The following is a 56678-nucleotide window of genomic DNA, read 5'->3' as shown; positions in this document are numbered from 1 at the left end:
TTTCTTACCTTATCGCTCCAATAATCATAATGAGCAAACCTTCTAAGACTTGCTTCTATTCCACCAATTACAATATCAATATCTTTATATGCTTCTCTTATTTTATTACAATATACAATTGTTGACATATCTGGCCTATGGCCCATTTCTCCACCTGGTGAATAAAGATCTGCACTTCGTTCCTTTTTACTTACAGTATAATGATTAACCATAGAATCCATATTCCCAGCATTAACCAAGAAAGCATACTTAGGTCTTCCAAGCCTTTGAAAGTCATAAAGTGACTTCCAGTCTGGCTGAGCTATTATACCGACTTTATATCCATTAGCTTCAAGAACTCTTGAAATAATTGCAGTTCCAAAACTATGATGATCTATATACGCATCGGCTGTGACTATGATAAAATCACATTCATCCCAGCCTCTTTCTCTCATATCTTTTTTATTTATTGGTAAAAACTTTTTTTCAGTTGTCATTATTTCACCTACCTATTTTTCTCTTTGCCTATTATATCATAAAGATTATAATTATGTCTTAGAATATTTTTCAAGCTTTTCAAAGGAATCCAGAACTCAATTGTTAATTTTAGAGGATCAATGATCATTAACAGCTTAACATTTATAATTGAATATTGTTTTTTTGTGTAACACTTTTTATTTATGTTTAATATACTATTTCTATAACAAAAGATTTATAAAACACAAAGGAGAAATGAATTATGAGTAATTGCTGTTGTCGTAGACGCTGCTGTAATAATCGTTGTTTTAATAACTGCTGCAATAATTTTGGAAATTGCGGTGGTGGATTTAACAATAATGCATGGTTTTGGCTTCCTCTATTATTTTTCTTCTAAAAATAATCATCTGAGTTAACTTTCATAAAAACATTATTATATTATTGCTATAATTCAGCAATAAATGTGATATTAAAATAGACCTAAGAAAAATAAATTTCTTAGGTCTTACTTTTATTTTCAAATTTAGGCACATGAAAATAAATAACAAGTCAAAGATTGCTAACAAGAGGACTTGTTATTTATTTGATAGTGCCTTAATTAATTCTTAAAAGAATGTATTGGAGCAGGAATTCTTCCTCCTCGGTTTGCAAATATTTCTGATGACTTTCCATTTACCTTCATAACTGGCGCAGAACCCAAAAGTCCTCCAAATTCAACCATATCTCCTATTTTGCATCCTGGTGCTGGTATAATTCTAACCGCGGTAGTCTTATTGTTTATAACTCCAATAGCTGCTTCATCTGCAATCATACCTGCAATTGTTGAAGTTGGTGTGTCTCCTGGAATTGCAATCATATCAAGTCCAACAGAACATACACAGGTCATACCTTCTAATTTTTCTAAGTTTAAGCATCCGCTGTTAACTGCATCAATCATTCCTGCATCTTCTGATACTGGTATGAAAGCTCCACTTAAACCTCCAACATGACTACATGCCATAACTCCACCTTTTTTAACTGCGTCATTAAGCATAGCAAGTGCTGCTATAGTTCCATGTGTACCAACTTGTTCTAATCCAATTTCTTCTAAGATTTCTGCAACTGAATCTCCAACAGCAGGTGTTGGTGCCAAAGATAAATCCACTATGCCAAATGGTACATTTAATCTTTTTGATGCTTCATTTGCAACTAATTCACCCATCCTTGTAACCTTAAAAGCAGTTTGCTTAATTGTTTCTGCAACAACATCAAAAGATTCGCCTCTAACTTTTTCCAATGCTCTTTTAACAACTCCTGGTCCACTCACTCCAACATTTATGATTCTTTCAGCTTCTCCAACTCCATGAAAAGCTCCAGCCATAAACGGATTATCTTCTACTGCATTTGCAAATACAACTAGCTTAGCACAACCAAAACCTTTCGCATCCTTAGTTAATTCAGCTGTTCTCTTTATTACTTCAGCCATATCTCTTACAGCATTCATATTTATTCCAGATTTCGTACACCCAACATTAACCGATGCACAAACCTTTTTAGTTACTGCCAATGCTTCAGGAATTGATTGTATTAAAATCTTATCTCCCTTTGTACATCCTTTTTGAACTAAAGCTGAAAATCCGCCCAAGAAATCTATACCTAACGTTTCAGCTGCTCTATCTAAAGTTCTTGCAAATTCAACATAACTGGTTTCATCCGTAGCTCCTGCAATTATAGACATTGGAGTAATAGAAACTCTCTTATTTACAATCGGAATTCCAAATTCTGTTTCTATTTGTCTTCCAACTTCAACTAAGCGTTCTGCTGATTTTGTAATTTTATCATATATCTTTGTTCTAGCCTTATTTCCATCTGGATCTATACAATCTAATAAAGATATCCCCATAGTTATAGTTCTTACATCTAACTTTTCTTCTTCAATCATTTTTATAGTTTCAAGTATATTATTAGTATTCATAAGCCCCTCCTAATTATAATGAATGCATTGACTTGAATATTTCTTCTCTTTGTATCTTAACTTCAACCCCAAGTCTTTCTCCTTCTGCTACAAGCCCTGCACGAACATCTTCAAAAGATCTGTTCATATCTTTACAATCCAAAACCATTATCATGGTAAAGAATCCTTGCATTATTGTTTGATTAACATCTAAAATGTTAATGCTGTATTCTAGCATTTTATTACTTACCCCTGCTATAATACCAACTTTATCTTGCCCAATTACTGTTAATATTGCTTTCATGCTTATCTACTCCATTCATATGTATTTTGAGGCAATTATTCAAAAAATATCCCTAAAATTATATCCAATTCCCAAGGAATTGGATATAATAAATAAGCACCTCAATTACTATCTTTATTCTATAATTTATATGATACTTTGTCAATTTTCACAGAACATTTTGTAATATTTTTTTCTTTTTGTTCGTGTTATAAATTATTTTTTCAAGTTCTTTAATACATTAAGAATATTATTTGGCTTATAAGTATAATCTACACATATTCTATTCAACCTAGTAGAAAGATCATTTCTATCAGCATAGCCTCTTTCTATTGTAAATCCCATTACATATCCTGCTTCCACAACAGCTTTTTTAGTATTATCATTATATTTCCCTTCAGGATAAGCAATAGCTGTTACAGGCTTACCTGTAACTTTTTCAATAGCGGCCTTTGAATCTTTTAACTCTTTAAGCTGAGTTTTATAATTCATATCAGAAAGCCTTTTATGAGAAACTGTATGGGATTCAATATCAATACCATAATCACTCATTTCTTTCAATTCCTCTGGCGACAAACAATCAGATCTATTCATAAAGCTTGAAATAACAAAAATTGTAGCCTTCATATTTAATTCCTTTAATATAGGAAACGCTAAAGTATAATTATCCCTATAGCCATCATCAAAGGTTATAATCACACTCTTCTCCGGAATAGGTTTATTCTCATATAGATAACCATTTAGTTCTGCCATAGTCAAGGTTATATATCCAGCATCTTTAATTGTTTTAAGCTGTTCTTTAAAATTTTCAACCGGTATAACAATAGGACCTTTTTTCGTTTTATCTTCAGTAATCGAATGATAACAAATTACCGGAACTCCTCTATTATCATTAACCCAAACTATTTCATCTGCTTTCTTATCTCCTGCTTCAGCAGTAGTATCTCCATTATTATTTTCATCCTGTTCATTCACTTCACTTAATCCCATATTTAAAGTAGCCTTTTCCTGCTTATCAATGCTAATCATTATAGAAGTAAAAATCACAGCTACGCATAATATTAATTTAACTAATATTCCAATATTAGTTTTGGATCTTTTTCTCCGTCTCTTTCTTTTATTATATCTGGCTCTCTTTATATTAGTACTATCCATTTATATCTCCTTCTATTTTGCGTAAACTTCACTTCTTCATCGTCACAATTATAAGGCTTTTCTATTATTTGTCAAATAACTTTCTTCAGTTTTTATTATATTCCATAATATCTATCTAGATAAAGTTAATTATATATTAAAACGGTTTTACAAATTATTTTATCATTATATATTATTCATCAAAAATAATATATATGATATTTTGAAAAACCGTCATTATAATTTAACTGATATCATTCTTTTCGTTTATCTTTGTTGTGCTTAAATGTTCAGCAGATATTCGTTCTTTAATTTTAGATTTTTTATAATCATTTGAAAAATATATTCTCAGACTCTCATCATTATTTTCTGCATCAACTTGATACATTACACTTTGTACATACCCATGAATGAAATCATCTTTACTAAAAGACAAATTTATTTCTGTTCCTACTTTAGTAATAACATTTATTATATCTTTCAAATCTCTTGATTCTTTTGTAAATACAACATCATCACTTTCCACAAAACAAAATTCAACTTTCATAGCTTTCATCCTCCCTTTTACTTAATTATATAAATATAAGAACATTATTTCAAATTCAAAAATAAAAAGTTATTTACTATATAACTTGATTATAAGTAAAAAACTAAAATTATAGCATTTTTAAATAATCTTTTAACTCAAATTCTTATCATGTACAAAAAACAGCCGATTACTCGGCTGTTATCATATTAAAGAAAGATTATTTAAGGGTAAGGGGATTGTTTCTTTGGGATGACTTAATTATAACATAATATTACAAAATAATCTATACTTTTTAATAATAATTATCATTATACAAATTATGAAATAGTCCACTATTTCCGCTTCTAGGTATAAGTATAATTTTATTATTAAAATATGTTGAGCCAGATAAATTCAAAATATAACTATGTGTTTAATATCATTCCCATTCTATTGAAATATAAAAGCAATGGTTAATTAATTCTATTATTTATTGCTTTTATTATATGTATTATACGAATTATATTGTGTTTTTCTGCTTTTCTAAAAATATAAGTACGTTTTTAGTACGTTTTCATTCGTATGTTTTGCAGAAAAATATAAAAATAGAATCGCTAAAATAATGACGACTCTATTAATATACTCTTATGCTATTTTATATTTTATTTTCTCCATAAAATCCCTTAACGAAACATATCTGAAAAACAAATATTTATAATTTCCAGGTAATTCATTTCCTAACTCAGCTAGTAGCCTTTCTTCCTCATCATTTAGAACATCTAAAATATATTGTTCATCTGTGTCATGAATTTTTGGCATTATTAATCACCTTCCCTTATCCTTTATACTTCTCTGCAAAAATAAAGATATATTTTTTATATTAGATTTTTCTTGTTTTAATAGCCTAAAGAGATTGATGCACCAACGTTTCTTTATGAAATAATTATATAAAGTTATTCAATATTTGTAAAATAATAAAGACGTGAGAGTTTAGGCTTTTAAACTCTCACGTCTTTATTATAATTTTGCAACATTTTTTATTATTAATGCGGATCGGTAGAATCTAAATGATACATATTATTTTGTGTAACACTAGATATTGTGCTATTTTTAACATTTGCTTTTTCAGTTGATGTTGATGCAAATGCAACATTTGTCAATAGCATTGATACTGCAATTACTGTTAATACAATTTTTTTCATGGATTTCACCTCCTTGCATTGTGAGTATATCGACATTACGTCTCTCACTATTGTAACATAATAATGGAAATTGCGATTATTTTTCTTATTTTTCATTTACTTTTAATTTAACTAAGTTTATCCATTAATTTATTACTAAACTCTATACTTTTTTCATCATTTCGACCTCTATAATATTCTAAAATCCTTAAATAACTTAAACAATAATTTATATTTAATTCTTTTGCTTTATCTGCTATTAACAATAAATTATCTTCATCATTTTTCTTTATGTAAAGCAATACTAATTCATCTATTATATTTTTAATCAGATTTGTATTTTCCCTGTCCTTTTCTTCACATACCTTTAATGAGTCTAGAAGATAATGTTCAACATCCTCGTTTAAATTTCGGAATACTTTTGCCGCAAAAAATAAAATTTCGTTAAGATATTCATTATTAGGAATTTGTGCGTTTTTTATATACCGTCCGGCATCCCTATATCTTTTTTGATTATAATATAATTCTGATAAGTTTTTATAAGCTAATGCTGTAAAGTCCCTATCTCCACTAGCTAAATCTAGTATCTCAAAATATTCTTTTTCAGCTTCTTCAAATTTTACGAATTGATCCATTAGACAATTCGCATATACCATTTTTGCCTTTATCAATAATATTTTATCTTTCACTGGTTTGTCTATCAAAATCTTAAAATATTTCAAAGCGTTGTCATACTGGTACATTTTTTTATATACCAGCCCTTTTTGGTACAGTATTGTTTCATATACAGAATTTTGTATATTTTTATTCAATAATTCTGCATATTCTAATTCTTTAAGTGCTTCTCTATAATTAAAAGTTTTTACACTATTCATAGATTTATATATATAAAAAGTCACTTCTTCCTTAACATTGTAATACTTAATACATATTTTTATTCCTTTATTACACATTTCATTGCTCTTAATATATTGATACTTATTATAATAAGCATCTGCTAAAAATTTATATAACTCTATTTTATCATTAGTCACAATATCATATTTATCCATTAGTGTTTCAGCTTCCCTTAACTTTTTATCTATATCCATTTCTTCTTCTTTAATATTTTTAAGAATGTTTGAAAATATATTATTTGCTTGTTCATTCTCATTTTTTAATAAAAAATGAGCTGTAATAGGTTTTATATCTAATCCTTTTTCTTCTATAATGTTATTAAATCTTTCTGCAAATGAATTCGCTAAATTAAAGCTAAGGTTTTGAATTTCATTTTCAATCTTACTTAAATTTGTTCTTGAACAAATTCCATATGTAATTTCATCTTGAGATATTTTAAGCATGGATCTAAGTTCTTTTATTTTTTCCCCTTGTGTCATTATTATATTATCAAACATGTTTTTTTTGCCCCTTTTAAATTGTTTTCTTTTGTTATTTTATCTACAATATTAATTTTACTAAAATGTAGTAAAACATAAAATGCCTTTTCATTCTCCAAATTAGGCTTTTAATACCTCATTTATACATTTTTAACCAACAATAAAAAAGCCAGGAAATTAATCCCAGCCTATCTAATGGTATATTTGTAAAGCTATTTTTATCCTACTATCCCCTTGGATCTTGTGATGACATTGGATTACCCCCCTTTTAATATTAAAAAAGTTATAAATTAATTGTATAATAACAAAAATCTTTGTCAATAATTTCAAATGAATCTAAACTCAATTTATAGTTTTTAGAGATAGTAACTAACTCTAGTCATAACTCACCTGTTACTATCTCTTTTTTGCACTAAAAAATGCAGTCAAATTAATGACTGAATATCTAAAGAATATTCCGTAATAAAACTTAATATAAATTGCGATAAAGTATATCTTTCATGTAGTTCCATATATCTCTGTCTAACAGGTATCCTTTAGACCCAGCTGAACAACTAAATAATCACCATCTTGAATAATCATCTGCTGATTCTTTTCTATATAGCTCCATCCGCTTAATAAAGCATATCTAACTATTTTACAACATACTCCCGGCTTATTCAGGTTAGTATCCCAAGTAATTTTCCAATTGAAAGACACTTGAAAAAATGATGATCTATAAACCCCTGAATATATGCGTAACATGACATTATAGTCGTTCTCAATTACAACATAGTAGAATAATTTATCATCTATAACTATCTTTCTAACATCTTTTCGGAATACTTTCATTTAATCATCCCTTTATAAAATCTTTCCTACCAAATAATTAATATAAAATATTTTTAGTTCGGCACAAATTACGATTGTGAATTACATAAACAATATATAGGAATATTTTTCATATTCTTTTATAATATCGGTACGCAAATTTCACAGAAGTGTTTATTTATCATTTGTATCGCATAGCGTTCAAGGATAGATCTTTCTTTATCAAATTCGTGGTTATTTTTTGATAACTCCAAAAATATCTCCTTCCATGCTTTTTGCATAGCCTCTGCAGTATGACTTATTTTAAATACGCAATATTTCCCACCAGTAATTCTTCCAACATTAATATAGTTATTATTAACCGTAAATTCATCCGAAACAACTAAACATGTATCATAACGACAATATTTAGTTTCTGTGAATTGAGGATTGTCTTGGGCTATACCTAATATTATTGAACTTTCATTAAATAGGTCCTTTTCTCTAGCCCAACTTTTTAATCGTTCCATTGTTTGTATATTATCTGAACCGTAAGGGCCTGTTCTTCGTATATAAGCCACACGATATGATGGTATCATTTCAATATTAATATCCATAGTTTGCCTTCTTTTCTATAAAGTACATCGATGCCTGGATTTATCATATAGCGATTTAAAATGTATTTCAACTTATTTTTTAAAATTTTACACAAAAAATAAGCAGTAGTGGATTGCTCTTTGCTACTGCTTATTAAAATTACTTTTTTATTTCATTAGAAAGTAAATGATATATGCTACAAACAACAAATATTTGTGTATAAACTGTTAATATTACCAAATATAATTGTATTGCAAATAAGTAAATGTTAATATTTATTTTGACAAGTATAACCTTATATATTATTGATATTAACAACAAGATCATTTGTATAAATAGATTAAAAAATGATCTTATAACTAACAATTTATAATAAGAAATTTGTTTCTTATTTATATCATATCTGTTTGTATCAGTATTAATTGCTCTTTTTATATTTTCGCTACTCGAAGTTAATAAAATTGTAATTGAAGCAACTCCAAATGCTGCTAATAAAGATGATATTGAAATTACAGAATCATTAAAATTACTTTGGAAGTTTTGTGCATTTTGAAAATTATTAAAGATAAATATTATACACAAAATTGATATAACTAATGGTATTCCAAATAATTCTGTAAGTTCTATTTTTCTAGCTGTTTTTATAAAATTTGCTAAAATCTTTACTAGCTTGACAAGCATTTTTATTCCTCCTCTTCATTAATATCTATAAATATGTTATTGAAATATTCTTTAAAATCCTTATTAATTAAATCTTCATATTTCTCAAATATTTTTTCACTATCCACAAATCCTTCTGTATCAACCTGAGTTTTTATAAATTTACTTAATTTCATTTGCTCAGTATCTAAAGAAATTCCATTACCATCTTTTCTTCCATTAATTACAATTCTTTTAATTTTAGTCTTATTAGATTGTTTTTCGAAAAGCTCAAAATACTTTTTTATCTTAAATTTAGAAAATGAAAGCCCTGAAAATGGTCTATATATTATATCTACATCATCTCTACTTATATTCTCTTCAGAAAATTTTATATCTTCATCATTTGTAACACTTTCTTTGTCGACTGTTACTTTCAATAGTGATACTTTATCAAATTTTTCAAGTTCAGAAACAAAATCTGGTGATGGTACTATCTTTATATTTATATTATATCTCAATAGTCTTTGTTTTTCATCTTTTTGTTCATCTGTACTAAAATTTGAACGAACCCATTCTTTATATGCCTTTCTTAAATTAGCCTTCAACATACCAATTGTAACTGCTCCACCTATTCTTTCAAAGACTAACACTGCTTTATTAGTATTATCATATGTTTTTACTACATAGTGTTGATATTCTTCATCACCCTCGTCTCTATCTTTTTTATACCTGGATGTGAGAGAATTAATATCAACTACTTTGGTATTTTTATTAAATTTTATATAATTAAGTTTAACTTTTCTTACATTAGCATCTTTATCTGCTGAGTGCATGTAATAACATATATTACTCGCTTTTAATGTCACTTTCTTATCATTATATGAAGTATGAATGTAATTATCAAAATAATATTCTAACACATTAGTTAAAATATTCCCTGGATCAATTAATTCCTCATAATATTTATAATTTTCCTGTTCTGCATCTAGTACCTCTTTTTCTATTAGCAGTCTATATACTTCTGTTTTTCTTGTAATATCCATGTTAATCCCTCATTATAATATTCATATTTAACCAATTATGTGTTATAATATAGGTATATTAAACGAGCTCTATTATAACTAAGAACTCATGATTGATTGGCATTGGCATGCGTTCTTTTTTATTTGGTTATATTTACATAATACTACAATTTAAACAAGTTTTCCACAAAATAAAAATAAGAGGTAACTTAAGTATTTTTACTAAGACTACCTCTTTTGTACAACATTCTTAAATTCCAAGAGCTTTTAAAAATATTGGAGTAACAATTCTGCTAAACATATCACCGAACAATCCCAAGGCTTTTGCCACAAATCCTCCAATTTGTTGTGGATATATTAGGCACATTGCACCTATGAATAATCCAAGCACTAATCTTGATGAACTCACACTTGCACTTCTCATAATCTCATCCTTTCAAAATTATTTATTCTTTAAATGTATTAATTGCTAAATTCTCCTATTATTAGTCATTTCCTTCTTAAAAATACCTTAAAAAACTTAATTTTTAAAATAATAAAAGACATAAGGTTTCTTCAATGTCACTAAATAAACTATAATATTAATTGTAATTCTATCTTTAGCATGATATTATTAAATGAAAATAGAATATTAGGAGGAAGCTATTTATGGATTTAATAAACAATTCATTTATTCTTTTAGGATTGTTTCTAGTTTGGACTAGTATCAGTCAAGTTTTAATGTTTATATTCTTGTACAAAGTAATAACATTAAAATTCAAGATATAAATGACGATTTAAATTAGCTTAGTATGATATCTGATTCCAAAGTATTGGATATCATACGTCAGAGCATATTAAAAACAAATTAATTCAAATGATATGCTAAATAAGTTAGTAAACCATAAATAACTACTCATATTAATAAATTATAAATAAGAGAGTGATAATCTAGTAAATTATTGCTCTCTTATTTAATTTAGCAAATTCAAACGATTTATATGCCCCATATCTGACTACAATGTGAGCATTATCTATTGTTGATATATTAATTTACTTAGTTAATTAGATCTATTACACGCTTTTAGTCAAAAAAACAAATTAATTTAAAACAAAGAAAATGGCAAAGGATTTGTCCCATGCCCTACATTCTTGCTGTTTATTATTCTATTTAATCCAAGCACCAGTTTCATCTACTCTGTAACCATCTGGTGTTGTACAATTTTCATACATAGCGCCTGTATCATCAAAACAGTAACATTCTCCCTCTACCCAAAGCCACTGTTTTTTCGCCATCATACAGTTATCTCTTAGTCTATACCATTTATCTTGCCATTTAATCCAAGCATTACACATAGCATATCCATCATTGTCAAAGTAATACCATTCTCCATTAATTTGTTTCCATGCATTTTTGTAATAATAGCCATTTGCTGTATCTGTGCAATACCACCAACCTGTTTTATTTTGGTTCCAACCAAGTTTTAAACTAGGAGCAAAATTAGCTTCTCTAACCATTTCTAATGGGAAGTGCGCTCCTGGACATTCTGAACTTCCTTTTTCTCTATGTCCAAATACAGGCATATTACCATACATATTGCATAGATATTCTTTAAGTTCACACCATGCAGCAAATTGAGCATCTGGCATTTGAATTCTATTACCGTAATCACCTTCAAAACTAACTCCTAAGGTATTTGTATTGCAGCCTTGACAATGTGCTCCGATTGCTTCATCTGGTCTACCTTTATACACTGAGCCATCTAACCTAATATAATAATGATATCCTATTCCTGCCCATCCGTTTTCATTCTTATGCATATTGTGAATCTGTTCTACTGTCCAATTAATTCCCTCAGCTTCTAGATGATGCACAATTAACATTGATGGATGGTTATTCATATTCATTTCTCCAAAACTTAAACCTACATCTATAATATTCATTTTATATCATTTCCTTTCAATTAAAATAAATTAATTAATAATAGAAAGAGTAACTTTGATGGTTACTCTAATCATTAAGCCTGCGCTACCGCCTCTTGAACTGTATTTATTACAGTAGATTGAGCATTTATGTTTACTAATTTATTTTTTAGATCTGCATTTTCTGCTGTTAATTTGGCATTACTATCTTGGAGCTGTTTTAAAATTGTTGAATTATCTGTAACAGCAGCTTTTCCTTGATTTACTTCTCCAGCTATAGCTTGGCGTAAATCATCAACATCTTTTTGACTTAACTCTGGAAACTTAGTTAATACAGCTTCATTAAATGCATCTACTTTTGACGATAACTTTTCCTCTACACTTTGCGAAATTCTGAAATTCTCATCTATCATATGCCATATTTGCTTGGCTACAGCAATATAATTTTCATTCTTTAAAATTAATGTTTCTACTCCTGCCTTTTCTAATTTAGCCTCTACTAATTTCACCAAAATTGTAATTAATGCTTTTATCATTTAATATCACTCTCTTTCTTATTTAATAATTTTAGCTGCTATAAAACCAATAGCGGCAAGAACAACATATTTTATAACTTCACTTGTAAGATTTTCATACATTTTAGCTGGTTTATTCTGCAAACATTCAAGACTATTTGCTATTTTTTCAACATTCTTCTCAATAGCCTCAATTGCATCAAAAATCCTATCGAATTTTTCTTCTGTTACATCAGATCTTCTTTCAAGTTCAATAATTCTTTCATTTAACTCTTTTCTGTCAGCTTTACTCTCTTCTACTTGATGCCAAAGAGATTTTATCTTATCCTCTAAGTTTTTAATTTGAATACAGTCTTTGCAATCATTCATACGTCACGCCCCTATTTCAACTTTTTATTTTTAATTAATTTATTGTTCGAACGCATAATTTAAATAAATTAATGCAATAATAAAGATAAGAAATAACAATAAACGCAATAGTGCCTTATTGTTTATATCTTAATAAGCCTCTATGGTGATTTATACTAGCACTATTAAATTAACCATTTAGGCTTATTTTATTCATAGAATTATTTGTTAAAAATAAGCAATAGAAAAACACCTTCTTGGTGTTAATCTATTGCTTATAATTTATTATTTAATAGTTCGTCCATTTTTCCAATTGTGTAGCAATATAAAAAGATACCTACATTTCAATAAGTACCTTTTATAAACTTTATATTTAATTATCTTTTCAAAAAACACTTTATGCTATTACAGTTGAAGGTATTTTAATTGTTACTGTTCCTCCAGGTAGTATATCTCCAACATTAACAATAATATTTTTAGATGTTGAACTTGAATCAACTGTTCCTTGAGTGGTTGTTACTCCACTAACATTAAAATCTATATGATTAGGTGCTGGATCACTTACTACTACTGCTTTAGCTGTTTTTATCCCAGTATTAGTTATTACAAGAGTATATGTAAAATTGTCTCCTATCCATACGTCTTTTACATCTGCTGTTTTTACTAAACTTAATGTAGTGTCAGATGATCCATGAAATATAATCGTAACATCGCCACCAGGATTATTAGTATTGGTACCTTTGGCATGAGCAATATTAGTTATATAATCTGTGTCAGTTGGTTGTGGATCTGGCGTTGGTATTGGTTCAGTTTTTTTAGTTACATTTATAGTACATGATGCACTTAAATTGCTACCATCTGTTGTAGTTGCTGTTATTGTACAAGTTCCTTCTTTAATGGCATTAATTTTTGTAATTTTACCATTAGTAGGATCAACTTCTATTGTTGCTATTGAAGGATCACTCGATGTCCATGTTACTCCTACTGCTGAGGGCGTTGTTATTGCAGTTAGTTTATCTGAGTCACCTTCTATTAAACTCATTGTTGATTTATCTAAGGATATTGACTCTCCATATGACACTAAATGTCCATCCGTATCTATTGCATCTAAGCAAAACCAACTGTCATTAGATGCTGGAATATTAATTATAACATCATGTCTCTTATTTTCTAATCCATTTTTCACATAAAAAGCAGTCTGATTACCTGTAGGTGAAACCTGATTAGACGTAGCACTTCCATAAGCTGAAAATGTTTCACTTGTTTCCCCTCTATCAAAACTTATAGTACAATCCTTAGTTCGATCATTACATATATAGTCTATTAAAGCTATGCTTGTTCCATAAAATGAAAATTTGATTGTTCCCCCACCACTTCCAGAATGTAATTCCTTTCTATTTCCACCATATAACAAATTAGATAACTTTTGAGTTGTACTAGAATAATCAACAAAATTATCAGAATATAAAATACTTTCATCCTTATCATCATATCTGTTATATCCTTGTAATGGTTGATTAAAATACTTAGTTCCTCTTTGATACTGAGCAAGTGTATCTGCATTAGCAACACTCCCATTTTGAATCATTCCAATCCCAATAATAGCTAAAGCCATCACAAACATTATACTAAGCTTTTTAAAGTAATTTCTCATTTATCATTTCTCCCTTATTTTTCAATAATAAATGAACGCGCGTTCCATATATTTATTTTAGTTCTAATACCAATTAAATCCAACAACAATCGTAATACAAATTCCTTTATATTTAAGAATTCCAGTAAATTTTTATATATTTAATTATCCATATTTATACTATATTACTTAAAATGGATAACAAAAAAAGACCTTTTATTTAAGCCTTCTATGTTATCTATATTTATTTTATTGATAGCTATTACTATGATGCACTAGTTTCAGTATATTTACTTTCTGCTAATTGCATTAACTTTGTATACTCATCTTGCGTAATTACATTGAATGCAAAAAATACACCTAACTTCTTGTCTACATCATCCTTAGTTACATAAAATTTGTTGTTAATAAGATTTTCCATTATTATTCCCATTTTATTTACCTCCATTTTCTTTTAATAATATTTGTTCTTGTAAATCTGCCAATTGAGCTTGAGTTTCTAACAATTGCTCTTGTGCTTTTTCTAAATCTGTTTTAGGTATATCTTCAAATATTGGTACATTAGGTATTTTACTTGTATCAATGCCTTTTAGAATTTTACCTTCTGGAATTTCTATTTCTAAATAATTTAATTGTCCTTGTGGTTTTTGGTAACTTCCTGTTATCGGTGAACTAAAAATAGTTCCTGTATTATCATAAATTATTAATGTCTTCATTCTTTATCGCTCCTTCTCTTTTTTAACTAAATGCAAGCCAGTATGCTGTAAAACCACCAGCTCCATATATAGGCACAGTAAATCCATTGGTAACTGAATTAATATTAAGATATCGAGTTGGAGTAGTACTATTAAAAATAATGTAACAATTTGATGGTGCTCCATTTGTGTTTATATTGTTATACAAAGTAGTAGTGCTAGAATAACCATTAATTCCTGGATAATTAACTATTACTAATGATGGTGTAAAAGCTAAACCTGTTACTGATAAGTAATAATAATTAGTACCACTAAAATTTAACATACTTGTACTTACTAGAGCTTGATTACTTGCATATAAGTGACCTCCTAAACTTTGCACTGTTGCATTTCCCCAAAGCCCCAATATACTTTTACCACTTACAATATTTGCAGCATTGTAATTGCCATCGTCTACATATGAAGCAACTGATCCATCATAATATCCTGCTTGTGGTCTTACATATATTCTGCCAGCACCAGTCCCAGCTATACTATTTGCTGGACTATCTGCACCACTATGATTAGGCATATTACCAGTAACCTTGTTTCCGTTTATATAAGCAGTTTGTCCATTTAATATCTGTCCTGCTACTGCATTTGCATCTGCTGTATCTACAACACTTGCTTTTCCACTAACACCATTTATACTTACTCCGCTTTTTATATTCCCACTTACTAAGTTGCTTAAATCTAAAGTTCCTACTAATCCAGTATCATTGTCATTACTGAATTTCTTTCCGGCTAGTACATTGGCAGCTACTGCATCACCCTCCGCACTAGCTTTGATAAAAAAACAATCACCTGCTTGGTTATACCAAACTGTATATGCCTTCCCAGTGATTAAATTAGGTGCTGTTGTTGTTCCTGGTTTATATAGTTTTTTTCCATTTATAGTTGTTGCAGCTCCGCTATTATTTGCACTTGCTATAAAAGTAATTGGATAGCCATTTACCAATGTTCCTTTAATTGTTACTGTTAACGCTGTTGCTGTTCCTCCTGCGGTTTGGTACACAATGTCTGACAATTGCGCATTAATTTTATTTTCATATTCTTCTAAATCTTCTTTAGTGACAAATACCAATGTTGGATCAAGTTCTAAACTTATATTCTTTGTATTTGATACTGCTAAAATCATTCTTAATATTAATTCTTTTGTGCTTCCATCTTCAGCAATTGGCTTATAACTTTCTGCACATTTAGCGACTGCTAACATGTTTCCTTCTGCATCAAATACACCGTACTCCCGTATCATGAATCCTCCAACATTAGCAGGTATCATTAAGTTTATTTTCATCCAGTTTGGATTATCTGCATCAATTTCTATATCAGTTATATTTCCTTCATAAACAGTGTGAACCAAATCTTTTTGATCCTCTGTGGGCTCATAATAGCTTCCACTGCCATCACCAATTTTAAATTTAACAAAGTTAACTTTGTTACCCATAACTCCACTGTTAGCAATTTTTGCTTTTCCTATATTAGTTAATATAGTATAAAACTTCTCAGCCAATTTTTATTCCTCCTTTGGATATGTTGTTATTGTTTCTGCTCCTGCATAAGCTGTCATTGGAATAAATACATCCATACTATTCTCTATCTCAGATGGTGTCCAAGGATATGTCGTTATAATTTCACCTTCAAAATTAACTCCAGAAACATAAAATTCACCTTGCGTAACAGAAACCAAATCATATTTTACACATAAATGTGCTGGCTTTAATTCATCTATGATTTCGTAAAAACTATCTAATCCCTGTGGAAAACCTTCATAGCTTTCTAATATTAATGCAAACCAATAAGGCTCTATATTCTCTATTAATTCTGTTTTACTTGCATAAGTATTACCAATCTTTATTGCTGTCTCTTTAGAGAAAATACCTTGTCCTCTTTCCTTGGCTTTTACAGCCTTTCTACGTTCTTCATAAGAATAACTATACTTAGTTTTTATTCCATAAGCTTCTTCCCACAAATTAAGTCCCCAAGTAGCTGTATTAATATTAAACTGATTCTTTATATCTTCAATGTAATATACAAGTCTATCTAATTCTGCCTTTTGTGCATCATAAATAGCCTGCATTTCTTTATTATTTTCATAAATAAGCTGAGGTACATATTTTTTTAAATTAATTGAATAGGTCATTTAAATCACCTCAAAATTAATAGCATCAGCATCTAAGGTTGCAATTTCTTGATCTTCTAACGTTATATTAGATGTTCCATCATTAATTCTAAGTTCTGAATAATCTAAAACGCCTAATATATTTAAAATTAAATTTCCGATTTTTGCTATACTTACATAAGATATATTATTATCTGATGATTTAAATTTAATAGTTTTTAAATATTCATTAACCAAAATTTCAAAATTATCTCGTATTTTTTCTAACGTATATCCTTCATCAAGAACTATCTTTGCAGTTATTTTTATAGCTTTTTCTACTGCACTTACTACAGTTAAAGTTCCAGCTAATATCGGTCTTGCTTTGTCTATATGATTATAAACTTCTTGAATTAACTCTTCAGTAGCTGCCTTATTATTACTATCTGTAATTATTATCTTAACACTCCCTGCTCCAGGTACACATTTTGCTTCACCTACACCAGTAACTTCTTTAGCCCATTGTTCATACTGATACTTATTTCCACTAGCATTTGGTCTTTGCATTTCTTCCAGTAATCTTTCACGATAGGATTCATCATCTTCTATATCTACTCCATATTTAACTATTTCTATATTTTCTAAACTTGCTATACCATTTAGAGATTTTAATAATAGTTTAATTCCACCTAACGCAACATTCCCTATTGTTCCAGCAACTGTACAAGTAGCATTAACCGTAACTTCACCATTAGCAGGTATTACTACAGTTTCATTAATCATAAACTGAATAGCTGCCGTAATTTCTGTTGATTCTGTGCTAACTATTCTTCCTGCACTAATTACTCTACCTTCTTCACCAACAAATTTCATTTTATGTATAGCGTAATCAGCACTTTTTTTATATATTCCTTTGCTTTCTCCTATTTCAACTAAATCCCCATCAGTAGCTGTTTGGGGAAAACGAGAATAAAGAATTTTCTTTAAGGCTATATTCCTTATTCTTGCTGATTCATCTGCCATCGGTTTAGTAGCATTCCAAAATACATCCCCTTCAATGGTATTTATATTATCAGGTGCATTATCTAGCATTTCTTTGTGTATTTCTTCAGATGTTTTTGTTATATAATCCGGCAATGTAATATTTGTTGCCATTTAACTAATCACCCCTCTGTCTGTTTACTTTGTAGTGTTGCAGAACCAAGACTTGATGTAACAGTACAAGTAAAATATAACTCATCATCTTTCCAAGTAAAAATAAAATTATCCACTTTTATAGTAAGTGGATGTGCCATTAATGCTTCTATTGTCTTTCTTTGTTCTTCAAGCTCTACAACATTTCTGTCTAAACTTATGTTTGCAAATTCTCTTCCAAATTTATTAGAATAAGCCATATATTTATTTCTATTTATAAGCATTGCTAATTCACACCATTGTAGATAACTTTCAAAACTATCTAATAATTTTACAGTTCCATCAGGATTTTTTATAAATTCCATCGTTTGAAAATCTATAGCATATGTTTTCTTCTGCACAAAATTTTCTGTACTTTCATTTGTTATTTTCGTTATTGCGGTGTTAATTGGATATAAATTAGCCATTACTTGTTACCCTCCCTATAATCACACATGCAGTTCCCAAAAGTGCTACTAAAACTCTATCCCCAGTATTTATTTTAAAATTATCAGGAGTCTGAATAGTGTGAGAATGTTCATTATTAGTACTAGTTGTATAACTACTTTCTAATAGCAACTGATCTAATATTAAGCAATCTTCTCCAATATATTCATTAGTTTGGCCATCCACCAATACACCAGATAAAGTTTTAGTTCCTAGTGCTACACCAGTACCAAACATACTAGTTACTATATGTTTACTAACTTTATTGTTAAAGGTTCTCCCTAACTCTTGCATATAATCAACTTTATTTTGCATAAAACTTACTCCTTATTAAATCTAAAGAGTCCATAGCTTCAATTTCCATAGAATCATCTCCTATATCATGTGTTATACTAGTAACATAATAATATTTACCATATAAACTCACTTTATCTCCTGCCCTTATATCTGCAATATCCTTACCACATTTAAACGTCCAAACTTCTTCACCAGTATTAAACATAGACTTTGCTTTTTCTTGAGCTTGTGAATAATCAGTTACATTGCTATCTTGTACAATCTTTTGAAAAGTACCATAGTAATCAGTGTATTGTGAGAAAACTCCAATTGTAGGTGAAGCATCATAGTTTTTTACACTTTCCTTTTTATCTTTACCTGCCTTCGTTTTTTCTCCTGTAGCAACCGAAACATTCTTATTCTCTCCTAAAACTTTTACTTGAGTTATAGCTCCACTTAATGAAGATTTCCTACTAGAATCTTCTCTTATACTTTCTAATTTATAAATTGTAGTATTACTTCCAAGCTGAATAATATTAAAAGAATCTTCCATACGATATTTATAGAGATTACCGCCTTTTTGTGCAGTCTCTTTTAAAAATCCCCATAACATATTAAATAAAGTAGATGAACTTCTATACTTAGCAAGTCCAAGACTGGTATCTAAAAAACTACCTATAGGTATTCCCCAATCATTGCATATTTGTGTTGCCCTTTGGTTAGCTGTCTGCCCTTCTGGGAAAGCATATTCATCTTCACTTTCTTCCATATTTACAGTACGCTCCTTAGCTGTAAAATCTATTGTTTTTTCACTATCACTTCCATCTATATCATAAATATATCCATCAAACAATTTCTTATATTCATGTGTAAGAAATGTATAATCATAAAGCTGAACACTATCATACTTACTCATCCCTATATTAACTAACTCAGGGTTTTTAATTATTTGTGCATTTAATGTATATGCTATAGTATCTATACTTTCTTTTAATGTAGCTTTAGTGCTATGTAATGAAATTTTATATTTATTTTTCAGTATCAAATCTATAAATCATCACACCTTTGTTACATAATCCAAACATACATATCCACCATGATCTCCCCAATATGTGTCAGCCCAACTACCATATTGCCTAAATATAGTTAATTCTTCTCCACTATAAGCAACTCCTAGAATAGTGTGATCTGTGCCTGGTCCATCTCTTACATTTAATGCGCTTGCTGTAACTTTTACTATATCTCCATCTTTATAAGTATCGCTACCATCGCTTGATATAGAACTATCACTCCTACTATTTAATCCTCCATAGTAACTATTAGATGTATCGATTGTAGAAATGGTCATTTCTCTATGATTTCTAAAAGTTAAACTTGCATAGATATCGCCAACTTCTCCACCTCTAATTTCATGTGAAAATTTACTTATAGTAATCAATTCATTAATATTTATATCTGTCACTATTAGTCTTACTGGAGCTTCTTGTTGTTGCCAGTTTTTAATTAATGAAACAGTATCATTTGGTGATAATTTTATATTATCTCTGCAAAAAGCCGAATCATATTCTACTGGAAATAATGTATCAAAAGAAATTTCTTGAATATTTTCACCTGGCTTAAATATATCAACCTCACCAAAATTTAAAATATCAACCGTTTTAAATCTTCTATTAGTTGTTAATGAAAGGTTGTTCAATGGATTAACTACAAAATGATAAGTGTAATTTTTGCTTTCATCAATTAAATATATATCCAAACCTATTAACTCCCCTCTATTTTTTAACATAAGAAAAAGCACCTAGTCTTCTAAGCGCTTTATTAGTAATTTATTATGTTATTTTTTTAATCCCAGTCTTTCTGCTTCATTTCTAATTTCAATAGCATCTTTATCTACTTGACTACTAAAATTAGAGTATGTTTGCAAGTCCCCTGATTTAAAAGCTTCTAATGATTTCTTATGATTTTCAACTGCGCTAATGCAATTATCCATAATATTCTTCAAACTCTCATCAGTGATATTTCCAGAAGAATTTTCTTTATGTAATTCTTCTAGTATTTTATCGTGCTCTTTAATTTCTTCATCAATTATATTTTTGTTGTTAATGTCATATAATTGATTTAGACTGCTTATCTTTTTAAAAGTCGTTACTATTTTAGATGCTTCAATTTTTCTTAAATCGTCTCTAGTATAAATGGTATAACCTTTTATCTTTACAACCAATCTTTCCGTATAACTTAAATCTTCATAAGCTCTATGTTCTTTATATCCTTCAATATTTTTACATACTTGATTAAATGATATTCCTAATATAACTGCCATTAATATCAAAATAGATGCGATTATTTTGACAAGTTTTCTATGCCTCATGTATTATTCCCCCTTATCCCATATTATAGCATCTATGCTTGATTATTCAATACTTCCATAAATTGTTTGGCAAATTCTTGAGTAGCCTGTTTGACAATAGCAGCTTTATCAGCCATATTATTTATATTTATTCCACCCATACTAAAGCTAAAGCTATTACCACCGCCTGCAACCGCTAATTGAGGTTGATACACTTGCACCTTTTGTGGTGGTATTTGGTTTGCAACTTCTTGCCTTACATCATTCTTCATTTCTGACATAGAATTCATATGATTTTTGATTTTCGTACCTCTTTGTAAATTAACTACTGGATTATCATTGTATTGTCCAATTATAGGCATCGTTCTATCTGATAGTTCCCATCCTCTTTCATTTACTGTAGATAGCCCAGCTTTTGCATAATCAGTACCTGATGCATTTTCTTCTACTTCTCCACCAGCACTTACATGGGTTCTATTTGTATCATAATTATCTTGCTCTGTTTGAGTATAATCAGAATTACCACCTTTAACAAAGTTTACAAATGCTGTCCAAGGATGACTAGCAATATACTCTAATTGTTCAAGTAGTCCAGTTGTTTTATTGGTTACTTCATCTGCATTACTTGTAATATCAGCTTGAGTTTCATTAGGAACTTGCGCTATAGTATCAGTTGTTTTACTAACTTCACTTGTAGCTTCATTTGCATTGCTATTAATATGAACATCAGCACTGGCAGGAATATCATCTACTGAACCCTTATATTCATGCATTTCAGTTATTTGTCCTAAAGCGTTAGATGTTATCTCCATCGGTGTTCCATTTATATCGATTATTCCAGTAATTGCTTCACCAGCAGCACCTTTAACACCTTGCAATTGACCTATAACAGAACCAGTTGAACTTATTATTTGATTATTAGAATCTAATGTACTTCCAGTTAAAGCACTTAATGAATTTTGTATTCTCATTTTTTCTGTTTCATGAGTTTCGCCAAGTTCTTTTACTTTTTGCTTCAGTTCATTAGTATATCCGCCAGACCACCCAGCAGTTTTACTCCAGGCTCCATTAATCTCTCCAGTATCTTTATCAACAGTAGCATAAATATCTTCCATTTCTCCACTTGTAGTATTCTTAATTCTATACCAACCTTCTTTAGTAATCTGCTCTAAATCCTGAAAGTGATTTTTTAAATAATCTGTTCCCTTATGAGCTGTTATATCTGCATCACTAAACTTTTCACCAGTTTTTTCATTAAGCATTCCTCTAGCACTATCATAATGAGAATATATTACTTCTCTATCTGATGAATATCCTTCATTTTCTTTTTTAACTTCTTGATCTCGTGCGCTTTGCGCTTCATCTCTACCTTTTGTAAAATTTTCTCTTTGTTCATTTGTTAAATCATTATTAGATAATAAATCATTATAATACGCCAACGTACCTTGATAATTATTTTCTATTTTATCTAATGAACTTTGATGATTCTTTGCTCTCTCTTGTAGTAATTCACTAGCGCCATCAATTCCAGTTATCTTACTTGCATCATTTTCAAATTGACTTTTTGCAAATGCTTGATCGTATGCATTTTGTGCTTTTGTATATTCTAATTCAAGAGCTTTAGCTTTAGCTATCTTATCTTGAATTTCCTTTAAATCTTCATCTAAAAGTTTTCCATGTTCTTTTATTTTATCACTTGCAAATTGATATATTTCATCTCTTATCTCTAGTTGTTTATTTGTACCAGTTTCAAAGAAAGTACCTAATGACTCCATGACTTTTTGTTCTGTATCACTTGTCACTCCATCTAAACTAAATGTTTTTTGGAACTCTGATTGTATCTTTGAGCGTTGTTCTTTCATAGCATTAATATTTTCATAGGCTACCTCATTAACATAATTTTTTAAATTATTAAGGCCTGATTCATCTGATATTCCATTACGATTTAACTTTTTTAAGTCCATTTCTATTTTTAATAAACTTTTAGATGCATCTTGAGCGCCTTTTTTAAAACTATCTGAGACACCTTCTCCAAAATCATCATAAATTGCACCTGCATCAACCATTTCCTTTTTAGATTTATTCAAGTGACCATTTAATTCATTCATAACTTTTTCCAATGGTCCTAATTCTTCTGTTGTTGTGGTGATGCTTTTTCTCATTAAATTATTTTCTGTAACTGCTGCTGCTCCAATAATAGCAAATGTTCCTGCTACCGCTAATCCTACTGGTGTAAAAAATGCTGGTAATATTGCCCCTGCTTTACTTCCAATTGAAATTAATCCTCCGATAGCGGATGTTATCCCCCCAATCAACTTAGTAACTGGTCCAATTGCTGCTGCTCCTAATGCCATTTTCACATAAAAGTCTTGCTGTTGTGGCGATAATTCTGAAAATTTATTTGCTAAATCTTGTACATAGTTTGCAGCCTCAGTTATTTTTGGGGCGAATGCTTCTTCTAATTTAATTCCTGCAGTTTCTAAACTTCCTGTCATCTGTTCAATCGCAGATTTAGCATTATCTTGCATAGTTGAAGCCATTTCTTTAGCAGCACCATCTGAATGTATATAGGAATTTGTTAAATCATCTAATGCACCAGAACCATTTTTAATTAATGTGAGTATACCGCTCATTGCCTCTTCACCAAACACTTGAGCAATAGTATTTTGCTTTTGTTCATCTGTCATTTTTGCAGTAGATTTACTTAAATCACTAACAACTTCACTTAATGATTTCATTTTATGTTGTGAATCATAGGCGTTAAATCCCATTGCTTTCATTGCCTTTGCTGATTCGTCACTTGGTTTAGCCAATCTTGAAAACATAGCTCTTAATGTAGTTCCTGCCTGACTTCCTTTAATACCAGAGTTAGCTAGTTCTCCTATAGATGCGGCTACAGATTCAAGACTCCAACCTGCAGTTTGTGCAACTGGTGCTATATACTTCATTGCTTCTCCAGTATCACTTACTGCTGCATTCGTAGCTGCTGCATTCTTTGCCAGTACATCAGCTACATGACCTGCATCACTAGCAGCCAAACCAAATCCTCTTAGAGTACTAGCTGCAATGCCTGAACTGCTTGCAAGGCTTTCACCCGAACTTGCTGCTAAATCAAGCAAACCTGGCATAGCACTCATAATTTCACTAGTAGAAAAACCTGCACTAGCTAGATTTTCCATACCTTCAGCTGCTTGTTTCAATCGTTATATATAGGCTCTTTATCCTATACCCTCCGCATTTCTTACAGAGTATCGGAGTACATTTTCACCTTCGGCATTATCCGCTAAGGTGGCAACCACTCTTGGGAACATTATATTTATTCAGTTCCTACTCTCTACGGTGGGTTATAGCCTTTCGCAATCTATAACCTTACCTCGGTATTACCATATTATTTAAATAACTTAGGTTTCACCGATTTTGGTCGCTTATTTGTTCTATAAATTTCTTTATAGTGTGCCAAAAAGTTTAGCACTAAATGCGGTATCAGCTCCAAGTTGTAGTGATTGATCATGTAGTTTTTCAAACTCATTTCCAGTTGCACCACTTATTGCTTTAACTCTAGACATTTGACTTTCAAAATCCATTCCTACCTTTGCTGCCGCTGCACCTAAGCCAATTAAGGGTAATGTAACTCTTGTACTTAAATAATCTCCTGCACTTGAAATTTTATTTCCTATATTGCTATCTGAAACTTCAGCAGTCGGATTAACACTAGTATTTTTCAACTTATCATCATGACTATGAACTTTGTTAAGATAAGTTGATGTCTGATCATTTATTCTTACATTTGCAGTAATATTAGCATTATCTAACCTTTTTATAGTTGTACTGATATGCTCTAATTTACTTGATGCTCCATCAATAAGCTTTACTGTTGGGCTTATTGATGTACTGTTTAATTTTCTTGCTTTACTTTCTATTTTTTCAACTATTGGTGTAGTTAAATCTTTAATTTTACTTGTTGGGCTTGCTGTCAATTGACTTAAATTTTTAAACTTCTTTTCAACTTTTTCAGTAGCACTTTCAAGGTTTGATATTTTCTTTTTTGCCTCACTATCACCATCTACTTTAATAGATATACCTAATGAATATACTTCTTTATTTGCCATTACTTTTTACCTCCTTTACTAGGAGTTTGTAATTTGCTAACCTCATAGTCACTAAATGCAAACATTAATTTTTGTGAAATTTCATTGTTTGGAACTCCATAAAAATCATGAGGAGTTATATGATGCATTGTAAAAATATTATAAAGCCGGGCAATTATTCTACTGCCTCGGCTGATGAGTTTTTTATATCTTCTGCTTCCTCAAGTTCATTTCCAAAACCACTAAGTTCTAATACCTTACTAGCTAAATTAGATATTTCACCAGCAAAAAGCTTTCTCATGATGTATTGTTTACCATCACTTACATTTTCATTTTCTAATAATTTTTGATTTTCCCAATCGAAATTAGTTGTAGCTCCTATAACAATTCCTGCATCATATTCAGCATTATCAAGTTGTTCTTCCACAACTCCTTTAACTTTTCTCTTCCTAATGCAATCTTTTTTTATTCTATCCATTTCCTTACGTGTAAGGCCTTTTAAAACAATAGGAATTTTAATACCTCTATTTTTATCTAGCTCAATAATTACTGTGGCTGTTGGTACTTCTCTCTTCCCTAATAATGCATTTATAATATCATTCTCTTTCATTTCTAATACCTTGTTTTCTTCTTCTAAATTTTTTTTCATTTTTAAATTCCTCACTCTCAAATAATATTTTAAAAGTAGTAAGGTAATAAAACCTTACTACATAAAAATAACTGCTAAAACTAATCAGCAGTTATGGCATCTACTAACTCATAATCAGTAAATACAAATGGAGTTTCTTCTTCACAAAGTTCTCCTGGTTTAATATTTATTAAATTAACCTTTGTTGCTCTACAATTTTTAAGTCGTATTCTTTCATATCCATAAGCTTCAGGATCATCAAGCTCCGAAAGAATTTCAAATTTCTTAAAACCTCTTTTTATCATTTCGGAAGTAACTTTCCAACCTTTTAAGGTTCCAGCTCCTTTTTTAGCACCTGGCTTATATCCAGTCCATTCTGAACCTGCTGTTAATATTTCTTTCATATCAGTTTCAACATCTGCTGTACATTCACTAGTTTCAGAGTGCCATTTCCCATCTAAATAAATCTTTCCGTATGTACCACTACATACTCTACTTGCGTCTAAAGGTTCACTCATTTAATACACTTCCCTTCTTATTACTTTAAGTTACCAGTACCATAAATTCTCTTAGTTACATTTACATAATCAGCATCCCACTTCCAGAAAAACTCATCATTTTTTGCTGTAGCTTGCAGTTCTGAATCTGTTTCAACCGTATAAGAACTTATGATACCAAGCTTTTTCCATACATCAAAGAAATTTTTAATTCCATTAAGAATAAGAGTATGACCAGTATCATCGCTACTTGTTTTGCCAACATAATTTTCCTCACCATCAAGGGATGTAGATTGATTTACAGTATTTATAAATCTAATTGCCCTTATATTGCCTAAAACTTTGTCATTATCATTTTCATAATTTTTATAAGTATTAACATCATCTACAATAACTACATTCCCATTAGAAACAGTAAATACTATTGTTCCAGCTTCTACAGCAGATGTTATTTCACTTCTTGTAAGCCTTGGTTGAACATCTTCAAATATTGTTGTCGCATTACATATACTTTCTTTAAGACTTGTGCTTAATGCTCGTGCTGCTATATAAACCATAGCTTCAGCGATTGTATATTCAACACTATCATAAATTAATTTTTCAGCATAACCATTATGCATAAGTGTACTGTTATAATTTTTTGATACAGAATTAGCCGCTTCTAAAGACTGCTCATTTGTAGCACCAAAAACAAGTACATCTAATCCTTCTTCTTTGCAAGTTTCTGCCCATTCTTTTACACTTGAAATTAAAGCAGGATCCTTTACACCATCTAAAACAAATCCATCTATCTGCTGCCTTTTAAATTCTTCTAAAGAATTTAAATAATGTTCATTTGTTATTGCAGATGTACCATTATTCCCACCAGCAAATCCTACTGAAGATACATTTGCAAGTGTTCCATTAGCCCCTATAACCAAAGTGGCTTTTGCATACTTATTTACACTAGATTTATTAATTGAAGCAACTATTTCTTCTAAAGTTCCAGTTATATTTTCTATTTTTGTTAAAAGTGTTGTTCCTTCATAAAATGATATATTTTTATTTGATGGGTTAACAACATTTGAAGCAACTGTTACTTTAAAATCTCTATCTGTTGGATATAATGTCTCTAATTTAATAACATCTTGCGGTGTTGCAGCATCATTTTTTAATGTAAGTGTAGCTGTTTTTGCATTGGAATCTGCAAGCCTATAAAGCATTAAAGCTTCCGGTTCACCTAATAATGCTATTCTTCCTAATTTATAAGCAGTAAAGTCCATACTTGTTCCAAAATTATTTTTAAGACTAGTTAAACTACTTACTTTAAAGACTTGGTTTACTGGTCCCCAATTACTTTTTACTGGCATAGCTAAAATTCCTTGAATAGAATCAGATGTTTCTTGTGCTACCTGCTGCATTCTATTATAAAAGCCTGGTATTTCTGGTTTATTTGTTTCACTCCAATTTCCTCTCGCCATTATTCAACCTTCTTTCCTAAAAAATCTTTCATTAACTTATCAAATTCAGTTTTAGTAAGCTCCTTTTTTTCACAATTAAAAAAAGCACCCCTAACAGCTATAACTGAATGGCCAAGTGCTTTTGCATTATCTAAATATTGTTGCTGACTAAACTTTTCATTATTATTAACTGACTTTTCTATAGTATTTTTTTGAGGTGTTTCATTTGATGTCGTATTTTTTACTTCTTGATCCTCCAAAAATATCACTCCTTTATTTCAAAGTTCCTTTTCCTTTGATATGATTTATAGTTTCAACTGGTTTATAGTACATTCTCCTTTTGAAGAATTCTATTGTAAGTTGGCCTTGAGTTAACATATCAGCCTCTCTATTTTCTGTTATATTATTTATTGTCAAATATCTTCTTTGCTGAATATTAAAAGGTATCTTTAGATCCTGGATAAGATTCTGTTCTATATCATCTAATACCTTATTAATTTGGTTCATATCTGAATGTACTATATGTCCTACAATAACCTTAGTTTCTTTAATAACAGAATTTAATTCTCTTACATTGCTTGTGCTTTTTACTCTCCATAAGATAGATGGCACAGAAAAATCCTTCTTCCAGTTGTTTAAATAAATAGGATAATCAATTATATTTTTAGTATAGTTACTTAATGCCTCTAACCATTCATCTGTATTTGCTTCTGTTTCATCATGCAGAGCTACTATAGTAAAGCTTATACCTTTAGCTATTGCATCCCATTCTTCATCTACAATGTCATTTTCAATTACTCCATTAAAAATACACGTAAATGTTTCATTTGCCTTAGTATCTTCTATTGTTTGCAAATTTAATGCATCAATAGTTTTTTTAACCATTTCATCAAGGCTTTTAAAAGATAATCTTTCATCATATAGCCAAATTTCTATATTTCTTTTGAATCCAACTACATTTCCATTCTTAGTATCATCATTTTCTACTATAACAGCATAAGGTTTTGGAGTGCTTTTATTAGGTACATTAGGCTCATAACATTCATTAATTCCTATATTGCTAGATATTAATTTATTTTTTATCCCATACCTCATAATCTACTCACTCCAATAATTTTCTATTTGATTCATGATACTTTCTTTGTTTTCTTCTAAAGTATCTTTTAAAGCTGGTCTAGGCTTAATTCCATTAACTTTCTTAGCATAATGTCTTTTCCCATCTTCATCTAGCCAGCTTAAAATTTTAGCTTTAACTGGAACAATAGGCCTTTTAGTTGGTCCGTATATACCAGTACCCTCTTCGAGCCATCCTCCATATTCAGTTCCATGTGCTAAATATAAATTAAACTCATGATTACCTATATCAAGTCCGCCATTTATTAATTGCCTTGCGTGACCAGAACGGTCTTTCCAGTATTGTTTATTCTTAGCTTTTCCAACTAGACCAGGAACTGTTTTAAATTGCAACATCATTCCCATACCAGCTATTTTTCTATCAATGAAATCATTAACTTCGAATCCCAATACTATCAACTCCTTTCTAAATCACATAAATAGCCACATAAAGTATTTTCAATGATTATTGGATAAGCATAAACAACTTTTATATGGCCTTCTTTACAATCAAATTCAATTTTATTAGCTTCGTTAACATTTAATTCCTCTTCATTATTAATGATCATTTTATATCTTTCTGTACCATAAGATGTTCCTTGTGTTTGACTACTAATAATTACAGAATTAGAACTATCGTCTAAATATATTATTCCAGTATAAGCTATTGTACTTTCTTTTTTCTCATAAGAGCCATCAACTAATACTTTCTCAACCTTTTTAACATCAAACTTAGTAGGATTTATCGCTATTCCTTTATTAATGGCATCTATAATCTTTTTTGCTTTTAAGACAGGCATTAGCAGCCATCTGCCCTTCTCATTGATGTTTTATACCCATTAGTTATAGTCGGGGTTAATTTAGCCTGTTCAGCAGCATAGTCAGCTTGATAAATACTAGCAAGATTATTCCAATAATCAGGAGCAGCATTTTCTAGTTCAATAGGTCCTACTTTAATTGATTTTTCTGTATTAGCTTTCATTAAACAACCTCTCCAACTAGCCTTTAATATATTATTATCATTAACTACTAAGAGATTTGATAACTCTTCATCAGTAAATACAGGATATTGACTTTCGTTTAAGTTTATTTTCAAAATTTCTAAAGGAGTAAGAGCCATTACTATGCACCTTCTCCTTCTGTTCCTGTACCATTAGTATTTTTATTATCTGGATTGTCATTCACTTGACCACCATCACCAGATTTTTTATCATCTTCATTTTCTATAGCATCTTTTATCTCAGCACATTCTTTTGCTTTTAATTCTTCAACATCTGATTCCTTAGCAAAAAACTCTTTACCAGGTGCAATACGCTCCCCATTATATTTTATAAATTTTAACGCAACTGCATTATACATTGTTTCATTTGATTTCATTTTCTTTACAGCCATTTGATTTCATTCCTTCCATTATTATTTATTATAAAAAATAGCGAGTAACTATAACATTACTCTCTTTAGCCTACTGTAGAAAAGAAACATTCATCTGCTCTTTCAAAACTTGGCATACCTAATTGACTTACCTTTGTTTCAACAGTAACAGGATCTTCTTTTCTCATTGTTGTAATTGCAACACCTGTTCTAACAACAGAACAATCTAATTTAGATCCATACATTTTATCTGCTTCTTCTGGGGTTGTACCATAATAAGTTGAACCTAAATTCCCATCAGGTATTAATGTAACCTTGTTATCTGGGAAGTATTGTGCTTCTGTTTCATCTTCTAACTTATAAGTTCCACTTACTATAGCAGCTGAAATTCCAACCTTATTCTTTAGATAATTCTTTATAATTTCATCCGTAAGAATTACTCTTCCATCTTTATCTATATCTAATTTAATTGCTTTATTTATTCCAATATATCCAAATGTTTTGCTTGTTAATATCATTCTAGTTGGTACTGCATATCCTGCATTTCTCATTATTCTCTTCCATCTTTCGATATCTCCAATAATATCTGCATCAGGATTACTCCATAGATCAGCACCAATTAATGTTTCTTTATGCTCTGCTGGAACACCAAAGTCAAACACGATATCTGCATCATCACTTACTATATTTATAACACCATCGCTTAATGCCTGCATTCTCATTCTTTCCATTTGAGAATCACCACCATCAACTAAAACAACATAATTATCATAAATTTCAGATATAATTGTAAGTAATAATTGTTCATTTTCTGCTTGTGCAGCAAGTAATAAATTCTGCCTGTCTTCTTCATTTACAAGAACACTTTCTTTAAAAAATGGCATTCTCTTTTTTATAACATCAACTGTCGCTTTTAAAGCTCTATTCTTAACTGCCACATCAAAAGCACTTGGTCTTAATACTACAGGTTTTTTCTTAGCACCCTTAATATATTTCAAGTCCATTCCTACTTGCTTTTTACGAGGAAATAAAGCTTCACCAATTAACATTTCTAATGCTAATCCTTTAATATATGTTGCAATTTCCTTTGAGTTTATAAGTTCTCTCCAATCCATTGTTTATTCCTCCTAATTTTATAAAAATTGAATCATTTTCAATGCTGCTTTTACAGCATCAGTTACTAATGTAGGCACTGCACTTGCTTTTATGAATCCAAATATAGTTACTGGAACAGATTCATTACCATTGCTATATTTAAAATTTACATCACGATAAGTTAGTCCAATTGCTTTATCTGCAGTTACTGTAGTTCCATCAACTACTTTTCCATCTTTGCTTACTGGAGTACCTGCTTTTAAAATTCCATCTGTTGTTAAATATTTTGTAACATCAGATTTAGCCATCTTTATTGACATATTTTGAAATAAGTCTCCAGCAAACATTAATATTGATTTGTTTTCACCCATATAGGTTTCTTTTGATTCAAAACTCATACTTAATTAATCCTCCTTATGCAAAAAATTTATTTTGAGCTTCTACATTTTTATTTTCTGTTTTGGCCTTAGCAAGTAATGCTCCTATACCGCTATTGCCTTTATCATCAACGGAATATTTATCACTTCCGATAATGCCTGTCCCTTTTGCTATATCTTCTTTGTTTTCAACTGCCTTGAATAAGTATCCATCTGTTTCTTTTCTAGACTTTATTTGTTCATCTAATCCTAAGAAATTTTCTCCATCCAAACTAATTTTAGATAAATCTAATGACTTCTTTAAAATATCTACATTTTGAGGATTATATTCAGCTAGTTTCTTTTCAAGTTTGCGATCAAAATTGACTTTTTCTAATTCAACTTTATAATCATCAGTAGCCTTCTTGTTTTCCTTTTCTAAATCATCTATCTTTTTTGTCAATTCCTCATTATCTTTAGCTTTTTCTCTTAAATCCTTTAAGTCAGTATCTCTCTTTTTTATGTCTTTTTCATACTGCTTAATTGTTGCCTGCGCTGTTTCAAGTTCCTTCTTTTCTATATAAGATGAACTATCAACTAGATCAATGTTTTCATATTGAGTTCTAATGTTTTCTGGTATTTGAGAATATGATTCTCCTAAAATTTCACTTAATTTTGGCATTTAATGCTCCTCCTTAAAAATATAAATTTATTTATATCAAAAATATTATTTATGATGAATCTAAAACTATTGCTTTTTCTTCAATAATTACATCATAATCAACACTTCCAATTCTCACTTTATCTGGTATCTCCATTCCCTTCACTCCTTTAAAATTAAGTATAATAAAAGCACCTAAATAATATTAGGTGCTCAAAAGTTATTTCTATTTTTCATATTTTTTAACTAAATTATAGAAACTATTCTTTTTTAATTGTGTAAGCTCCATTACTTTTACTGCAGTAATTTCACCTTTTTTCCATTTAGCGTATGCTTCTTCCCAATGTTCAGGATATTCAATGCCTGGTCTACCTAATTTCTTACCTTTTGCTTTAGCTGCGGCAATTCCTTCAGCTTGCCTTTGTCTTATCTTTACTCTTTCTTTTTCAGCCATATATGATAAAAGTTCAAATACTATATTTGATATTAATGTCTTTTCTAAATCTGATTTTCCAACAGTATTTAATATTTCAGTATCAATAACTATTATATTTATACCTCTTTTTTCTAAATCACGCCATTCTTCTTTTATCATTTCCATATTTCTTCCGAGCCTATCAAGCTCTTTAATTATTAATGTATCTCCTGGTCTTAATAGCTCTTCTTTTAATGTTAGATATCTTTCCCTTTTAAAATCTTTTCCTGATATATGTTCTTTTATTATATCTCTATCTACATCTATTGAAATATCATGTTCTTTGCAATAATCACTAATACTATTTATTTGTCTATCTAAATTTTGCTCTTTTGTTGATACTCTAGCATAACCATAAGCTTTTTCCATATACAAACACCTCAACTACTTAAAATATATTTATATAGAGTTAATTTCTAATTTCTATACTTAAATTATAGTTTTAATGTTTGTAAATGTCAACGGCATTTTATAAACGTTTATTAATTATTTTATACATATTTATAAACTCAATTATTAATAGTTTTCTAATGTTGTTTAATGTGTACTTTTTTAAACATAATAAAAACACTTGCTATTCAAGTTAAACAAGTGTTTTTATTCTTCTACTATATTTGAATCTAATTCTTTCATAAAATTTTTATATTCATCCTTGGCCCACTGTGGTGCATCTTCTTTTACTATTAATCCATCATCAGTATAATATCCATATCCTTCTTGTAAAAACTTAGGTTCAATTAAATCCATAATCATCATTCCTTTGCTTTTATAAAATATTTTAATTTTTCTTCTACCTTTGCACCAAAAACTTTAGCAAATTCTCTTGGATTATCTCCACCAAAATATTCTGCGAATGTTTCTGCAAATGTTTCTGCTGCTTTTGTTCCTCCATATCTACTTACTAGATCTGATATATCCTTAAAGCTACATTCTTTATTATATTTTTTATTATATTCTAATAATACATCATTTATAAAATTTTTGCACCATTTATCACTATCTAATTCATTATTTTCAAGCCATTTTAATGAATCTGCTACATGGTGGCCATATTCATGTACAAAAGTTTTATATGATTTAGCATTTTGCACAGTCCACTTACTTTGAATACATTGTGCTATATATTCAGTATTAAACTCTTTATCGCAAAAATATTTTCCATTTAAAACAAGTTCAACTGCTTCTGGATGTTTTTGATAATAACTATAATATCCTACTGGACTAATTCCTGATTTTATTTTCATACTTGGCAATTTAACAGGATCTATTTCTTTAAATCCTTTAAAATATCCATGGAATTTATCTAACCAATTAATTGATCCCTGTAGTATATCTTTATTTATAGGATATTTTCTACTATCTGAAAACTACATTTTATATTCTTTAGATAAATGCTCTTTTATTGCTTTTTTACTACTATATTGTTTATCATCTGCCTTATATTCATGCCATGTAGAAACTTTACTTTCTTTTTTCTTATCAGGTATTGATATTTTTACATCATTAACCTTAACTTTTATAGGTTCTTTATTCTCAATATTAGTAGGTCCATTCCATTTCTCTTTAAAGTCATTAAACCATTCATCCATTTGTTTATTTTCTAAATCTCCACTAGCCCATGCTTTAATATCTGTTAATGCTTTCTTTTCATCTACTTCTTCAGTGAAATAACATAAACAATTTGGATGTTGCAACGGGACTTTATCAGGCTCATATACCTTTCCTTCTCTACTATCACATTCATCTTGCCTTCCATGCATCCTAGCACTATGACTAGCACTTAAATTCCACTTTAATCCTAAACTAAAAGGATTTTTCTTTGCATTTTGAATTTGAGTTTCTGTAGCTGCATGAGTAATACTAGTTCTTGCTAATCTTTGTGCATTAAAAGATATTTTATAACTATTTAATCCTGCCTTAAAACTTTTAGATTCAATTCTATTCTTAGGATTAACATACTTTTCTAGCTCGCTTGCCAATGTTCTTACATTAGCTCCACCAGCAACATTCATTTTTATTATAGTATCGATATCTTGACCATTTTGTTTAGTATAATTCCATAATCTGTTGCTTAATGTTTTTCCATCTGAATAATATCCCCCTGCTATTAGAGTTCTCACTGTATTATCAGATATATTAGTAATACTTCTTTTTAATCCTTCATTTACAACCCTATTAGGTGCTACTGTATCAACAAAATTAAGTATTACTTTTCTTTGAATATATGAACTTTCCCAAGTATTTTTTAATATGTTATCATTTAAATTTTCATATAATTCTTTAACATATTCATTTATAATTCTTGTTGTATCAATTTTATGTGTTCTAGTTCTACTTTCAGGCATTTCTAAGATTTCATCTATTAATTTAGATGCTTGCTTGCTATATATTTCTATTATCTGTTTTTCCTGATCCAAAGTAAGCTGCAATATCTGTTTTCTAGCTTCCAATACCTTTTTTCTATAGTTACTCATAACTATTTACCATTTATTTGATTGTCTAAATCTTTAAGATCACTATTCATACCAGTCATTAGAGTATCATTTGCCTGATTTAATAATTCTGTTTCTTGCAATATCTCATTAAATTCTTCTTCTATATCTTCATCATCTGAAAATTCTTTTATATAACTCTTATGACTTCTGACTTTCGATTGTACTTCTTCCATTGCAAGTTTCTTTTTATCTTCTTCATCCTCTGGTATTGGATAATTCTTGTTTATAACTAGAAAATACTTAAGTGCATTCCATTCGCTTTTCCAATCAGAATAACAATTAAATTTCTGACAAGATTCAATTATAAGAGTTATTAAATTTCTTATAATTGGCTCCCAATCATTCCACTTTTCATCACATCTTGCAACTAGCTCTGTATAAACATATTTTATAGTTTTTGCACTTGGTACTTCTTTTAATTGTGCTGCTAGTGGTATTGCCAACTTTTCATGCATACTATTATCAAGCATATCAAGAAACATTTTTACAGGTTCTGCATTACTAAAACTACTCTCTACTCTACTTATCGTAGCTTGTCTTTTTGAATCTGAATTATTATTATCTCTAGTCTTTATAGCCATTAAACTATTAGGAGCAATAGTGCATTTATTAACATCATCTTCATCACCATCAATAACTGCAGTTTGTCCAAACATTAAAAATCTAAGAGCATCATTAAAATCGCTCAATCGTCTATTATAAGCATTCTGCAATGGTTTTAAATCTTTTATATCTGTACATCCTATAATGTTGTTGCTACTTTGTTCATTAACAATTACCCAACATGGGATATGAGATAAACCAGTATTCTGCTCTTTAATATCTATTGGAGTATCTAAGTTATCTCCTTTGAATGTTTCTATTTTTAAATAACAAACATTATTTTTCATATAATATGTATATCTATACCATATTTGATTGGATACATTATACTCATTATCAGCATTGTTAGGATCTTCTCTTACAAAGGTAACATCTTTTAACTCACTAGTATCATCAGTATTTATATTGTAGCTAAAATCATCAATTGAATGATAATATAATTTTATTGGTGAATTGGGATTAGCTTCAATTCTAAGTAACACCCTCTTAGTTATAGTTGCTAGTCTAAATGCCTTTAATGTATTACTCCAGAATTTATTATCATCTAATATTGTGTCAATCTTCTGGCGCAGCTCTTCACAAATTTCTCTATTATTTTTATCTAAAGGTTTCAGTAATATATCTGGAGCTCTTCCAAACATAAATCTTGCTTGCTTTTGAATTAAAGGTTTAATTTTATTATCTATAAGCTGACTTGGTACATAATCTAAATCATCAAAGTTTATCCAACTTTGACCTAACAATACATTATCAAAAAAGGCTACACTTTTATTTTCACATTCTCCAAGATAAAATATAAAGTCACTTGCAGCTCTTCGCCTTTCCTTTTTTTCACCAATACTTAAATTTAATAATTGTTCCTTTTTCATTCTTTTATTATTATAGAAAAACCCATCTCTATCCATACGCTCTTATCCCTCCTTCCTTAGTTTATAAAGGTAGACTTTTTTAAACATTATTATAATTTTAGAAAATGGCTTAAAATAGTAATCAAATGTTTATTTTATAAACACTTTTTTACCAATGACTTTTATAAACACTTTTAAAATACTTTAGATTTTTTATAAGGAATTGTTTCTTTTTTAATTCCTGAACCTTTCTTATATACTGAATCATCATATTTTTGTTCTTTTAGATCAGATACTTCATATTGCTCTAACCCATACCATATAGCACTAAATGTATGTGGATCTATTGTAAAAGTATCTTCTATAATCTCACCATCTTTATCAACTGCATATGTTAATTCTTCTAATTCATCAATAACATCTTGACAATCCTCTGAACAAATTATTTTTTTGAATCTTTTTACCTTTTTTGTATTCTCTAACCTGGTTGGCTTGTCAGCAGCAGTCATATTAAAGCCTTCTTGCCTATAGTACTTAATTGTTTTAGGCTCTGCACAATCTGCTCTTATCTGCTCCATAGTTTCTTTAAATTCAGCAATTTCAATAGCTGTTTTATCATCAGTCATATGATTTTTATAATACTGCCAGTAGATATAAAGTATTTTATTTTCATCATCTACAACCATTCTGACTATAGCATTAAATGATTTTTCAAAACCAAAGTCCATACCAACTCTTCTAATTGGCTTCTTAATTGCCTTAATTGCTTCAAGTACTTCATAATGTGGTGCTGTTTCAAATTGTGGCAGTACCCTTAATCCATTTGCACCAAATTCGCCTTTTCTTGCTATCCTGTGTAGATCCTCATCATATGTTTTTATATCATCAAGTTCATCTATATATGATTGAGGTAAAAAATAATTATCATCTGCAGTACTGTGATGATAATATGTGTCTTTGGTTACTATAGTTTTTTGCTTATATAAATCTTTATCATCTAAGATGAATCTCTTTTTCTTTTTATCTATAAAGAAATGTTTATATACCCAATTCCCTTTAGGTGCAGGATTAGTTGTAAGTATCATATGAAGTTTAAGTTTTGGATGTCTTAATCTACCTATTAATTCTTTAAACCCTGCATATTTAACTTCTGAGCATTCTTCAATCCAAATTAAAGAAACATTATTAATTGATTTAAGCTTAGTTGGCTTATCCATTCCTTTAAAAATTATTTTTGAACCATTAGAAAATCGTATCTGCATTGGTGATGTATTACACTTAATAACATCATCCAGACCCATGTCAATTATTATTTCTTCAAGCAATGAATAACATGAATCCCTAATAGTATCATAAACTTCTCTTACTACTAGAGCTGTTCTTTTTTCTTCTAATAATTTAAGAACTATTTTAAAAGCAGTATTGTAAGATTTACTAGATCCATAACCACCAAGAAGTAAATAATATTTATAAACCCAATTGAAAACATAATCCTCAAACCTTGGATTTATCTCTTTTTCAATTTCCATTATTCTTTACTTTTCCTTTTAATAACTATTTGAATTGGTTCATCTTTCTTAGTGCCCTTACTTAAGCCTGCTTTAAGTTTTTCAATTCTTAATTTTTGTTCTTCACTTGCTAAATCCCAGTTCTTATGAAGTAACTCTTCATATTTACTAATCATGTTTTGCAATGTAGACATAGCCTTACTTTGTGAATTTAATAATGTTGCTTGTCTATCCCATGCAAACTGAAATTCATATTCAATCTCTTCTTCTGATTCATTTGTTGAAGTTTTATCTGTTTTTCTATCCTTATTCTTCACTTTAGATTTTTTAAGTTCTTTTATCATTTCATTTTTATTTGTTACATGCATTATCTTCTGACTTCTAATTATCTGTGCAAACTGCAATTGAATATTGGTCCATAAAATATCTAAAGAATTTAATCCTGCTTCAACTGTTTCCTTAATTATTTTTTTAGTAGCTGCAGGAAGATATTTTCTTAAAAAACTTTTTTCTAGATGTTTTGTAGGATCATAATAATCTCCATGTTGTAAATTGTTCAAGTTTCCTTTAGGAGCTCCACCTTTGTTCCCTACTGCATTCTTGTTTCCAAATGGAGCTCCAACCTTTCCATTTAATTGTATATCCCATTCATCATTCTTCTTCCAGGAATAAATATTAACTGTTTTTTCTCCTAGCATTTCAGCTATTTCTTTAGGAGCAATCTTTCCATCATGTTCTTTATAAATTTTAAAAGCTTCGTCCCTGTTAGGACTTCTTGTCTTTCCCATATTACCTCCATAATAAAAGCACTTAGTTTCAAACCAAGTGCTTTTATTTCTTTACTATTTATTTAATTTCTAGTCATTTTCAAGCTCTGTAATTAATTCTTTTGTTTTCTTATCAAATCGTCCAATTTTATACTTTTGGGGACTCATATTAACATGCCAATTATTTTCCACGCTTAAACTACTGAGAATATATAATTCAAATGATTCTTGATATCGATCTCCAAACCTATTTTCCAAGATCAATTCAATATTTATCTTCTTTTGTAATATATCTTTAATTTCATCTTTTGAGAAATAAAATATTATTCCTTTTGAATCACCTACATTTAAATATAATTTATTATTATGTTTATTGGTTGTACTATTTGTCCACTGAATAATATTAGAGCCATCATCTTTAGTTGAGTTCCCTTTTTTGAAACTAACTAAAGTATATGTATTACTTGTATTAATAAATTTTAGCTTTAAACATGAGACAACTGAATCAGACGGATTAACTTGTCCAATTTGAATGTACATCACTGAATTATCTTTTTCCATATTATTTATATAGACTTGTTCAATTTTCCAATCAGTTACGAGAACAAATGGCTGAAAGTCAAATATTAATCTTCTATTTTCAATAGCACTAATGCGCTTGTTTATATTATTTGATTTTATATTTTGCCATAATGCTAATAATCCTAAAGAAATTGTTCCTATAAATGCAAGAACTGAACCATAAAAGGATAGAAATTCTCCAGCCTTGATATAGTCAGGTAAAAGTGGAAACCAGTGGCCTATAAAATATATACACCATATAATAATAGGAATCAAAAAGCTTATAGATATAGCAATTTTTATTTTTAAATAGAAAGTTGGATAATCTGATTTTAATTGTCTAATTAATAGCTTAATTTCTTTTTCTTTATCAGTCATATAAAAGCACCTCTGTATTCTTTATATAGTTTTCTTCTAAGAATTTCTAGCTGCTCCTTGAATCTCCTATTTTCATCTTGTAATTCTTTAATCCTCTTATCATTAGACTACTATAAAGTGCATCTACTTATTCACTACATAATCTATAAATTGTGCAATAAAAAAGCTACTAGTTTAAAAATTATTATTATTTAACCTCACTTTCTAATTTCCGAAATAACTCTTTTTTATATTTATAATATGTGTTTCTTGCTAGTCCTGTCAACTTCATAGTTTCAACATCATTCAATAATCCCTGAAAATCTTTACTATATTTTAATATTTGCTCTTTCGCTTCAATACTTTTTTTCGTAGTTAATTTAATGCCTTTTTTCTGTCCAATCTGTTTTCCATTTAATCTAGCTGTTTCTATTCCTTCTTTTGTTCTCTGATGTAGATCTGCTACTTCTTTTTCTGATTGTATGAAAGCTAGTTTTATTTGTTCTTTTGCCAGAGCTAACAAATACTTATTTATACCATCTAATATAAAATCAACATTAGTACCTGTCATTTCAACATTATTTGTAAGTGCCTTTTTATAGGTGCTTGTGTTTATGTGCTGTTCTCTTAAGAATATCAATTCTATGCCTTTATTAAATAATTCCTCATATAGCTTATATCCTTCTTCAGCATTTCTGCTCATACGCGATACAGAGTCAAATACTATTGTATCGCCTTCTGAAATCTTACTTAACAATTTATTAAACTCTTTTCTACCTTCTATTTTAGTTCCAGTAAATGCTTCATCAATTATTATTACATTAGGATATTCTGCTAATATATTTCTATGTTGTCGCTCTATTGATTGTTTATTAGTTGATATTCTACAATAACCATATATTTTATTCATTGCTCTCACCCCGTATATTTATAATATCATTTTTAACGTTCGTTTTATTTGATACTATAAATATATCAGATTTAAAATAGAATATCAATAGCTTTTAATACTCTTTCTATAAGCATCACTTTTGATACTATTATTTCTTTAAGTATACACCTCTTTTTAGAATTATAAAAAAATATTATAAAAATTTATTTAATTTCTTTTCCATTTACTTTTAGGAATAATTTCTATTATATTATTTTTCCAATCTTGAATCTTCACTTTATCTACAGCTATAATTCTTTTTATATTTTCAGACAGAATTGGATATTCAATCTCCTGTTCTTTTTCATATTTACATAAATTATCTGGATATTTTCCTAAATTTATTTTAGTTATTTTTTTATATTTCATTAAAAAACAAAGCAATCCAAAAACATCAATTCCGTTAACTGCATCGCCAATAATCAATAAAACATTGCCACTATAATTAGTAATATTAGCTATTCCATCTATACCACTCGACCATGATTGATAAAATCCATTTTCTTCTATATAACCTTTAGCTCTACTAGAATATCTTTGTATTCTAAAAATAGTACCATTATAAACCACCAATTTTAAAAATTCTTTTTCTTCTTCACGTAAATTAGATTTATTAGATAACTCGCTAACAACTTGTATAATTGGCTCCCATATGTTCTTTTGATAATATTTCAATCTACCTTTGCTGTATCTATCGCCAGGTTTCTGTACAGATAACCAATCATAGACGCCATCATATATACTATTACTTTGATTTTCTGTAAAAATCATATTCTCACCTCTAAAAATTAGATAATATAAAAACAGTACCATGATTAGATACTGCTTAAATTGCTATACATATTATAGAGCTTCTACATACGAAACAACTATTAGATTATATTTATTTACATTGTCAATGTTAACTATTAAATCATATTGACTATAAACTATTATGTGTTCTATCGTAGTTATCTTGTCCCCATTTTTACTATACTTTAAAGATGGCGCTATTGAAAATACTGCATTATTTTTATCAATAAAATTTAAATTTGGGTCACTTAAATATACTGCACCTAATTTTCTTATTGCCTTTATTCCATCGATCTCACACTCACCTAACTCATCTGCTACATTGAATATATTATGTGATGTTAATCCTTTAAAATACCTCTCATCTATAAATACATTTTTTTTACCGTCACCAATCAACTCCATAATCGATTCGTCTAATTTCTTATCCACTATATCAGCTTTTTGTATAAATTGTAATGGCATTCTAACTCCCTCTTTCTATATGTAAATTTTGGTATATTTATTATACTATAATTTACAATATTATTCTATGTAAAACTAAGACGTTATATATAATTTTTATAGAATGAATCCTAAGTCAGCCCTTTTCTTTACTTACACAATAAACATTTTAATTAAGTTGTACTCGGATTGTTTTTTATAGAATGAACTTCTCATGCAAGATTTAATCCAGCTCTTTCATGGACTATTTTCAATGCTCTATTTTTCTCTGATTTATGAGTCTATATAAACTCACTTACAGAAAGAGTAAGTCATTTCCAATTTTCTTTTTCTACAATAATATGCATTAACTTTTTTAACCTTTTAAACTCGTCTATAGAAAAGTGAGTTTTTAATGGTAAAAAAATATTAAAAAATGTAATCATTCATAGTTTTAGCTGAATCTTCTCCAATATCATCATCCACCCCAATATAAGCTAATGTCGTTTCTCTTTTAGCATGTCCAAATAATCTTTGAACAAAATTTATATCTTTTTCATGTTTGATATATTGTCTATATCCATATGATTTTCTAGGTGTATGGGTACCAATAGTCTCAGATTCTTTACATATCCCTAACTCAACAGCTACATTTTTATATATCTTTCCTAATCGATCACGTCTTACATGCTGCTTCAATCCCCCTTTTCCACTAGATCTTGGAGCAGGATAAATATAGGCCGCATCACTTTTTCCATAGACATAATCTTTTAACAGATTTAGTAACTTACTTGGAAGAATTTCTTCACGTTCAAACTTCTTCTTTCTTGAATGTTCTGTTTTTTCTTCTAGTATACTTATTCTTCCTGTTTCTATGGATTTTTTTATATCTGAAACGGTTAATTTTACTAAGTCTCCGCCTCTAAATCCAGTTCCTATAGCTATCGTCCATAGTATATAAGCTGGATAATCAACTTCTTTTAACCTTAATGCAATTCTTTTTAAGTCTTCAGGGTTTTTTATTGTCATTGATGTATTTTTGCCCTTCTTCTTCACCCTGAACGCACCTGCCTAAGTGCACCATGTTTCCTCTTATATACAGCATGATCCATGCACTTTCTAAAATCATCTGTTGCGCTTATAGGAGATGTATCTTTACAGCCACAATGAGAGCATGAAATAAATCCACCTTTTTTTAATGTATCTTCCACTTCCTCTGTAACTAAAATTGTCTCTTTTTTGCATCTTGATCTTTTACATAAAAATGTTGTATATATCGATTCCATGCTCTCACCCTTTCCTTAATAATTAGTTATAATTAATTCTGAATAATTCTTTCTAGCATTCTGCTCCCTTGATATAGAATAATTAACTTCAACTTCTTTTAAATTGAAATCCTTATACCATTCTCTTACCTCTGGATGATCATTAATTGTTAGTAGAAATTTGCCTTTTAAATTACTGAGCTTATTTTTTAAGATTAAATGCTCTGTTTCTCCAAAACTACTATCATATCCAGCTGTTTGAACATATGGTGGATCGCAAAAGAAAAAAGTATAATTCCTGTCATACTTGTCAATTATCTTTTCAAATGATAAATTCTCTACGTATGTGTTCCTTAATCTTTCTCTTAATTCTTGTAATACATTTTTGTAGAATATTTGTGGTGATGGTTTTGTGTTTGTTCCATAACCATAATTATTTCCTTTACCTGCGAAGCTCTGTGTTATTAAATATAAAAACCTTACAGCTCTATGTATCTCTGTAAGGTATTCTAAAGTATAATTTTTATATTTTTCAAACACATCCCTACCTGAAAATTCAAATTCAAGTTGCCTTTCTACTTCTGGAGCATGGTACTTAATCATATTAAATAGATTAATTAATTCTTTATCAATATCATTAATAACTTCAACCTTAGATGGCTGTTTACCAAAATAAACCCATCCTGCTCCAAAAAATAATTCCACATAGCATGTATGCTCTGGAATCATTTCTATTATTGTTTTCCTTAGTTTACTTTTTCCTCCCATTCTGCAAATCGGTGGCTTTAGCATATGTTATCACTCCTCTTTTTGATTTTAGATTAAATACACACCTAATCGTAACAAAATCAAAAAGATACCTATATCTCTAGAGGTATCTTTAAAGGACTTTTATATAATTTTTGACCATACATAAATTTTATATTTTTATTTTGATTTTGTATACAAAATAATCCCGAAATATTCCCTTTTTAGTCATAAAATAATCCCAAAATATTCCCTGTTTTTTCCTTAATCTATGAAAGTTTAAAAATATCCAAACACAATTCCAAACTTATACAATGCATTCTTCTTTAAATCATAATATTTATTTTTATTTATATTTAATTCTTCGATTACTTCATCATTGCTCATTACGCCATCCATAAAGTATGCACATTCAACTATTCTTTTACTATTTTCAGGCAATCTATCAAATACATAGTTAACTTTATTAACTAAATTTCTTTTATACTCATCATCTGCAACCATATTTCCAACTGGATCTGCAACAATATTATTGCTTAAAAGTCCATTTGGTATTGATGTAGAACCTAATCCTGGCATTTCTATTGATACCTGATAATATGGATATTTTTTTAAATTATCTTCAATTCTATCTCTATATTCTTTAAATTTAATTTCATCAACTTTCAAAATTTATCACCTATCCTTCATTTAACTTTTATGCTATAATTTAGATAGGTTAATTAGAGAACTGACGTTCCAAGGCTATTCTCTAATGCGCAAAGGTGTTCGTTACGAACACTTTTTTTATTTTAATTTAAATCACCAATTTTCTATATTCATTCCTTAGATTTTCTTGACTAAGTTGTGCATATATTTGAGTTGTACTTGGAGTAGTATGTCCAAGTATCCCCTGTACTGCTTCAATTCTCATTCCACTATTAAGTAGCCTTGTCGCTTGTGTACGTCTGAATTTATGACAATGCACTCGCTCTTTTACATCTGCCCTTTTCTTAATCTTACTTAATATTAATTGCAGAGCTCTTACTCTAATATGCTGATGTGGAGATTTATCTGATATAAATAAATACTCAGATTCTCCTTTTCTAATTTTTAAATATTCTTGAATGTGTATCTTGGCTTTTGTTGAAAAATAAACTATTCTTTGCTTATCACCTTTACCAGTAACCTTTATACTTCTCTCAGCAAAATTAATATCCTCTAATTTGATATCATCTAACTCTGATATCCGACATGCTGTACTATCCAGTAATTCAAATAGACACTTTTCCTTTTCAGTTTTACAAGATTCCCTTAACTTTTCAACATTCTCAGCCTTAAATGGTTCTCTAATAACTTTAGGTATTTTAGTTTGTTTTAATAAATAAGCAGGATTTTTTAAAATATATTCTTCTGCTTGCAACCAACCGAAAAAGCCTTTTAATGTTGTTATATAACCATTTACTGTACTAGCTTGTTTGCACTTACTCATAATTGCTAAAAACATCCTTAAATCCATTGTGCTTATCGTACTACAAGGTTTAGTAAAGAATTGATCCAATTTATTTAAAAATAATCTATAATTTTCAATTGTCTTTTCGCTTAGTCCTTCTAGCCTTTTGCAAGCTAAAAATATTGCAGCTTTTTCTTCTATATCACTTGCAACTAAATCAGTGCACTTACTTTGTATTTCATAATCATACAAAGTTTCATCAATTTTTCTTTTAACTTCTAATTGTAAACTTAAGTTTTGTTCTAATATCGGTATTAGCAATGTTATTTTCCCTAATAGTCTTATACTGGCTTCTTCGTTTGAGTTGCTCATTATATCAGTCCTTTCCTTTGGTGTATTACTTTTCTAAGGTGTTCATGAAGAACACCTTATTAGAATTATTTTTCAATCAATCCTTTCATCCGTCATTAGAATTACGCACTATTGTTCGTTATTTTTAACACCAATAGTAATTGTTTTTCCTAATGCCTTAAAGATTTTATCTGCATATTCAAAGCTGATTTTTCTTTTACCAGCTTCCCAATATTCAATAGCTCTTGAACTACACCCAACCGCTTCAGCTAATTTTTTTGTAGATAAATTTGCTTTAGTTCTTTCTGTTGCAATCATTAATCCTATGTTCATCGTTCTACCTCACTTCTTGGACTTTCTATTATTTCTCCTTTTAAATCCACTACAGTACCATCATTAAGTTTTACAGTTCCATTACCATCCTTTAAATCATAAGACTCTAAACTCTCACAATCAGCATAGTATAAAGTTGCAATCTCAGCTCCACTTTCTTCTAATAAATAAATGCTTTCTCCCTTTAATGTATCTTCTGTTATTAAACATACATTGCACTCAACTTCATCAACAATGCAACCATATCCAGTTTGTTCTACATGAAGCTTATTAGCTGCTTTTATAAAATCTTCTTTACTCTCAAAACAAGCCTTATAGCCACTTACCCTATCATCATCTTCATTGAACCATAAATTTTCCATAACTTATTCCTCACTTTCATTTTTTATTTACCAAATCTTAGTATTGCGCATTACTTTTTCAAATTAACTATTTCTAAAACTTTAGTTCTTGCATCATCTTCTGTTAATTTAGTATGAAAATCATACTCCCTATCTTCTAAGACACATAAGGCTTCAATCCAACCTAATCCGCCACGCTCGGCTAGTCGTTTTAACGTTTGGCTATGATTCCTAAATGCTTGTTTTTCATGTGATTTTATTATATCCAATGGAATATATTCTTTTGGTTTTGAACCGAGTATTGGAAACTTATTCATTACTCTACCTCACTTTCTAAAATCCATTCCAAATAAGTTCATCTTTATATTTAAAACATTCTTTATCATTGCATTCTTCATCTGTTAGATCCTTAATTCTTTTCCTACTTCTTGATATATACAATTTACTTCTAATTTTTGTATTAGGTTGTCCTTTTTCTAATAGATCATCAAATTCTAAAACACTTTCATATTCTTCTTTATAATTATTTTTTAGGTGCTTAAAGAAATAATTTCTATGGAACGGACAAAATGTACATGCACTTGCTTTTGTTTCTAATCCCCACACATCTTTTATATAAGCAAAATTATCTTTTCTTTCTAGATCCATATCACATAAAGGGAACTTATTAACAAACATTTTATGCGGATTCTCCTTGCATCTATGTTTTTCTTCAATTGAAAACCCTAAATGCATTTCATGAGCTTTAATATCTTCCACCTTAGTTCGTTGACCTTTTCTATATCCTAGCAATTCAGTTCTAATAAATTTCTGCATTACATTGATCTTATAATCTAAAGTGCAATTTCTCATCATCTTACCTTTTTTGCCGTTTTCATCTATAGTCCAAAATGGTATGCTTACAACTCTCGATTTTCCAAAATTCTTTATATAATCAGAATGTAAGCTACTCTCTAAAATATAGAATTGTATTCCTGCATCTTCACATGCACACTTTATAAAATATACTTGATCATATACCCATCTTGGTTCATTCCCTAAATCGCAAAACAGGATCACATCATAAATAGGTACTAATGAGTGTTTTATTCCATACTTTTTATTTTCACAACTCATTAATGCCAAAGCAGTACTTTGCATTCCTGCTCCACAACTTAATATTTTCATTCTTCCCTCCACGTCTGGAGGTATGCGCATACATTTAACTAGTATTACTCCGATTTTTATTATTTTGTTTACTTTTTATATTATCTGTCTTCCAATATATGATAAAATCATATTAAAGGAAGGTGAAAATATGGAATTAACTTTATCCGTTATTATTGCTTGTGGTACTGCTATAACTGCTATAATCGCACCAATATTTACTGCATTAATAAATAACCATTATCAATTAAAATTAAAAAATACTGATTTATTTTATAACGAAAAATCTGATATTTATAAACGTTTTTGTATCAATATCGAACATCTAGACTCCTGGGTTCATGAATTAAATGAAAATATTATTAATGAACAACCCATAAATCGTGAATATCTAGAAATTCATAAATTAGCATATTTAATGTCTAATGATAAAATACGTGCTTTATTAGATGAATTAAGCTCTCATTTTAATGAAGTAGCTATAAACGAGGAAAAGTATGAAGCTCTTAAGAAAAAAATTATCAAATCTATGAACAAAGACCTTCATAGTTAAATATATTGATTTTTACGCACTTAGATTTTAAGTGCTTTTTCTACTTTAAATATTTTCATTACTACGTCATTTTTACATGTTCTGAATTATTGTGATTGATTTTTATAGTTATCCCAATTATGATTTTTCTTTAATATTTCTTCTTCAGTTGCTTCTCTTATTTCTTCTAAATTATCTCTAGTTATTGTTAATAGAATATCGTCACACTCTTCACTGACTGCATAACATACAAAATAATCATAATCTTCATAGAATTCATTTTTACCAAATGTTTCATGCATTACTTTAAAAAATTCTTCCATTTGATCTAATTTAATAGGTCTTAATACTAAAAATTTATTTGAATTTTCTTGTAAATCAACAACTGCTATATCTAATCCAGCTACTAAATTCCAATCATCTGTGGCATTTTCTTTAATTTTACAAATTAATTGTTTTATCATAATCTCCTCCAACCTCTACGCATTACGCAACTTTATTTTTTGCTAAATAATCGCACCATTCAATAAATGCCTTTAGTATCGGTTGCGTGTTAACTGTGCTAAATTCCCCAGCGAATCCTATAAATCCACCTTCATGAAATGTTATACCTTCTCTTTTATTGAAGTAGCTGCCATCAATATAAAATTTTGCACGAACTAAACCAGATTTATCGAATTTTTTATCATTTTTAGTTCTTTTTCTTAGTTTCATGTCCATTTGTTGAGCATGAAAACCACCTTCTAACTTATATTTTTCTAAGTTTAAAACTAATTTATCTGCTAATACATCTAATGATTTCATGTCAATATTTTTATAGTTTAATCCTTTACTTTTAAAATACTCTCTTGCTTCCTCATTAATCATTTACTAACACCCTTTCACTAATCTACATCTTCTGAATTACTTTTCATACCAATCACAGTTTTTCATTCTCTTTATTAATTCAGCTTTTGTCGCATCCTTATCTAATATTTTGCATACATGGTCACAAAAGCATAATTCATTACACTCTAAACAACACTTTCCTGTTCCATTACAATCACTTTCAAAATTACATTTAGCCATAGTGCTAACTCCTTTCTTGAATCTACAAATTACAGCTCTTTGTAAAATTCCTCACTGATTGGCTTATTTAATACAAACTCAACACCCTGGCGGCTTAACCAAAAGTATATACAATTTGTCTCAACATTAACTTTATTTTCACCTTTTATTGCCAACCCTTTTCCGACTAAGAAATTCCAATCTTCATCATCTTCATTGGTGCAAAAATAATTTCTATACGGTTTTTTTGAATAAGGTAACCCAATGCAATGCTTCATTAAATCAAGTTTAGATTCATCTATTTCAATCCATAAATTCTTATATAATCTTTTAAAATCCTCAATTCTTTTTTTAGTATTTAAAAGTGGAAAACGATCTTGTACATACTCTTTTCCAGCGTGATCCACACTTTCACTTGGAGCTTGAAAATAACTTTTGTTTACTCTGCTACCTATTTTAACTATTACATTGAATCCACCATGTGTTCCAGGTTCCTTTAATACCCTCATGCTCTTTGCCTCCATTTACATATTATTTATTTTCTTTTTCTATCAACTGCCATAAATTCAAACTTTTCTGGATTAAAATACAAAATAAAAGTTCTTACTATTAGTCTAATTTGCCATCCTTCCATGTTTCTCACTCTCCATTCTTTGTAATATACCAAGGATTAAATATCTCTTCTGGTAACACATACGTGCATGGCTGCCATGAAGATATTGTTGGATTATAAAATTTAAGTTTATTTTTCTTTTCTGATATATCTATTTTGTAACTATCTCCGCTGCTCTTACTTGTTATTATTATGTTAGTATCATCAATACTCTTTTCCCATGCTTCAAGAAATTTATATTCAATTGCTTTATTTATCCTAATATTCATCACCTTATTTTCTACAAGAGGATTTCTCCTCTTGTATTTTTTATTGCAGTAACCTTAACATTAACAATTTGTAATCCCTGCCAATGATCCTAGTCCTGCACGTTAGCTTACTATTATTTTTAATTTCTCATAAAAAGCTTTAGTTTCTTCTTCTGAAAAATTTTCTGTGTATTCTTGAAATATTTCTTTCAAGGTTTTATTAGGATTTTCAAAATATGCATTAACAACTTTATTTACTGCATCATTAACTTCTATCATGCAAATTACCCCCTTATAACATCTAAATTTCCAAACCTTTGAAATTTTCCTAGCCAAGCAAGCTTAGTCGTTGTAGTTTCACCATTTCTATTCTTGGCTGTAATAACTTCAGCAATATTTTTATCTTCTGTTTCCTTGTTGTAATATTCATCCCTATATAAAAACATAATTACATCTGCATCCTGTTCTATAGACCCTGATTCTCTTAAGTCTGATAATATTGGTCTATGATCTGCCCTTTGCTCTGGAGCACGAGATAATTGTGATAGTGCAATCATAGTAATATCTAATTCTTTTGCTAATGCTTTAAGTTCCCTCGAAATGTGTGAAACTTCCTGTTCTCTGCTTGATGTTTTTAATGTTGTTCTTATTAGTTGCAAGTAATCTATTATTACAAGATCTAATCCCTTTTGAATTTTCAACTTTCTACACTTAGCCTTTATATCACTTAAAAGTGTTGTGGTGTCATCTATTATTAATTTTCTTGTCATTAATTCATTTGAACCTATAGCAATATTTTCAAACTCTTTATTGTCTAATTTTCCTGTTTTAACTTTTGCATAATCAATTAAGCATTTAGCAGATAGTAATCTATTTACCAATTGGTCTTCTGACATTTCAAGAGAAAATATTGCTACACTAACATCTTTTGACGCTGCTTGTCCCATATTAAGTGCGAAAGCAGTTTTACCCATTGAAGGTCTGCCTGCTATAATTATGAAATCCTGTTTAGAAAGCCCACTTGTTATTCTGTCTAGATCTATAAACCCTGTTGAAATTCCAATTAAATCTCCACCATTATTGAATCTTTCTTCTAATTTTCTAAACGCATTTTCTACTGCTTTATCTATCGTTACAATATCACTTGTGTTCTGATTTACTGCAATTTCATATAGATTGTTTTCTGTTTTATCAATAATATCCTTGATATCTTCATCATAAGCACTTTCTAAAAGTAATCTGCTTGTCTTAATTAACTTTCTCCTATTAGACTTTTCCTTGACTATATGTGCATATGAATTAACATTCATGCTCATAAAATATGAGGTTGATAGCTCAGTTATATATGTCACTCCACCACATTCATCAATGATGTTTCCTTTTCGTACTTCCTCTAAAACTGTAACTAAATCTACTGCTATTTTTTTATTAAAAAGTGATTTTATTACTTCATAAAGCTTCTTATGTTTGCTGAGATAAAAATCTTCTGTAAGTAAAAAATCAATATCTATAATCTTATCTGAATCATTTATTATGCACCCTAAAACTGCTTGTTCTGCTTCAAGATTGTTTGGTAATATCCTATCCATATCATTCAATTTACAACTCTCCTAACTTTGATTTATCAATTTTAATATCTGTATCATTGTTTTTGGTTGGCATCTGAATTACATTACTTTGTTTCCTGTTATAATTACCTTCCAGAACTTTTATATAATTACTTTCTTTGACTATCCAATCAAAACTACAATTCAACCATTTCATATTTCTTCCTGAAAGATAATCGCTATTTTCTGCTAATGTAAATAGTTCTTTAACTTTCTCAATGCCTAGTGACTTATACATAGTTTTTATATGATTATCCCTAGTCTTGTTCCGAGCCTTAACCTTTGGTAAGGACTTACAGGTGCTATTAAACAAATCAATAATAGTTTGATAAGGCACTTTATCCGTGGGAACAGATTTTTCTGCCCCACAAGATATATAGGATTTAGTAGATGGATTAATAGATGGATTTTTTGTTCCGACCTTTGAGTCGTATTCTTCCGACTTTTCAGTTGTATCCTTCCGACTTTTCGGTCGCATACCTTCCGACTTTTCGGTCGTATCATCAGTAACTAATTTATAATAGTTTTCTCCAACTGCATAAAAAGCGAATCTTCCACCTACTTTAACATGCTCATGCTCTAGTACTTTACATTCTGTTAATTTATTTAATCTACGTTTTAATACATCATTGCTATTTATCTTCATGATTGGCAATTCTTCTAGTAAAGATGATGATTTTAACCAATAGTAAGGTTTATTATTCATTATTTTCATAGTCATTTTTCCACTATCTTTAAAATCTATAAAATATCTTAAAATAAGTGCGTCTTTTTCATCTAAATTAAAATCAATTAAGGCTTGTTGTGAGAAACCTTCTATTGTGTATTTCATTTAGCATATCCTCCTTCTGAATAATCACTTCCAAATAATAGATAAGTATCAAAAGTAATTTTAAATGCCGCCTTTGCGCTTATTTTTATACTTTCATAATATATCTCATTAACTTTTCTAAATTGATTAGGATCAGTACATTGAAAATCTATTCTGCTTACGTTAGCCTGACCTTCTACATAGAATTTAAATGTTCTATATTCAATCGAAAATTCTTTTAAGCTGAATCTTAAAGCACTATAATAATCGTTTATTAATAATTGAGCCTTGTCATATTCGCTTACTAATTGTTTTAATTCCTCTAGCCTTGATTCAAATGATTCAGACTTCTTTTTAGCTTTTGGTAGATATTTTTCTGATAAAGATTCTTTTTCCTGTTTTTTATCATAATCTGTAACTTCACTTGAATACATTTCATTAATCAATTCTTTATCTAATTTGCTTTCAACTGATTGCTTAATTCCATTTACTAGTACATCAACTTCTTCTTTTGACTCTTTAGAATCTAAATCTTTTATTTCTTCATGAATAATTTTCTGTTCCGATTCTGATAAACCACTTAATGTATGTGCTTGTGTAAGTGTTATTTCTTCTTTATCAAGTTTCTCTTTAAGATCTGGTATCAAATCCTTATCCACCTTCTTGTATCTTCCTACCTGCACACCCGAAAGTCCTAAATCTTTTCCTATAAGATCTCTTGTCTTACCTTGTAGCTTTTCACCATTACCACGCTTTTGTTTATAAATGGCTTCGAGCCTTTTAATGCCCTCCATTTTTTCTGCTGGTGTTAATTCTCTTTGTGCTGCATTAGCCTGGATAAGCATAAGCTCAGCATCAATATCACTTAAATCATTCTTGATTTGACATGGTACTTTTTCATAGCCAAGGCTTTTTAATGCTCTATATCTTCTTTCACCAGATATAATTTCATATAATCCATCATCTTTTCCCCTAACCACTAAGTTATGCATTAATCCATTTTCTTTAATTGATTCTGCAAGCTCTTCAACTTCTCTGATACCATAAAAATTATTTTTACTTGGTACTAACTTATCTATGTTTATATCCATAAGATTAAATTTGTCTTTTGCATCTAAATTATTAACTTTTGAAGCAATTGACTTTAAATCAAACATGATACTATCTCCTTAGTTAATTCTTTATAATCATTACTTGCATTCGATTTTGGATTAAAATAAACTACTGGCTGAAATTCAAATGTGCTTTTTATCACATCTGCATTTTCTCTTACAGTTTGTTCAAAAAACTTTTCCCCAATGACATTTTTTAAATCCTTTTTGATTTCTTTGTTTACTTTTGTTCTTTTATCCATGGTTGCAAATGCACCTAAAAATCTTAGATTTACATTTAAATTTTCTCTAGCTTCATCAATTACTGAAAGCAAATATTCAAACCCATCAAGAGCATATTTATCAATTTTTATTGGCACTAACACATAATCAGTTATTGCAAGTGCATTAGTTGTAAGCATACCTAAACTTGGAGGGCAATCAATCAATATAAAATCAAAATCACGATCTCTCCTATTCATCCATTTTCTAAGTCTTATTTCTCTAGGTTTCTTAGTATCTGCCAATATTTCACCTTCGCTTGCGATTAGCTTAATGTTGGAAGGTATTAAATACACATCTTTAAAAATAGTTTTTTTAATATAAGACTGCTCTTCCCCTTTAAGTAATTCATACATCCCAATACCTTCTGAGTTATACATTCCTAGTGAGCTTGTTGCATTTGCTTGTGGATCACTATCAATTACAAGTACTTCATAGCCAAGTTGTCCTAAACATGCTGCAACATTAACACATGAAGTTGTCTTTGCAACTCCACCTTTTATATTTAAAAAACTTATAACTTTCATATCTTTACATCTCCAATCAAATAATTTATAATGGAGATACGGATCACTACTCCGTATCTCAAACGCTGAACCTTTATGTAAGGTTCTTTTTTTATTTGCACAAATTGCATATTGTATGACTTCCACAACAAAATTTAAGTAAATATACTTGTCTAATATTTTTATCCTCAATGATGCGTAATTTATTGCTATTGTGGATAAATTGTGGACATTTAATTTTGCACATTTTGACACACCTCCTAACAATAATATTTTTCCTTAAAGAATTTAGTTGGTACTTTACCCGCAACAACAATATAACCATTTGATTTTAATTCTTTATTTAATGCTTGTATTATTTTATAAGCTTTAGATTCACTTACCCCAATAATCTCTTTAACATCTTCCATTTTTAAGTATGTTTGTTCTAATTTTGCTGCCATAAAGTTCACTCCTATTTTGCAAATTTTAATGCTATTCCTGCTGCAATCACATTATTTATTTCAAGCATTATTTCTTTCCAATCATCTAGTTCATTTTCATCAATTCTTCCATCGCATGATATTTTAATCATTAATGCCTTTATCTTTCCTAGATCTTCACACTTGTCCAAGAATGTTAAAACACTTTCAGCTAAGTTTTTTATTTTTACTTCTGGCAAAAATTCTTCACCTATTTTTGTTTTTGTCTTCATATGTTGATAAGCTAAATGTTGAGCATCAAATATTTCAATCATCTTAATAACAATATTATCTGGCGGGATTCTTCTATCTCCTTCATAAGCCCTTAAGCTATCAACAGATATATCCATTAGTTCTGATGCTTTTTCTTGGGTAACTCCTTTACTTTCTCTCGCTATTTGGTAAATATTTCTGTATTCTTGTACCATTCACTTTCCCCCTTATAAGTATTAAAATATAATAAAATCCAGTTTTACTGGACTACTTCTTGAAAAAAAATTTTAGGATCAATTTTATAAAAATCAGCTAATAATTTTGCTTTTGAAATAGTAAGTTCAACATTACCATTTTCCAACATAGAATAGCCACTTTTACCACTGTATCCAAGGGCTTTAGCAACTTCCTTTTGTGTCTTCCCATTTTCTACTCTAAGCTTTTTTAATAATTGATTCATTTTATCCACCCCCTAAGTCCAGTATAATTGGATTTATTAATTATATAATAGTTCAGCAATATTGGATTGTCAATATCTTTTTAAATAAAAAAACAATTTTCTTGGACTTATCTTTTATTTATCTATAAAAAAAGGTACAATTAAATTGAACTATTAACAAAGGAGATTATTAAATGGCTACATTAGCAGATAGATTAAAAGAATTGCGAAAATCTAATAATTTAACACAAGCTGAATTAGGAAAAATACTTGGTGTAGGTAAGACTACAGTCTCTATGTATGAGACTGGTAATAGTACTCCTAGTGATGAAATTAAATTAAAAATTTCAGAGCATTTTAGTATTTCATTGGATTATCTTCTTGGAAAGACAGATATAAAAAAATACACTGCTGATCCAAATATAACAATAGCGCTCCATAGCGATACTGATTATGATGATCTCCCTGATGAAGCAATAAAAGAGATTAATGGTTTTATTGAATATGTAAGGCAAAAATATAAAAAATAATTTTATATTAATATATTTTATCTAGAAATGTGTTCTTTACGAACACCTTTTTGTTTCTCTTGTCCAGAACATATATTCGCATTTTAATAATATCATAAATACTGATAATGGCGGTGATGGACATATGAAAAAATTAAAGAAAATGTTTGAAATCATTAATTCAGAAAATATAGTTATTGAAGAACCTTCAATAATATATAAAAATTTGGCTGGCTTATATCTAAACTTACCTAATTGTTTACCAGTCATATTTATAAAAAAATCTCTTTTAAATGATG

The 56678-nt window shown here is 29.3% G+C and carries 78 protein-coding genes (2 of these 78 running past the window's edge); 4 read left to right on the top strand and 74 right to left on the bottom strand.

Features of this window, described 5'->3' with window-relative positions; all coding sequences use genetic code 11:
* Window positions 1–476, bottom strand: partial view of a YgiQ family radical SAM protein gene (locus tag L3B98_RS14760; RefSeq protein WP_238917283.1) — the beginning only. The gene continues 1510 nt to the left of window position 1, outside the view; only the first 476 of its 1986 coding nucleotides appear in the window; the start codon lies at window positions 474–476; the stop codon falls past the left edge of the window.
* 242 nt (window positions 477–718) lie between these two features.
* Between L3B98_RS14760 and L3B98_RS28955 the strand changes: the two genes are divergently transcribed.
* Entirely contained in the window at window positions 719–853 is a 135-nt protein-coding gene (locus L3B98_RS28955) for a hypothetical protein (RefSeq protein WP_275298426.1), read from the top strand.
* A gap of 201 nt (window positions 854–1054) precedes the next feature.
* On the opposite strand, the gene L3B98_RS14755 is transcribed toward L3B98_RS28955, so the two are convergent.
* From L3B98_RS14755 to L3B98_RS14460, 60 genes are all read right to left on the bottom strand, one after another.
* Window positions 1055–2410 (bottom strand): PFL family protein, encoded by a 1356-nt coding sequence (locus L3B98_RS14755; protein ID WP_015394291.1) that lies wholly within the window; start codon window positions 2408–2410, stop codon window positions 1055–1057.
* Between the two features lie 13 nt (window positions 2411–2423).
* Complete coding sequence (locus tag L3B98_RS14750) at window positions 2424–2693, bottom strand: ACT domain-containing protein (protein ID WP_077365059.1); 270 nt, start codon at window positions 2691–2693, stop codon at window positions 2424–2426.
* A gap of 195 nt (window positions 2694–2888) precedes the next feature.
* Window positions 2889–3827 (bottom strand): polysaccharide deacetylase family protein, encoded by a 939-nt coding sequence (locus tag L3B98_RS14745; RefSeq protein ID WP_238917282.1) that lies wholly within the window; start codon window positions 3825–3827, stop codon window positions 2889–2891.
* 223 nt (window positions 3828–4050) lie between these two features.
* Window positions 4051–4353 (bottom strand): hypothetical protein, encoded by a 303-nt coding sequence (locus L3B98_RS14740; protein ID WP_015394294.1) that lies wholly within the window; start codon window positions 4351–4353, stop codon window positions 4051–4053.
* Window positions 4354–4959: 606 nt separating this feature from the next.
* Window positions 4960–5133 carry a hypothetical protein gene (locus L3B98_RS14735; protein WP_238917281.1) on the bottom strand — a complete coding sequence of 58 codons (174 nt, stop codon included), beginning with the start codon at window positions 5131–5133 and terminating at the stop codon, window positions 4960–4962.
* A gap of 224 nt (window positions 5134–5357) precedes the next feature.
* Window positions 5358–5516, bottom strand: a complete 159-nt coding sequence (locus L3B98_RS14730) for a hypothetical protein (RefSeq protein ID WP_238917280.1) — start codon at window positions 5514–5516, stop codon at window positions 5358–5360.
* 107 nt (window positions 5517–5623) lie between these two features.
* Window positions 5624–6889 (bottom strand): helix-turn-helix transcriptional regulator, encoded by a 1266-nt coding sequence (locus L3B98_RS14725; protein WP_238917279.1) that lies wholly within the window; start codon window positions 6887–6889, stop codon window positions 5624–5626.
* Between the two features lie 504 nt (window positions 6890–7393).
* Complete coding sequence (locus L3B98_RS14720; RefSeq protein WP_238917278.1) at window positions 7394–7702, bottom strand: hypothetical protein; 309 nt, start codon at window positions 7700–7702, stop codon at window positions 7394–7396.
* Between the two features lie 119 nt (window positions 7703–7821).
* Entirely contained in the window at window positions 7822–8277 is a 456-nt protein-coding gene (locus L3B98_RS14715; protein WP_238917277.1) for a GyrI-like domain-containing protein, read from the bottom strand.
* A 139-nt stretch (window positions 8278–8416) separates the two neighbouring features.
* The gene (locus tag L3B98_RS14710) at window positions 8417–8938 is read right to left on the bottom strand and encodes a hypothetical protein (RefSeq protein WP_238917276.1); all 522 of its coding nucleotides are present in this window, start codon (window positions 8936–8938) and stop codon (window positions 8417–8419) included.
* Window positions 8939–8940: 2 nt separating this feature from the next.
* Entirely contained in the window at window positions 8941–9942 is a 1002-nt protein-coding gene (locus L3B98_RS14705) for a hypothetical protein (RefSeq protein WP_238917275.1), read from the bottom strand.
* A 229-nt stretch (window positions 9943–10171) separates the two neighbouring features.
* Window positions 10172–10345 (bottom strand): hypothetical protein, encoded by a 174-nt coding sequence (locus L3B98_RS14700; RefSeq protein ID WP_238917274.1) that lies wholly within the window; start codon window positions 10343–10345, stop codon window positions 10172–10174.
* 722 nt (window positions 10346–11067) lie between these two features.
* A complete protein-coding gene (locus L3B98_RS14695; protein ID WP_238917273.1) occupies window positions 11068–11844 on the bottom strand; it encodes an N-acetylmuramoyl-L-alanine amidase in 777 nt (258 codons plus the stop codon).
* A gap of 74 nt (window positions 11845–11918) precedes the next feature.
* Entirely contained in the window at window positions 11919–12359 is a 441-nt protein-coding gene (locus L3B98_RS14690; protein WP_238917272.1) for a hypothetical protein, read from the bottom strand.
* 18 nt (window positions 12360–12377) lie between these two features.
* A complete protein-coding gene (locus tag L3B98_RS14685) occupies window positions 12378–12707 on the bottom strand; it encodes a hypothetical protein (protein WP_238917271.1) in 330 nt (109 codons plus the stop codon).
* A 376-nt stretch (window positions 12708–13083) separates the two neighbouring features.
* Window positions 13084–14340, bottom strand: a complete 1257-nt coding sequence (locus L3B98_RS14680; protein WP_238917270.1) for an Ig-like domain-containing protein — start codon at window positions 14338–14340, stop codon at window positions 13084–13086.
* A 244-nt stretch (window positions 14341–14584) separates the two neighbouring features.
* Window positions 14585–14752, bottom strand: coding sequence for a hypothetical protein (locus L3B98_RS14675; protein WP_238917269.1), 168 nt, complete (start codon window positions 14750–14752; stop codon window positions 14585–14587).
* A 1-nt stretch (window position 14753) separates the two neighbouring features.
* Window positions 14754–15035 (bottom strand): hypothetical protein, encoded by a 282-nt coding sequence (locus L3B98_RS14670; RefSeq protein ID WP_238917268.1) that lies wholly within the window; start codon window positions 15033–15035, stop codon window positions 14754–14756.
* Window positions 15036–15057: 22 nt separating this feature from the next.
* The gene (locus L3B98_RS14665) at window positions 15058–16566 is read right to left on the bottom strand and encodes a phage tail protein (RefSeq protein ID WP_238917267.1); all 1509 of its coding nucleotides are present in this window, start codon (window positions 16564–16566) and stop codon (window positions 15058–15060) included.
* A 3-nt stretch (window positions 16567–16569) separates the two neighbouring features.
* A complete protein-coding gene (locus tag L3B98_RS14660; protein ID WP_238917266.1) occupies window positions 16570–17196 on the bottom strand; it encodes a putative phage tail protein in 627 nt (208 codons plus the stop codon).
* Window positions 17197–18309 carry a baseplate J/gp47 family protein gene (locus tag L3B98_RS14655; RefSeq protein ID WP_238917265.1) on the bottom strand — a complete coding sequence of 371 codons (1113 nt, stop codon included), beginning with the start codon at window positions 18307–18309 and terminating at the stop codon, window positions 17197–17199.
* A gap of 8 nt (window positions 18310–18317) precedes the next feature.
* Window positions 18318–18755: a DUF2634 domain-containing protein gene (locus L3B98_RS14650; RefSeq protein WP_238917264.1), complete on the bottom strand. Its 438-nt coding sequence runs from the start codon at window positions 18753–18755 to the stop codon at window positions 18318–18320.
* The gene (locus L3B98_RS14645; RefSeq protein ID WP_238917263.1) at window positions 18748–19089 is read right to left on the bottom strand and encodes a hypothetical protein; all 342 of its coding nucleotides are present in this window, start codon (window positions 19087–19089) and stop codon (window positions 18748–18750) included. Before L3B98_RS14645 ends, L3B98_RS14650 begins: the two co-directional genes overlap by 8 nt.
* Window positions 19079–20095: an XkdQ gene (locus L3B98_RS14640; protein ID WP_238917262.1), complete on the bottom strand. Its 1017-nt coding sequence runs from the start codon at window positions 20093–20095 to the stop codon at window positions 19079–19081. Before L3B98_RS14640 ends, L3B98_RS14645 begins: the two co-directional genes overlap by 11 nt.
* Window positions 20096–20107: 12 nt before the next feature.
* Entirely contained in the window at window positions 20108–20836 is a 729-nt protein-coding gene (locus L3B98_RS14635; protein ID WP_238917261.1) for an SH3 domain-containing protein, read from the bottom strand.
* Window positions 20837–20884: 48 nt separating this feature from the next.
* Window positions 20885–21418 carry a hypothetical protein gene (locus tag L3B98_RS14630; RefSeq protein WP_238917260.1) on the bottom strand — a complete coding sequence of 178 codons (534 nt, stop codon included), beginning with the start codon at window positions 21416–21418 and terminating at the stop codon, window positions 20885–20887.
* 32 nt (window positions 21419–21450) lie between these two features.
* Entirely contained in the window at window positions 21451–24597 is a 3147-nt protein-coding gene (locus tag L3B98_RS14625; RefSeq protein WP_238917259.1) for a phage tail tape measure protein, read from the bottom strand.
* A 246-nt stretch (window positions 24598–24843) separates the two neighbouring features.
* Entirely contained in the window at window positions 24844–25506 is a 663-nt protein-coding gene (locus tag L3B98_RS14620) for a phage tail tape measure protein (RefSeq protein WP_238917258.1), read from the bottom strand.
* A 154-nt stretch (window positions 25507–25660) separates the two neighbouring features.
* Window positions 25661–26134 (bottom strand): hypothetical protein, encoded by a 474-nt coding sequence (locus L3B98_RS14615; RefSeq protein WP_238917257.1) that lies wholly within the window; start codon window positions 26132–26134, stop codon window positions 25661–25663.
* An 80-nt stretch (window positions 26135–26214) separates the two neighbouring features.
* Window positions 26215–26631, bottom strand: coding sequence for a phage tail tube protein (locus L3B98_RS14610; protein WP_238917256.1), 417 nt, complete (start codon window positions 26629–26631; stop codon window positions 26215–26217).
* A gap of 20 nt (window positions 26632–26651) precedes the next feature.
* A complete protein-coding gene (locus L3B98_RS14605; protein ID WP_238917255.1) occupies window positions 26652–28070 on the bottom strand; it encodes a phage tail sheath subtilisin-like domain-containing protein in 1419 nt (472 codons plus the stop codon).
* Window positions 28070–28309: a hypothetical protein gene (locus L3B98_RS14600; RefSeq protein ID WP_238917254.1), complete on the bottom strand. Its 240-nt coding sequence runs from the start codon at window positions 28307–28309 to the stop codon at window positions 28070–28072. Before L3B98_RS14600 ends, L3B98_RS14605 begins: the two co-directional genes overlap by 1 nt.
* Window positions 28310–28322: 13 nt before the next feature.
* On the bottom strand, window positions 28323–29144 hold the full coding sequence (locus L3B98_RS14595) for a hypothetical protein (RefSeq protein WP_238917253.1): 822 nt from the start codon (window positions 29142–29144) through the stop codon (window positions 28323–28325).
* A gap of 3 nt (window positions 29145–29147) precedes the next feature.
* Window positions 29148–29573, bottom strand: a complete 426-nt coding sequence (locus L3B98_RS14590) for a hypothetical protein (RefSeq protein ID WP_238917252.1) — start codon at window positions 29571–29573, stop codon at window positions 29148–29150.
* A 5-nt stretch (window positions 29574–29578) separates the two neighbouring features.
* Window positions 29579–29962: a hypothetical protein gene (locus tag L3B98_RS14585; protein WP_238917251.1), complete on the bottom strand. Its 384-nt coding sequence runs from the start codon at window positions 29960–29962 to the stop codon at window positions 29579–29581.
* Window positions 29962–30282, bottom strand: coding sequence for a hypothetical protein (locus L3B98_RS14580; RefSeq protein WP_238917250.1), 321 nt, complete (start codon window positions 30280–30282; stop codon window positions 29962–29964). The genes L3B98_RS14585 and L3B98_RS14580 overlap by 1 nt, the downstream gene beginning before the upstream one ends.
* Window positions 30283–30284: 2 nt before the next feature.
* Window positions 30285–30554, bottom strand: a complete 270-nt coding sequence (locus L3B98_RS14575; RefSeq protein ID WP_238917249.1) for a hypothetical protein — start codon at window positions 30552–30554, stop codon at window positions 30285–30287.
* A gap of 65 nt (window positions 30555–30619) precedes the next feature.
* Window positions 30620–31648: a major capsid protein gene (locus tag L3B98_RS14570; protein WP_238917248.1), complete on the bottom strand. Its 1029-nt coding sequence runs from the start codon at window positions 31646–31648 to the stop codon at window positions 30620–30622.
* Window positions 31649–31666: 18 nt separating this feature from the next.
* Window positions 31667–32026, bottom strand: coding sequence for a hypothetical protein (locus tag L3B98_RS14565; protein WP_238917247.1), 360 nt, complete (start codon window positions 32024–32026; stop codon window positions 31667–31669).
* 16 nt (window positions 32027–32042) lie between these two features.
* Window positions 32043–32666, bottom strand: coding sequence for a phage scaffolding protein (locus L3B98_RS14560; protein WP_238917246.1), 624 nt, complete (start codon window positions 32664–32666; stop codon window positions 32043–32045).
* Window positions 32667–32871: 205 nt separating this feature from the next.
* On the bottom strand, window positions 32872–33489 hold the full coding sequence (locus tag L3B98_RS14555) for a recombinase family protein (protein ID WP_238917245.1): 618 nt from the start codon (window positions 33487–33489) through the stop codon (window positions 32872–32874).
* Between the two features lie 228 nt (window positions 33490–33717).
* Window positions 33718–33867, bottom strand: a complete 150-nt coding sequence (locus L3B98_RS14550) for a hypothetical protein (protein ID WP_238917244.1) — start codon at window positions 33865–33867, stop codon at window positions 33718–33720.
* Window positions 33868–33872: 5 nt separating this feature from the next.
* Entirely contained in the window at window positions 33873–34364 is a 492-nt protein-coding gene (locus tag L3B98_RS14545; protein WP_238917243.1) for a hypothetical protein, read from the bottom strand.
* Window positions 34365–34487: 123 nt separating this feature from the next.
* Window positions 34488–35594 (bottom strand): hypothetical protein, encoded by a 1107-nt coding sequence (locus L3B98_RS14540; protein ID WP_238917242.1) that lies wholly within the window; start codon window positions 35592–35594, stop codon window positions 34488–34490.
* 2 nt (window positions 35595–35596) lie between these two features.
* Complete coding sequence (locus tag L3B98_RS14535) at window positions 35597–37123, bottom strand: phage portal protein (RefSeq protein ID WP_238917241.1); 1527 nt, start codon at window positions 37121–37123, stop codon at window positions 35597–35599.
* Between the two features lie 137 nt (window positions 37124–37260).
* A complete protein-coding gene (locus L3B98_RS14530; protein WP_238917240.1) occupies window positions 37261–38595 on the bottom strand; it encodes a PBSX family phage terminase large subunit in 1335 nt (444 codons plus the stop codon).
* On the bottom strand, window positions 38595–39362 hold the full coding sequence (gene terS, locus L3B98_RS14525; protein ID WP_238917239.1) for a phage terminase small subunit: 768 nt from the start codon (window positions 39360–39362) through the stop codon (window positions 38595–38597). Before terS ends, L3B98_RS14530 begins: the two co-directional genes overlap by 1 nt.
* A 69-nt stretch (window positions 39363–39431) precedes the next feature.
* Entirely contained in the window at window positions 39432–40280 is an 849-nt protein-coding gene (locus L3B98_RS14520; protein WP_238917238.1) for a hypothetical protein, read from the bottom strand.
* A 187-nt stretch (window positions 40281–40467) separates the two neighbouring features.
* Window positions 40468–41169, bottom strand: a complete 702-nt coding sequence (locus tag L3B98_RS14515; RefSeq protein WP_238917237.1) for a recombinase family protein — start codon at window positions 41167–41169, stop codon at window positions 40468–40470.
* A gap of 189 nt (window positions 41170–41358) precedes the next feature.
* The gene (locus L3B98_RS14510) at window positions 41359–41961 is read right to left on the bottom strand and encodes a hypothetical protein (protein ID WP_238917236.1); all 603 of its coding nucleotides are present in this window, start codon (window positions 41959–41961) and stop codon (window positions 41359–41361) included.
* Window positions 41962–42033: 72 nt separating this feature from the next.
* Complete coding sequence (locus tag L3B98_RS14505; RefSeq protein WP_238917235.1) at window positions 42034–42447, bottom strand: hypothetical protein; 414 nt, start codon at window positions 42445–42447, stop codon at window positions 42034–42036.
* Between the two features lie 387 nt (window positions 42448–42834).
* Window positions 42835–43461 carry a tyrosine-type recombinase/integrase gene (locus L3B98_RS14500; protein ID WP_238917234.1) on the bottom strand — a complete coding sequence of 209 codons (627 nt, stop codon included), beginning with the start codon at window positions 43459–43461 and terminating at the stop codon, window positions 42835–42837.
* On the bottom strand, window positions 43458–43691 hold the full coding sequence (locus L3B98_RS14495; RefSeq protein WP_238917233.1) for a hypothetical protein: 234 nt from the start codon (window positions 43689–43691) through the stop codon (window positions 43458–43460). Before L3B98_RS14495 ends, L3B98_RS14500 begins: the two co-directional genes overlap by 4 nt.
* Window positions 43692–43706: 15 nt before the next feature.
* Window positions 43707–44462, bottom strand: coding sequence for a DNA adenine methylase (locus L3B98_RS14490; RefSeq protein WP_238917232.1), 756 nt, complete (start codon window positions 44460–44462; stop codon window positions 43707–43709).
* A 234-nt stretch (window positions 44463–44696) separates the two neighbouring features.
* Window positions 44697–45086 carry a nitroreductase gene (locus L3B98_RS14485; protein ID WP_238917231.1) on the bottom strand — a complete coding sequence of 130 codons (390 nt, stop codon included), beginning with the start codon at window positions 45084–45086 and terminating at the stop codon, window positions 44697–44699.
* A 127-nt stretch (window positions 45087–45213) separates the two neighbouring features.
* Window positions 45214–46221 carry a site-specific tyrosine recombinase/integron integrase gene (gene xerA / locus L3B98_RS14480; protein WP_238917230.1) on the bottom strand — a complete coding sequence of 336 codons (1008 nt, stop codon included), beginning with the start codon at window positions 46219–46221 and terminating at the stop codon, window positions 45214–45216.
* Window positions 46222–46329: 108 nt separating this feature from the next.
* Window positions 46330–46533 carry a helix-turn-helix transcriptional regulator gene (locus tag L3B98_RS14475; protein ID WP_238917229.1) on the bottom strand — a complete coding sequence of 68 codons (204 nt, stop codon included), beginning with the start codon at window positions 46531–46533 and terminating at the stop codon, window positions 46330–46332.
* A complete protein-coding gene (locus L3B98_RS14470; protein WP_238917228.1) occupies window positions 46530–46895 on the bottom strand; it encodes a hypothetical protein in 366 nt (121 codons plus the stop codon). The genes L3B98_RS14475 and L3B98_RS14470 overlap by 4 nt, the downstream gene beginning before the upstream one ends.
* A gap of 50 nt (window positions 46896–46945) precedes the next feature.
* Window positions 46946–47191, bottom strand: coding sequence for a hypothetical protein (locus L3B98_RS14465; RefSeq protein ID WP_238917227.1), 246 nt, complete (start codon window positions 47189–47191; stop codon window positions 46946–46948).
* A gap of 16 nt (window positions 47192–47207) precedes the next feature.
* A complete protein-coding gene (locus L3B98_RS14460) occupies window positions 47208–48041 on the bottom strand; it encodes a hypothetical protein (RefSeq protein WP_238917226.1) in 834 nt (277 codons plus the stop codon).
* Between the two features lie 130 nt (window positions 48042–48171).
* On the opposite strand from L3B98_RS14460, the gene L3B98_RS14455 reads away from it, so the two are divergent.
* On the top strand, window positions 48172–48573 hold the full coding sequence (locus L3B98_RS14455) for a hypothetical protein (RefSeq protein WP_238917225.1): 402 nt from the start codon (window positions 48172–48174) through the stop codon (window positions 48571–48573).
* A gap of 86 nt (window positions 48574–48659) precedes the next feature.
* Here L3B98_RS14455 and L3B98_RS14450 read toward each other — a convergent pair whose 3' ends face one another.
* The 13 genes from L3B98_RS14450 to L3B98_RS14390 form a co-directional block, all read right to left on the bottom strand.
* Window positions 48660–49016 carry a hypothetical protein gene (locus L3B98_RS14450; protein WP_238917224.1) on the bottom strand — a complete coding sequence of 119 codons (357 nt, stop codon included), beginning with the start codon at window positions 49014–49016 and terminating at the stop codon, window positions 48660–48662.
* A gap of 22 nt (window positions 49017–49038) precedes the next feature.
* On the bottom strand, window positions 49039–49419 hold the full coding sequence (locus L3B98_RS14445; RefSeq protein ID WP_238917223.1) for a hypothetical protein: 381 nt from the start codon (window positions 49417–49419) through the stop codon (window positions 49039–49041).
* A gap of 36 nt (window positions 49420–49455) precedes the next feature.
* Window positions 49456–49620, bottom strand: coding sequence for a hypothetical protein (locus L3B98_RS14440; protein WP_238917222.1), 165 nt, complete (start codon window positions 49618–49620; stop codon window positions 49456–49458).
* A 29-nt stretch (window positions 49621–49649) separates the two neighbouring features.
* Window positions 49650–50108, bottom strand: a complete 459-nt coding sequence (locus L3B98_RS14435) for a hypothetical protein (protein WP_238917221.1) — start codon at window positions 50106–50108, stop codon at window positions 49650–49652.
* A 130-nt stretch (window positions 50109–50238) separates the two neighbouring features.
* Window positions 50239–50481 carry a hypothetical protein gene (locus tag L3B98_RS14430; protein WP_238917220.1) on the bottom strand — a complete coding sequence of 81 codons (243 nt, stop codon included), beginning with the start codon at window positions 50479–50481 and terminating at the stop codon, window positions 50239–50241.
* 102 nt (window positions 50482–50583) lie between these two features.
* Window positions 50584–50739 (bottom strand): MarR family transcriptional regulator, encoded by a 156-nt coding sequence (locus L3B98_RS14425; protein WP_238917219.1) that lies wholly within the window; start codon window positions 50737–50739, stop codon window positions 50584–50586.
* A gap of 5 nt (window positions 50740–50744) precedes the next feature.
* Entirely contained in the window at window positions 50745–52049 is a 1305-nt protein-coding gene (dnaB, locus tag L3B98_RS14420; protein WP_238917289.1) for a replicative DNA helicase, read from the bottom strand.
* Between the two features lie 10 nt (window positions 52050–52059).
* Entirely contained in the window at window positions 52060–52899 is an 840-nt protein-coding gene (locus L3B98_RS14415; protein WP_238917218.1) for a hypothetical protein, read from the bottom strand.
* Entirely contained in the window at window positions 52896–54035 is a 1140-nt protein-coding gene (locus tag L3B98_RS14410; protein ID WP_238917217.1) for a ParB N-terminal domain-containing protein, read from the bottom strand. Before L3B98_RS14410 ends, L3B98_RS14415 begins: the two co-directional genes overlap by 4 nt.
* Window positions 54023–54778 (bottom strand): ParA family protein, encoded by a 756-nt coding sequence (locus tag L3B98_RS14405; protein WP_238917216.1) that lies wholly within the window; start codon window positions 54776–54778, stop codon window positions 54023–54025. The genes L3B98_RS14410 and L3B98_RS14405 overlap by 13 nt, the downstream gene beginning before the upstream one ends.
* A gap of 239 nt (window positions 54779–55017) precedes the next feature.
* A complete protein-coding gene (locus L3B98_RS14400; RefSeq protein WP_238917215.1) occupies window positions 55018–55200 on the bottom strand; it encodes a transcriptional regulator in 183 nt (60 codons plus the stop codon).
* Between the two features lie 11 nt (window positions 55201–55211).
* Window positions 55212–55646 carry a helix-turn-helix transcriptional regulator gene (locus L3B98_RS14395; protein ID WP_238917214.1) on the bottom strand — a complete coding sequence of 145 codons (435 nt, stop codon included), beginning with the start codon at window positions 55644–55646 and terminating at the stop codon, window positions 55212–55214.
* Between the two features lie 44 nt (window positions 55647–55690).
* Window positions 55691–55891, bottom strand: coding sequence for a helix-turn-helix transcriptional regulator (locus tag L3B98_RS14390; RefSeq protein WP_238917213.1), 201 nt, complete (start codon window positions 55889–55891; stop codon window positions 55691–55693).
* A gap of 173 nt (window positions 55892–56064) precedes the next feature.
* On the opposite strand from L3B98_RS14390, the gene L3B98_RS14385 reads away from it, so the two are divergent.
* Together L3B98_RS14385 and L3B98_RS14380 are read left to right on the top strand one after the other, a co-directional pair.
* A complete protein-coding gene (locus tag L3B98_RS14385; protein ID WP_238917212.1) occupies window positions 56065–56400 on the top strand; it encodes a helix-turn-helix transcriptional regulator in 336 nt (111 codons plus the stop codon).
* A 124-nt stretch (window positions 56401–56524) separates the two neighbouring features.
* On the top strand, window positions 56525–56678 hold the start of the coding sequence (locus tag L3B98_RS14380) for an ImmA/IrrE family metallo-endopeptidase (protein WP_238917211.1). The gene runs 344 nt beyond the window's last position; the window shows 154 of its 498 coding nt (coding positions 1–154); it begins with the start codon at window positions 56525–56527; its stop codon lies beyond the right edge, outside the window.

The organism is Clostridium sp. YIM B02555, from assembly GCF_022320955.1.
Classification (GTDB): domain Bacteria; phylum Bacillota; class Clostridia; order Clostridiales; family Clostridiaceae; genus Clostridium; species Clostridium saccharoperbutylacetonicum.
The sequence above is the reverse complement of the archived record's forward strand: the minus strand, read 5'-3'. Positions and strand labels throughout refer to the sequence as shown.

Coding starts and splice junctions, on each gene's coding strand:
- L3B98_RS28955 (WP_275298426.1), top strand. CDS start 719: ATGAGTAATTGCTGTTGTCGTAGACGCTGCTGTAATAATCGTTGTTTT.
- L3B98_RS14755 (WP_015394291.1), bottom strand. CDS start 2,410: ATGAATACTAATAATATACTTGAAACTATAAAAATGATTGAAGAAGAA.
- L3B98_RS14750 (WP_077365059.1), bottom strand. CDS start 2,693: ATGAAAGCAATATTAACAGTAATTGGGCAAGATAAAGTTGGTATTATA.
- L3B98_RS14745 (WP_238917282.1), bottom strand. CDS start 3,827: ATGGATAGTACTAATATAAAGAGAGCCAGATATAATAAAAGAAAGAGA.
- L3B98_RS14740 (WP_015394294.1), bottom strand. CDS start 4,353: ATGAAAGTTGAATTTTGTTTTGTGGAAAGTGATGATGTTGTATTTACA.
- L3B98_RS14735 (WP_238917281.1), bottom strand. CDS start 5,133: ATGCCAAAAATTCATGACACAGATGAACAATATATTTTAGATGTTCTA.
- L3B98_RS14730 (WP_238917280.1), bottom strand. CDS start 5,516: ATGAAAAAAATTGTATTAACAGTAATTGCAGTATCAATGCTATTGACA.
- L3B98_RS14725 (WP_238917279.1), bottom strand. CDS start 6,889: ATGTTTGATAATATAATAATGACACAAGGGGAAAAAATAAAAGAACTT.
- L3B98_RS14720 (WP_238917278.1), bottom strand. CDS start 7,702: ATGAAAGTATTCCGAAAAGATGTTAGAAAGATAGTTATAGATGATAAA.
- L3B98_RS14715 (WP_238917277.1), bottom strand. CDS start 8,277: ATGGATATTAATATTGAAATGATACCATCATATCGTGTGGCTTATATA.
- L3B98_RS14710 (WP_238917276.1), bottom strand. CDS start 8,938: ATGCTTGTCAAGCTAGTAAAGATTTTAGCAAATTTTATAAAAACAGCT.
- L3B98_RS14705 (WP_238917275.1), bottom strand. CDS start 9,942: ATGGATATTACAAGAAAAACAGAAGTATATAGACTGCTAATAGAAAAA.
- L3B98_RS14700 (WP_238917274.1), bottom strand. CDS start 10,345: ATGAGAAGTGCAAGTGTGAGTTCATCAAGATTAGTGCTTGGATTATTC.
- L3B98_RS14695 (WP_238917273.1), bottom strand. CDS start 11,844: ATGAATATTATAGATGTAGGTTTAAGTTTTGGAGAAATGAATATGAAT.
- L3B98_RS14690 (WP_238917272.1), bottom strand. CDS start 12,359: ATGATAAAAGCATTAATTACAATTTTGGTGAAATTAGTAGAGGCTAAA.
- L3B98_RS14685 (WP_238917271.1), bottom strand. CDS start 12,707: ATGAATGATTGCAAAGACTGTATTCAAATTAAAAACTTAGAGGATAAG.
- L3B98_RS14680 (WP_238917270.1), bottom strand. CDS start 14,340: ATGAGAAATTACTTTAAAAAGCTTAGTATAATGTTTGTGATGGCTTTA.
- L3B98_RS14675 (WP_238917269.1), bottom strand. CDS start 14,752: ATGGGAATAATAATGGAAAATCTTATTAACAACAAATTTTATGTAACT.
- L3B98_RS14670 (WP_238917268.1), bottom strand. CDS start 15,035: ATGAAGACATTAATAATTTATGATAATACAGGAACTATTTTTAGTTCA.
- L3B98_RS14660 (WP_238917266.1), bottom strand. CDS start 17,196: ATGACCTATTCAATTAATTTAAAAAAATATGTACCTCAGCTTATTTAT.
- L3B98_RS14655 (WP_238917265.1), bottom strand. CDS start 18,309: ATGGCAACAAATATTACATTGCCGGATTATATAACAAAAACATCTGAA.
- L3B98_RS14650 (WP_238917264.1), bottom strand. CDS start 18,755: ATGGCTAATTTATATCCAATTAACACCGCAATAACGAAAATAACAAAT.
- L3B98_RS14645 (WP_238917263.1), bottom strand. CDS start 19,089: ATGCAAAATAAAGTTGATTATATGCAAGAGTTAGGGAGAACCTTTAAC.
- L3B98_RS14635 (WP_238917261.1), bottom strand. CDS start 20,836: ATGTTAAAAAATAGAGGGGAGTTAATAGGTTTGGATATATATTTAATT.
- L3B98_RS14630 (WP_238917260.1), bottom strand. CDS start 21,418: ATGAGGCATAGAAAACTTGTCAAAATAATCGCATCTATTTTGATATTA.
- L3B98_RS14620 (WP_238917258.1), bottom strand. CDS start 25,506: ATGGCAAATAAAGAAGTATATTCATTAGGTATATCTATTAAAGTAGAT.
- L3B98_RS14615 (WP_238917257.1), bottom strand. CDS start 26,134: ATGAAAAAAAATTTAGAAGAAGAAAACAAGGTATTAGAAATGAAAGAG.
- L3B98_RS14610 (WP_238917256.1), bottom strand. CDS start 26,631: ATGAGTGAACCTTTAGACGCAAGTAGAGTATGTAGTGGTACATACGGA.
- L3B98_RS14605 (WP_238917255.1), bottom strand. CDS start 28,070: ATGGCGAGAGGAAATTGGAGTGAAACAAATAAACCAGAAATACCAGGC.
- L3B98_RS14595 (WP_238917253.1), bottom strand. CDS start 29,144: ATGAGGTATGGGATAAAAAATAAATTAATATCTAGCAATATAGGAATT.
- L3B98_RS14585 (WP_238917251.1), bottom strand. CDS start 29,962: ATGCCTGTCTTAAAAGCAAAAAAGATTATAGATGCCATTAATAAAGGA.
- L3B98_RS14580 (WP_238917250.1), bottom strand. CDS start 30,282: ATGGCTCTTACTCCTTTAGAAATTTTGAAAATAAACTTAAACGAAAGT.
- L3B98_RS14575 (WP_238917249.1), bottom strand. CDS start 30,554: ATGGCTGTAAAGAAAATGAAATCAAATGAAACAATGTATAATGCAGTT.
- L3B98_RS14570 (WP_238917248.1), bottom strand. CDS start 31,648: ATGGATTGGAGAGAACTTATAAACTCAAAGGAAATTGCAACATATATT.
- L3B98_RS14565 (WP_238917247.1), bottom strand. CDS start 32,026: ATGAGTTTTGAATCAAAAGAAACCTATATGGGTGAAAACAAATCAATA.
- L3B98_RS14560 (WP_238917246.1), bottom strand. CDS start 32,666: ATGCCAAAATTAAGTGAAATTTTAGGAGAATCATATTCTCAAATACCA.
- L3B98_RS14555 (WP_238917245.1), bottom strand. CDS start 33,489: ATGGAAAAAGCTTATGGTTATGCTAGAGTATCAACAAAAGAGCAAAAT.
- L3B98_RS14550 (WP_238917244.1), bottom strand. CDS start 33,867: ATGGATTTAATTGAACCTAAGTTTTTACAAGAAGGATATGGATATTAT.
- L3B98_RS14545 (WP_238917243.1), bottom strand. CDS start 34,364: ATGAAAATAAAATCAGGAATTAGTCCAGTAGGATATTATAGTTATTAT.
- L3B98_RS14540 (WP_238917242.1), bottom strand. CDS start 35,594: ATGAGTAACTATAGAAAAAAGGTATTGGAAGCTAGAAAACAGATATTG.
- L3B98_RS14535 (WP_238917241.1), bottom strand. CDS start 37,123: ATGGATAGAGATGGGTTTTTCTATAATAATAAAAGAATGAAAAAGGAA.
- L3B98_RS14530 (WP_238917240.1), bottom strand. CDS start 38,595: ATGGAAATTGAAAAAGAGATAAATCCAAGGTTTGAGGATTATGTTTTC.
- terS (WP_238917239.1), bottom strand. CDS start 39,362: ATGGGAAAGACAAGAAGTCCTAACAGGGACGAAGCTTTTAAAATTTAT.
- L3B98_RS14520 (WP_238917238.1), bottom strand. CDS start 40,280: ATGACTGATAAAGAAAAAGAAATTAAGCTATTAATTAGACAATTAAAA.
- L3B98_RS14515 (WP_238917237.1), bottom strand. CDS start 41,169: ATGAATAAAATATATGGTTATTGTAGAATATCAACTAATAAACAATCA.
- L3B98_RS14510 (WP_238917236.1), bottom strand. CDS start 41,961: ATGATTTTTACAGAAAATCAAAGTAATAGTATATATGATGGCGTCTAT.
- L3B98_RS14505 (WP_238917235.1), bottom strand. CDS start 42,447: ATGCCATTACAATTTATACAAAAAGCTGATATAGTGGATAAGAAATTA.
- L3B98_RS14495 (WP_238917233.1), bottom strand. CDS start 43,691: ATGGAATCGATATATACAACATTTTTATGTAAAAGATCAAGATGCAAA.
- L3B98_RS14490 (WP_238917232.1), bottom strand. CDS start 44,462: ATGCTAAAGCCACCGATTTGCAGAATGGGAGGAAAAAGTAAACTAAGG.
- xerA (WP_238917230.1), bottom strand. CDS start 46,221: ATGAGCAACTCAAACGAAGAAGCCAGTATAAGACTATTAGGGAAAATA.
- L3B98_RS14475 (WP_238917229.1), bottom strand. CDS start 46,533: ATGAACATAGGATTAATGATTGCAACAGAAAGAACTAAAGCAAATTTA.
- L3B98_RS14470 (WP_238917228.1), bottom strand. CDS start 46,895: ATGGAAAATTTATGGTTCAATGAAGATGATGATAGGGTAAGTGGCTAT.
- L3B98_RS14465 (WP_238917227.1), bottom strand. CDS start 47,191: ATGAATAAGTTTCCAATACTCGGTTCAAAACCAAAAGAATATATTCCA.
- L3B98_RS14460 (WP_238917226.1), bottom strand. CDS start 48,041: ATGAAAATATTAAGTTGTGGAGCAGGAATGCAAAGTACTGCTTTGGCA.
- L3B98_RS14455 (WP_238917225.1), top strand. CDS start 48,172: ATGGAATTAACTTTATCCGTTATTATTGCTTGTGGTACTGCTATAACT.
- L3B98_RS14450 (WP_238917224.1), bottom strand. CDS start 49,016: ATGATAAAACAATTAATTTGTAAAATTAAAGAAAATGCCACAGATGAT.
- L3B98_RS14445 (WP_238917223.1), bottom strand. CDS start 49,419: ATGATTAATGAGGAAGCAAGAGAGTATTTTAAAAGTAAAGGATTAAAC.
- L3B98_RS14440 (WP_238917222.1), bottom strand. CDS start 49,620: ATGGCTAAATGTAATTTTGAAAGTGATTGTAATGGAACAGGAAAGTGT.
- L3B98_RS14435 (WP_238917221.1), bottom strand. CDS start 50,108: ATGAGGGTATTAAAGGAACCTGGAACACATGGTGGATTCAATGTAATA.
- L3B98_RS14430 (WP_238917220.1), bottom strand. CDS start 50,481: ATGAATATTAGGATAAATAAAGCAATTGAATATAAATTTCTTGAAGCA.
- L3B98_RS14425 (WP_238917219.1), bottom strand. CDS start 50,739: ATGATAGAAGTTAATGATGCAGTAAATAAAGTTGTTAATGCATATTTT.
- dnaB (WP_238917289.1), bottom strand. CDS start 52,049: ATGGATAGGATATTACCAAACAATCTTGAAGCAGAACAAGCAGTTTTA.
- L3B98_RS14415 (WP_238917218.1), bottom strand. CDS start 52,899: ATGAAATACACAATAGAAGGTTTCTCACAACAAGCCTTAATTGATTTT.
- L3B98_RS14410 (WP_238917217.1), bottom strand. CDS start 54,035: ATGTTTGATTTAAAGTCAATTGCTTCAAAAGTTAATAATTTAGATGCA.
- L3B98_RS14405 (WP_238917216.1), bottom strand. CDS start 54,778: ATGAAAGTTATAAGTTTTTTAAATATAAAAGGTGGAGTTGCAAAGACA.
- L3B98_RS14400 (WP_238917215.1), bottom strand. CDS start 55,200: ATGGCAGCAAAATTAGAACAAACATACTTAAAAATGGAAGATGTTAAA.
- L3B98_RS14395 (WP_238917214.1), bottom strand. CDS start 55,646: ATGGTACAAGAATACAGAAATATTTACCAAATAGCGAGAGAAAGTAAA.
- L3B98_RS14390 (WP_238917213.1), bottom strand. CDS start 55,891: ATGAATCAATTATTAAAAAAGCTTAGAGTAGAAAATGGGAAGACACAA.
- L3B98_RS14385 (WP_238917212.1), top strand. CDS start 56,065: ATGGCTACATTAGCAGATAGATTAAAAGAATTGCGAAAATCTAATAAT.